The organism is Cryobacterium fucosi (genome assembly GCF_004403515.1).
In the GTDB taxonomy this organism is placed as follows: domain Bacteria; phylum Actinomycetota; class Actinomycetes; order Actinomycetales; family Microbacteriaceae; genus Cryobacterium; species Cryobacterium fucosi.
This window is the reverse complement of the sequence record NZ_SOHH01000061.1, coordinates 112,777-169,920: the sequence shown is the minus strand read 5'-3', so window position 1 is coordinate 169,920 and position 57,144 is coordinate 112,777. Positions and strand designations below refer to the sequence as shown.

Here is a 57,144-nt window from a genome sequence, read left to right as displayed (position 1 = left end):
CGGCACCATGTCGGCGAAGCGCGAGTAGTGGCCGTGAAACGCGACCGTCACGGTGCGGGTGGGACCGTTACGGTGCTTGGCGACGATGAGGTCGGCCTCACCGGCGCGCGGATTGTCCTTCTCGTAGGCGCTCTCGCGGTGCAGCAGGATGACCATGTCCGCATCCTGCTCGAGCGAACCCGACTCTCGCAGGTCGGAGATGGCCGGCATCTTGTCCGCGCGCTGTTCGGGGCCACGGTTCAGCTGGGACAGCGCGATCACGGGAACCTGCAGTTCCTTGGCCATCAGCTTGAGCGCCCGCGAGAACTCGCTGACTTCCTGTTGGCGGGACTCGACCTTCTTGCCCGAGGTCATCAGCTGCAGGTAGTCGATGATGACCATCTTCAGGCCGACGCGCTGCTTGAGCCGGCGGCACTTGGCCCGGATCTCGACCAGGGTCATGTTGGGGCTGTCGTCGATGTACAGCGGGGCGTCATTGATGCGGCCGCGGGTGGCCGCGATCGTGGTCCAGTCGCGGGCGTCGACGGACCCTTTGCGCATGCTCTGCAGCGGAACGGATGCCTCGGCGGCGAGCAGGCGCATCGCGATCTCGCTGCGCCCCATCTCCAGGGAGAAGAAGATGCTCGGCATGTCGTGTTTGATCGACGCGGCCCGGGCGAAATCCAAGGCCAGGGTGGACTTGCCGAGGGCCGGGCGGGCCGCCACGATGATGAGCTGACCGGGGTGGAAACCGTTGGTGAGCTCGTCCATGTCGGCGAAGCCGGTCGGCACGCCGGTCATCTGGCCGTCCTTGAGCTTGGCGGCCTCGATCTCGTCGATGGCGGCGGTGACGGCATCCGTCAATGGCACGTAGTCTTCAGTTTCGGTGCCGCCGGTGACGGCGTAGATCTCGGCCTGGGCCGTGTTGACCAGGTCGAGCACCTCGCCCTCGCCGGAGTAGCCCATCTGGGCGATGCGGGTGCCGGCCTCGACCAGGCGGCGAAGCAGCGCCCGCTCGGCGACGATCGAGGCGTAGAAGCCCGCGTTGGCCGCGGTCGGAACCAGGCTGGTGAGGGTGTGCAGGTAGTCGGCGCCGCCCGCCCGGGAGAGCTCGCCGAGCTTGGTCAGTTCGTCGGTGACCGCGATGACGTCGGTCGGCTCGCCCTGTGCGTAGAGCGACAGGATCGCGTCGAAGATGATCTCGTGTTTGGGGATGTAGAAGTCAGCGGCCCGGACGGTCTCGACGACGTCGGCGACCGCATCCTTGCTCAGCATCATTCCACCGAGGGCGCTCTGTTCCGCGAGGAGGTCGTGGGGGAGGGTGCGCTCCGTGTGCCGGGTCTCGGCTCCGCCGCGCGCGTCTGCTCCGCGCTTGTCTGCCAGACCCAAGTGAGCGATCGACACCCGTGCCTCCTTCTATTCCTGGTGCTGGTCTAGCAGGGCCCACCGACAACACCTGTCCGCACCCCGTGCACACCATGAATCGGCCGCGTGCCCACGATACGGAGGCGCCTTCACAGCAACCAAACGACCCTGTGGATAAGGCTGTGGGAAATCTGGGCGAAACGCCGTGTGTCGTGTGCACAAGCTGTGCACTTCCCTGTGGACAACTTAAGAGCTTGTGGATAGAAAATAACTTTGACCAGCACTTAAAACTACTCACAGCTGTGTGTAGAAACTTGTCTCAACTACGCCTTGAACCTTGGGTTTTTGACGGGCCACCTGTGTACAAAACTGTGCTTTCAGCATCTGAAATGCCCCCGAAATAGGGGGATACAGCCGGGTTAAAAAGGAGTAGCGGTGGGCTCCTTTCGGAACCCACCGCTACTTTCGTTCGGCAATGCCTACTTCGCAGCCACCACCAGCAGTGTGATGGTCGCGCTGAGCTCGTCACGAAGACGAACCGTTGCCTTGTGCTCACCGGTCATCTTGATCGGGCTGAGCTCGATCTTGCGCTTGTCGATGGCACCGAGTCCCGCAGCCGCGACTGCCTCGGCGACGTCGGTCTGCTTGACGGAACCGAAGAGGCGCCCGCCTTCGCCGGCCTTGACGACCAGCTTGACCTTGGCGTTCTCGAGTGCGGCCTTGAGCGCCTGTGCCTCGTCGAGGGTGGCGTGCTCACGGGCTACGCGAGCTGCCTTGATCTGTTCGATCTGCTTCTCGCCACCGCGCGTCCACGACACGGCGAACCCCTGCGGGTAGAGGTAGTTACGGGCGTACCCGTTCTTGACCTCGACGATGTCACCGGGTGCACCGAGGCCGGAGACCTCGTGCGTCAGAATGATTTTTGACATGTGGGTTCCCTACCTGCCTGAGCCGGCGTAGGGCAACAACGCCATTTCACGGGCGTTCTTGACGGCACGGGCGATCAGGCGCTGCTCCTGGACGGAGACACCGGTGATACGACGGGCGCGGATCTTTCCACGCTCGGAGATGAACTTGCGAAGGGTGGGGACATCCTTGTAATCGATGACACCAACCCGGATCGACTTCGCGGGAGCGGCATTCTTGCCACCCTTAGCTCCGCGGAGCGGCTTGCGGCGGTCGCCGCTCGACTTTCCAGCCATGATTTCCTTACTTTCTTAAGAAGTGTTTTTCAGCCAGCTGCCCGGGGGCCTGGCTTAGAAGGGTGTCTCGTCACTGAAGTTGCCCGGAGTGTTCCACACGTCTCCGCCGGTGTTCGCGGCGGGGGCGGTGGCTGCCCAGGGCTCGTCGTTCCCGGAGACGGCAGGTGCGCCGCCGCCACGAGGAGCGGACGATGACTGCGCGCGCGTGAGCGAAGCGGTGGCGTAGCGCAAGGACGGACCAATTTCGTCGATCTCGAGCTCCATGCTCGTGCGCTTCTCGCCTTCCTTCGTCTCATACGAACGCTGCTTGAGACGCCCGGTAGCGATGACTCGGGAACCCTTGGTCAGTGACCCCGCAACGTGCTCGGCGAATTCACGCCAGACGCTCGCACGCAGGAACAACGACTCACCATCTTTCCACTCACTCGATGCGCGATCGAAATTGCGCGGAGTGGATGCGATGGTGAAGTTGGCAACCGCCAGTCCGTTCTGCGTGTAACGCAGCTCCGGGTCGCTGGTGAGGTTGCCCACTACGGTGATTACGGTCTCGCCGGCCATGGGCTACTTGTCGCTTGCCTTGTCGGCGGGCGCGGCAGCGTCGGGAGCGTCGGCTTCCGTCACGGCAGGAGCGTCGACCTTGGCGGGAGCAGCCTTGACGGCCGCGGCGGCGACTGCCGATGCGGGCTTCACGGATGCGGCGACCTTGGCGGCGGGAGCGGCAGCGGCAGCTTCAGCCTTGGCTGCGATGACCTTCGGGTTGGCTGCCTTGCGGGCGGCCTTCTCGGCGGCAAGCTTGCTCGCGACGGCGACCTGGGCGATGCCTTCTTCTGCGCGGAGAACCTTGGTGCGCATGACTGCCTCGGACAGCTTCAACTGGCGGTCGAGCTCGGCCGTCGCAGAAGCGTTCGCGGTGAAGTCGACGACGGCATAGATGCCCTCGGTCTTCTTGTTGATCTCGTATGCGAGACGGCGGCGACCCCAAACGTCAACCTTGTCAATCGTTCCACCGTCGTTGCGAACAACGTTGAGGAACTTGTCAAGGCTGGGAGCTACGGTGCGCTCATCGATCTCGGGATCGAGGATAACCATCAACTCGTACTGATGCATGACTAACCCACCTCCTTCGGACTAAACGGCTGCAGAATCTCTGCAACAGGAGGGTTGTGCATGTGTCGAGTGCGGAGGCCGGGATTCCGGCGCGCAGACAACCTGCCAAGACTACCGGATGTTGCGGCCCTTCGCCACCGCTCCGGCCCGGCGCCCTCCGCGCCGACGTTTCTCGCCCCCGTGCCACTCGCCCCCCCTATCCGCCGAGATCGACCTTTCCGGTCGAAACCGACCTGCACGCCTGTCGGTTTCGACCGAAAGGGGCGGAGTGGCCACCACCTGTCATCGTTCCGGCCTCAGACCGGCTGCGATGAGCAGGGTTCGGAGCCGCGCCGGACTCACTGCGACGGCCCAGAGCCAGCGAGCCATTCCCCGGTTCGGGGCCCGGAGACGATCCTCCCTGACCTTCTCGATCCAGACGACCTCCTCGATGGTTCGGCCGGCGAGGTATTGGTCGCGGGTGTACTTCACCTTCCCGTCGAACTCACCGAGCAGGGGCAACCGACGGATGTGGTGGCGCGCCTCCCATGTGAAGTCGACCCTGTCCTCGCCGCCGCCGAGTATCGGATAGGCGACCTGGAGAAGGGGTGCCGGCATCCCGCTGAGGTGGATGTTGGCACGGCTGACTGATTCTCCCGTCGAACCCGACTGCCCGTCGGCGAAGTCGGCGGAGACGCGGGCGGCGCGGCATCCGCGCGCTGAGCCGAGGCGGGCCACGGCCTCCTGGAGCTCTTCCTTGGCAATCGTCTCGCTGCGCTCTCCGTCCGGCAGGAGGTATGGCGCCCGAAGACCGGCGTCGAGACTGGCCACGGCGGAGGCGAATGGGATGGTGCGAGCGAGATCGACCATTGTGCGCAGCCGGCTGGTGACCAGATAGCCGCCCAATTCGACGACCTCATCGTCCCGGAAGTGGTCGTAGTGCCAGACGACCCCGGCTCGGGACTTGCGCTTGCTCCCGGCGGACAGGAGAAAGTGCACCTCGGCAGGCCACCGGCTCAGTATCGGCAGACCCCACACCCGGGCTGCCGACTGGTGGGACAGCACCGGTTGGCTCCGCCGCGTGAGCACGGCCGCCTGAATTCGGATCAGGTACTGGTCGTCGTCGTCGGCCGCCTTCCACACGTCGGTGGGCACGTAGACGCCACGCAAGATGCGGACTTGTTCGCCTTTGTCCCGGCCACGGCGGAGGTCGCGCCCGTCCATCCCAACGAGACTGCGCTGGCGCGTCAGGGTGAGGGCGGTTGGATGCAGGAAGTCGCGAGTGTCCACCCACCAATAGTCACGGCGCGGCGCTTTTCTGAACCCGACCGGGCCGCCCCCAGCGCACAACAGCTCGTGGTCGGCCCCTGTGGAGGACCAGCCTCTCGGCGTCGGGTTCTACCTTTTCGGTCGAACCCGACCGGCACGCGTGTCGGGTTCGACCGAAAAGGTAGTTCTCAGCGAGTAACGCCGGTGACCGTATTGCGCCGCCGGATGCCGGGGTGACTCCTCCAGTGGCTACTCGCCACGCCCGTCCCACCAGGCCCGCAACCGCCGGGTTGCCTCTTCCTCGCCGAGCGGGCCGTCATCGAGGCGCTGCTCGAGCAGGTACCGGTAGGCCTCGCCCACCTCGCGACCCGGGCGCACACCGAGGATCGCCATGATCTCCTGGCCGTCGAGGTCCGGACGCACCGCGGCCATCTCCTCCTGCTCGGCGAGGACGCGAATCCTGTGCTCGAGGTCGTCATAGGCGAAGCCCAGGCGGTCGGCCTTGCGCCGGTTGCGGGTCGTGACGTCCGCGCGGGTCAGGATGTGCAGGCGTTCGAGCTGGTCGCCGGCATCCCGCACGTAGCGGCGCACCGCCGAGTCGGTCCAGGCTCCCTCGCTGTAGCCGAAGAACCGCAGGTGCAGTTCGATCAGTTTGGCGACGGCCGCGATCGTGTCATTGTCGAAGCGCAGGGCGCGCAGCCTCTTCTTGGCCAGCTTCGAGCCGACCAGGTCGTGGTGGTAGAAGCTGACCACGCCGCCCGGTTCGAGTTTGCGGGTCGCCGGCTTGCCGATGTCGTGCAGGAGTGCGGCCAGCCGCACGATCAGGTCGGGCCCGTCGAAACCGCCGCGGGACCTCTCGTAGCCGATCGCCTGGTCGAGCACGGTGAGCGTGTGCTGGTAGACGTCCTTGTGGTGGTGATGCTCGTCGACCTCGAGCCGCAGCGCGGGGACCTCGGGCAGCACCCGGTCGAAGAGGCCGGACTCGACGAGCAGTTCCAGGCCGACGTGCGGGCTGTCGGAACGCAGCAGCTTGGACAGCTCCTCGCAGACCCGTTCCGCAGAGATGTTGCGGATGCTGTCGGCCATCGCCTCCATCGCCACCGCGGTGTCGACGTCGAGGCGGAAGCCCAGCTGGGCGGTGAACCGGGCGGCCCGCATCATCCGCAGCGGGTCGTCGCCGAAGGACACCTCGGGCGAGATCGGGGTGCGCAGCACTCCGGCGAGCAGGTCGTCGATCCCGTTCGCCGGGTCGACGAGGGTGAGTCCGGGCAGTCGAAGGGCCAGGGCGTTGACCGTGAAGTCGCGGCGCAGCAGGTCGTCCTCGAGGCTCTTGCCGAAAACAACCTCCGGTTTCCTGCTCTGCCCGTCGTAGCTGTCGGCCCGATAGGTGGTGACCTCCACGGTTTCGCCGGCGACCCTGGCGCCGATGGTGCCGAAGGCGCGGCCGATGTCCCACTGGGCGTCGGAAAGGGGCTTCACGATCTCGAGGATCTGCTCCGGGGTGGCATCCGTGGTGAAATCGAGGTCATTGATCGGACGATCGAGGAAGGCGTCACGCACCGGTCCGCCGACCAGGGCAAGCTCGTGGCCGGCCGCGGCGAACGCGTTTGCCAGGGCCGAAACCGGGGGAGTGGCAGCCAGGTCGCCCAGCCGCGTGAGGGCTGTCGCGACGCTCTGCATGACCCCCATGTTAGTTGCTGGGCGCGTCGCCGCCCGCCCCGGGCCGGATATCCCAGCCTGCACGCCGTAGAATCCCCTACATGGTGGCCGACTCAGTTCCTGCGCGTCGGCCTGCGCTCCCCGAACCGCGCTCCGGTCGCCGTCGGCCGGTCGGGGCACTGCTCGGCGCAGTCCTCGCCCTCGTCCTGACCGCGGCCACGCCTCTCGCCGCCATCGCCGGTCCCGCCGCAAGTCCCACCGGCCAGGCGCGCGTTTCAACCAGTGCCGTGCCCCCCAATTCGGTGAGCATCGCCGTTGCGCCGGTGTCATTGAAGCCGTTGCGCGTCGGCGAAGACCTCACCGTCACGGTCACCATCAAGAACGGGACTGCCGACCCGATCGCCCCCGGCACGATCGACCTCTACCTCGCCGATCGCGCGCTGACCAGCCGCTCCGCGCTGAACAACTGGCTCCACCCCGAGAAGGCCGGGAAGCCGGGCGACCTCATGAAGAGCGAGGCCATGAAGGCCCCCGTGCAGCCCGACAGCACCGAGATCATCACGGTCATCGTGCCGGCCGACTCCGTGGGCCTCACCGCCGGGAACGCGTGGGGTGCTCGGGGGATCGCGGTCACCCTGACCAACACCGGCGACATCAAGGCCCAGGGCCGTGGCACCTTCATCTGGTATTCCGACGAGGAACTGACCCCGGTGAACGTCGCCGTGGTCATGCCGATCACGGCACCTGAGCAGACGACCGGCCTGATCCCCGAGAAGGCGCTCGAAACGTTCACCGGCCCGACCGGCGTGCTCACCCGGCAGCTGGAAGGCGTGATCGATCGGCCGGTCGCCATTGCCATCGACCCGCAGATCATCGTGTCCATTCGCATCCTGGGCAGTTCGGCGCCGCCCGGTGCGATTGCCTGGCTCGACCGGCTGGCGCAGGCGAGAAACGAGATATTCCCGCTCAGCTATGCAGATGCGGACCTCGCCCTCCAGACGCAGTCCGGAGCCGCGAGTCTCCTCGCGCCGACCTCATTCGACCAGGCGATCGACTCCACCCTGTTCGCCACTCCCACAGCGACGGGCACCCCGACGGCAACGGCGACCGCGCCTCCTGCTCCCTCCAGCGTTCCGGCTCCGTCCGCCACCCCCACCCAGCCGCCCGGTCCGGTCGGCGGAGCCGCCCCGACCACCGAACAGCTGCTCGCCTGGAATTACACCGCGACCGACATCGGCTGGCCGCACGAGGGTTCCGTTGCCGCCGCCGATCTCCCGGTCTTTGCGGCCGGCGGCCTCAGCACGACGATCCTGGCCGGCAGCAACGCGACCCAGTCCGACGGTGACATCACCCCGAACACCGCCGTCTCCTTGGGCGCCGCGGCCGGAACGGGACTCGTCGCGGACGATCCGCTCTCGGAGGCCCTGCGCACGGCCGCCCTCTCGACGTCCGACGACGCCTGGCGTGAGGCAATGGCCGAAGTCGGCTCGCAACTCGCGGTCGTCTCGGCGGAGAAGCCCGGCACGACCCGCACCCTGCTCGCCACCTTCGATCGCGGCTGGCCACCAAGCGCCGGCCGACTCAGCCAGACGCTCGACGCCCTCGCGGCTCTCTCCTGGCAGGCCCCGGCCACGCTCACCGCCGCGCGTTCCGCCACCACCGTTGACGTCAAATTCGAGGGCCGCACCGAACCCGCCGACCGCGTCGAACTCGCCAAACGGCTGCTCGTGCGGGAGGCCGAAGTGGTGGCGTTCTCCTCGGCCCTGACCGTCCCCCTGACGGTGACCGCCGACCACCGCATCACCCTGCTCTCGCTGCTGTCGAACTCCTGGGCATCGCAGCCGGGCAGTTGGAGGGATGCCGTGGACACCAGCCTCGTCGATTCCTCCGCCCTGCTGCGGTCGGTCTCGGTCTCGACCAAGGGTCCGATCAACGTCCTCGGCAGCAAGGTGGACATCCCCGTCACGCTGGACAACGCCCTGGGCCAGGCCGTCACCGTGCGCGTGCAGGTTGTCCCCTCCAACGGGCGCCTGCTGGTGGGCGGTGACGTCGAATCCACCATCGAGGCGCAATCCGCCCGCACCGTGCTGGTCCCCGTGACCTCGGCGGTCGGGAACGGAGCGGTGACCCTGCGGGTGACCCTGTTCACCCCGGCGGGCACCATGATCGACCAGCCTGCCCTGATCCCGATCAATGTGCGCGCCGACTGGGAGGGCCTGGGCTCGCTCATCTTCGCGGCCGCCGTCGTGCTGTTCTTCGGTTTCGGGGTGTGGCGCAACATCCTGCGCCGACGCCGGGACCGCGAAGAGCCCGCCACTGCCACCGACCCCGCCGCCGCCGGAGCTCCGACGGCCTCCTCGAACGATCCCGGGACGGAGCCGCATGCCTAAGACCGGCAGCATCGGTCGTGCGAGCGCCTTCCTGGCCTCCGGCACGATCGTGTCCCGCATCCTCGGTTTCATCAAACTGATCGTGCTCGCCGGTGTGATCGGCCAGGTCGGCCAGAGCACCAACGCGTTCGCCGTCGCCAACCAGTTGCCGAATACCGTCTACGTCATCGTCGCCGGCGGCGTGCTCACCGCTGTGCTGGTACCCCAGATCGTGCGGGCCAGCCTGCACGACGACGGCGGCACCGCCTACATCAACAAACTCGTCACCCTCGCCCTCGTCATCGTGGGCGTCACCACCCTCGTCGCCACGGCGCTCGCCCCGGTGCTGACGCTGATCTACGGCTCAAACCTCAAGCCTGGTCCGCTGGCCCTGGCGACAGCCTTCGCGTTCTGGTGCCTGCCGCAGATCTTCTTCTACGGCCTGTACACGGTGCTCGGCGAAGTGCTCAACGCCCGCAGATCCTTCGGCCCGTTCACCTGGGTCCCCGTGCTCAACAACGTCGTCGCGATCGCCGGCCTGGTCGTCTTCGCCGCGCTTTACGGCGCCGACCCCGACGGCGCACGCGCGGCGGGCACGTTCACCCCGGCCATGATCGCCGTGCTGGCGGGAAGCGCCACCCTTGGCGTCGTGCTGCAAGCAGTCGTGCTGTTCTACTTTTGGCACCGGATCGGGCTGCGCTTCCGACCCGACTTCCACTTCCGCGGGGTCGGCCTCGGCGCGGCCGGCAAGATGGCGAGCTGGACCTTCGGGATGCTGCTGCTCACCACGCTCGCCGGCATCGTCGAGACGCGGGTCGTCACGCTGGCCGGTGACACGGATGCGTCCGTCGCCGTGCTGAACACCGCCTGGCTGATCTTCATGCTGCCCCACTCGGTTATCACCGTCTCGGTCGCCACGGCATACTTCACCCGGATGAGCGAGCACGCCGCTGAGGGCAAACTCGACCTGGTGCGCACGGATGCCTCGTCCGCCATCCGCGGAACGACGCTGATCATCGTGCTCGCCTCTGCCGTGATCGCCGTCTGCGCCTACCCGTTCGCCGCGGTCTTCGTCTCCAGGTTCGACCAGGTGCAGGGTATCGGGAACGTGATCGTCGCCTATGTGCTCGGCCTGGTCGCCTTCTGCATCCTCTTCGTCATCCAGCGCACCTTCTACGCACTCGGCGACACCCGCACGCCGTTCGTCTTCACCCTGTTCCAGGTGATTCTCGTCATCGTCGGAGTGCTCGCCTGCGCCCTTCTGCCAAGCCAGTGGATCGCGGCCGGAATCGCGCTCACGGTCACGGTGTCCGGGACCGCCCAGGCCGGATTCGCGGCCTGGCTGCTGCGTCGGCGGCTCGGCGGGATCGACGGCAGGCGCATCATCCGCAGCCTGGTCAGGTACCTCGTGGCCGCCGTGCCGCCCATCGTGCTCGGTCTCGCGCTGCTCTTCGTTCTCGGCGGCATGCAGGAGAACGGCTTCGCCCTGTCGGGGAAGGCCCAGGCCATCGCCGCGATGCTACTCATCGGCGCGTCCATGTCGGCCGTCTACTTCGGACTGCTCCTGCTGATGCGGAGCGACGAACTCCGCGGCTTCCTCGCCCCGGTGTTCGCCCGCCTCCGACGCTGAGCGCGGTTCCCGCCGAGCAGGCTCGGGACCGTCCCGGCGCCCCGCTGTGTGCGCGCTGTGGGCGCAGCGGGGTTACGGAATAGCATCCGATTAGGATGTGTTGTACCCGGCAGCGAGGCAAGTCACCACTGCCGTGCCCCCGATTCGAAGGAGTTCCCCGCGTGCGCCAAATCATCATCATCGGCTCAGGACCGGCCGGTTTCACGGCCGCCATCTACGCCGCACGCGCCAACCTGAAGCCGCTGCTGATCGCCAGCTCCGTCGAGGCCGGCGGTGAACTGATGAACACGACCGAGGTCGAGAACTTCCCCGGCTTCCCCGACGGGATCCAGGGCCCGGAGTTGATGGCCAAGATGCAGGAGCAGGCCGAACGCTTCGGCACCGAGGTCGTCTACGACGACGTGACGGCGCTCGAACTCACCGGCGCGACCAAGACCGTCGCTCTCGGTTCCGGTGAGACCCACGAGGCCCTCGCCGTGATCTTCGCCACCGGTTCCGCGTACCGCAAGCTCGGGCTCGCCGACGAAGAGCGCCTGTCCGGTCGCGGCGTGTCCTGGTGTGCCACCTGCGACGGTTTCTTCTTCAAGGAGAAGACAATCGCCGTGATCGGCGGCGGTGACTCCGCGATGGAGGAGGCCACCTTCCTGACCCGGTTCGCCAGCAAGGTCTATGTCGTGCACCGCAAGGACACGCTCCGTGCCTCGAAGATCATGCAGGAGCGGGCGTTCGCGAACCCGAAGATCGAATTCGTCTGGAACTCCGCGGTCGTCGGCATCACCGGCGCCGAGGCCGTCGACGGCTTGCGCCTGCGCAACACCGTATCCGGCGAGGAGACCAGCCTCCCGGTCGGCGGAGTCTTCGTCGCCATCGGCAACGACCCGCGCACCCACCTCGTGCACGCACAGCTCGACCTGACCCCCGAGGGCACCATCGCTGTCGCCGGCCGCTCGTCCAAGACCAGCCAGACCGGCGTCTTCGCCGCGGGCGACGTCATCGACCCGACCTACCGCCAGGCCGTGACGGCCGCCGCATCCGGCACCGTCGCCGCGCTCGACGCCGAGCACTACCTCGCTTCCCTTCCCGCGGACCTGCTGGCTGGCGCCGGCGAGACCGAACTCGTAACAGTCACCAACTAAGGAGCAACCACATGTCTGCACGCGCCGTTACCGACGCGACTTTCGACCAGGAAGTCATCAACAACGAAAAGACCGTTCTGGTCGACTTCTGGGCCGAATGGTGCGGCCCGTGTCGCGCCGTCAGCCCGATCCTCGACCAGATCGCGAGCGAGCACGCCGACAAGATCGACATCGTCAAGCTCAACGTCGACGATTTCCCGGCCCTCGCCGCGAAGTACCAGATCACGTCCATCCCCGCGATGAAGGTGTTCCAGAAGGGTGAGGTCGTCAAGACCGTCATCGGCGCCAAGCCCAAGGTCGCCCTCGTGGCCGACCTGGCCTCCTACCTGGCCTAGGCCAGTCACCGGGCCTTCAGGCCGGCACACGCGAAGACCCGCCCGGCACCAGCCGGGCGGGTCTTTCCGTACCAAACGTCCCACGTGGCCCGAGCGCCCCTGCACGCTGGCCGGAAGGCGCCGTGCGGACCGGCCCCCGCGCGACACCGCCTACGATTGAAGCCACACCAGAACGGAAGTGACGTGACAGGACAGGGTTCACCCCAGACCGGCAACAATCTCGACCCGTGGTATCACCACTACGCCGAGCGAGCCGCGGGGCTGCGCGCCTCCGAGGTCAGGGCCCTCTTCGCCGTAGCCTCCCGCCCCGAGGTGGTGTCCCTCGCCGGAGGAATGCCCTTCGTGGCCGCTCTGCCGCCGGACCTCGTGATCAACGCGATGGGACGGGTCATGCGCGAACAAGGCCCAACCGCCCTGCAATATGGCTCTGGTCAGGGAGTTCCCGCTCTCCGGGAGCAGATCCTCGAGGTGATGGCCCTGGAAGGCATCCATGCCCACGCCGATGACGTGGTCGTCACAACCGGCTCCCAGCACGCCCTCGAGCTCGTCAGCAAACTCTTCCTCGACCCTGGCGACGTCGTGCTCTCGGAGGGACCCAGCTACGTCACGGCCATGGTCATCTTCAAGTCCTACCAGGCCGAGGTCGACCATGTCCCCATGGACGAGCACGGTCTCATCCCGGACGCGCTGCGTGAGCACATAGCCGGCGTCAAGGCCGAAGGCAAGACGATCAAATTCCTGTACACGATCCCCAACTTCCACAACCCGGCCGGAGTCACCCTGAGCTGGGCCCGCCGGATCGAGATCCTCGAGATCTGCCGCCGGAATGACATCCTCGTGCTCGAAGACAACCCGTACGGCCTGCTCTACTTCGACCAGCCGGCCCCGGATGCGATGCGTTCACTCGAACAGGACGGCGTCGTGTACCTCGGCACCTTCTCCAAGACCCTCGCCCCGGGGTTCCGCGTGGGCTGGGCGCTCGCGCCCCACGCCATCCGTGAGAAGCTCGTGCTCGCCAACGAGGCCGCCGTGCTCTCCCCGAGCTCATTCAGCCAGCTTGTCATCTCGGAGTATCTCTCCAGCGCCGATTGGAAAGGCCAGATCAACACCTTCCGGGGCGTGTATCACGAGCGGAAGAAGGCCCTGCTCAGCGCCCTCGACGAATACCTTCCCGAGTTGACCTGGACCAACCCCAACGGCGGCTTCTACGTCTGGGTCACCCTCCCCGACCGCCTCGACTCCAAGGCCATGCTTCCGCGCGCCGTCAAGGAGCTCGTCGCGTACACGCCAGGCACGGCGTTCTTCGCGGACGGCGACGGTCGCCAGAACATGCGCCTATCCTTCTGCTATCCGACACCCGAACATATCCGAATTGGCATACGTCGCCTCGCTACAGTGATCCGCGATGAACTCGACCTGCTCGACACCTTCGCCGGAACGGGGTCCTTGAATCCACACCGGGAGAGATCGCGGTTCAGTTCGCCGCCACCCGACATCTCCTAGACCCTCACCGCACCGGCCAGAACAAGGAAAAACCCTGATCATGAGCGAATTAGCTAAACTCGACATCATTGTCCTCGCCGGTGGCATCTCACACGAACGCGACGTCTCACTGCGTTCGGGCCGCCGGGTCGCGGACGCACTCACCAGCCACGGCCACACCGTGACCGTGCTCGACCCGCAAGCCGGGCTGCTGGCCGACCTGACGCATCGCCGCCCTGACGTGATCTGGCCCGTGGTTCACGGTGCGACCGGTGAGGACGGCGCTCTCCTTGCCCTACTCGAGACGACCGGGATTCCCCACGTCGGTTCGCGCGGCGGCCCCGCGGGACTGGCATGGTCGAAGCCGACGGCGAAGGAACTCGTCCGTCGGGCCGGCTACCCGACGCCTGACTGGATCGCCCTGTCCAAGGAAACCTTCCGTGACCTCGGTGCCGCGAGCGTGCTGGAGCACGTGTTGTCAGCACTGCCGACTCCACTCGTCGTCAAGCCGGCCGAGGGTGGCTCGGCCCAGGGTGTCACCATCGTCGAGACGTCGGCGGAATTGCCGCGCGCGATGGTCGACGCATATACCTACGCCTCCGTGGCGCTCGTCGAAGAGAAGGTCAACGGCACCGAACTCGCGGTCACCGTGATCGACACGGGTGACGGACCCAGGGCACTCACGTCGGTGGAGATCGTTCCCCTCGTCGGGGTCTACAGTTTCGAGGCCAGGTACAATGCCGGCGACACCCTCTTCTACGCGCCTGCCCGGATCTCACCAGAGGTTGCCGCGCGGGTCGCCGAAACAGCCGTGGCAGTACACACTCTTCTCGGGCTGCGACACATCTCCCGAATCGACCTCATCGTCGATGAGGATGGCACGCCATGGTTCCTCGAAGCCAACGTGCTTCCGGGACTGACGGAGACGAGCCTCGTTCCGCAATCGATTGAGGCATCGGGGCAATCCCTCGGCGCCGTCTACGAAGCCCTCGCCCAGGCAGCACTCGCCGGAAACTGATTCCCGCACTATCGCGTTGCTTAGTTTCACGTGAAACATCGACGGTCATCGACGGATGACGTTGCCGGCGCTTGACGACGTCTCACCATTCGCCCGAATTTCCGGATTCGACCGCACTGAATCCCTTTTTTCACGTCACCAGGATTGATCCTAAGCCCCGCCACGCGAATCCATTCGGACCGTATTTCTCCTGATTCTCGACAAATTGTGCCGATTCCCGAGCATTTAACAGACAATCTGCGAATCCGCAATTCTGCCATGATCCTTTTTCTTCGGTCACGCACTTCGCCTTCCCGCAGGCCGGGCGCCGTTGAGTTCCCCGACGAAGGTGTTGAGGCGCGACTTCGAGGACTTCAACGCCGACCTGAGTCCCACCAGCCGGTACAGACACAGACGCAACACGCTAACCTCCCGTGTCCCACCCCGCCTCTCACGCTGCGAGTTGCAGTGCGCGGCAGGGCCGGGAAGGCGAATGAGGGGAAGGGTGGTGCAGGGCGAGAGTCCGGGTGCGCACTCTTGCGGGCGCCGAGCAGCCAGGCACTTCCGTCGTTGCCGCACCGGGGCAGCCCCGTCCTGGTGCGCTACAGCCCATCGTCTCCGTGGATGACCCCCGGGTCATTGACCCTAGAGACGTGCAACACCCGGATACCCCAAGCGTTCCATTGTCTATCCTCGCCAGCCGTTACCGACGCCTGCCGGCCGTCATCCTCAGCCAATCCGCCCGGACAACTGGGACGATCCCCTTCCAGACCAGATTGCCGCCGACCGTACGCGCCAGCCGCCCCGCACACTTGACCTCGGCAAGGTCGACATGCAACGGTTGCGCAGCGAGGAAGCAGCGGCCGCCAGTACCGACTGGGAATAGGACCGCGGATCCTCAACGAAAAGAAATGCCGGCCGGGATGGAGGCTTGCGATGGATCCTGAAGCCCACAGGGCGCCGGGCAGCCAATCCTCACCCATCCACTCGGAGCGTCATCATGATGCTACGGGCGCCGGCGACCCTCGGGCGCAACTGTCAGGGAAAGCCCAATTCCCTCAGTCTGCAATACCCCGGCACTGGCACCGTCCCTACCCCTCGCCTCCAGCACCGATGTTTCACGTGAAACTATGCCAGGGCTCACGGCCCCCGACGTGAGCCTCCCCCGGCCACGGGGAGTGGGGGAGTCGGGGAGCGGGGGAGTGGCGGTGGCGCTGGCGGGTGGCGGTGCGGCAGTGGCATGTGATGGGCAGTAAGGCGTGCGGAATCGACCAGGTGCCCACCGGAATGGAGTAGCGAAGCCGAGCAGGTGCCACCTGACCGCCAAACAAGACGAAAGCGATCAGCTCGCGCCGAAACCCGGTTCGCCAATGACGCCCAGGATGCGGTTCAAGTCCCCGATAGTAGCAAAATCCACCGTGATCTGGCCTTTTCGTGCACCAAGATGGATCTTCACCCGCGTGTCGAGGCGATCACCGAGGTGCTCAGCGATCTCGTCGAGGTGCCCCTGCCTGCGTCCGGCGGAGGGCTTCGCCTTTGTCGGGCGAGGTTCGGCCGTGGCCGCCGTCTCCGCCGCACGCACGGACAGGTCCTCGTTGACGATCTTCTCGGCAAGCCGAAGCATCCCCTCGGGGTCACGAACCGAGAGGATGGCCCGCGCGTGACCGGCCGTGAGCACACCGGCGGCGACGCGAAGCTGAACCGCCTCCGGCAGCTTCAACAGTCGGATGGTGTTCGTGATCTGAGGGCGTGACCGGCCGATCTTGAGGGCGAGTTCGTCCTGGGTGATGCCGAAGTCGGCCAGGAGCTGCTGGTAGGCCGAGGCCTCCTCCAGGGGGTTGAGTTGAGCGCGGTGCAGGTTTTCCAGCAACGCGTCGCGCAGCATGTCGACATCCGCGGTCTCCCGCACGATGGCCGGGATGGAGTCGAGCCCCACCTCTTTGGTGGCGCGCAGCCTGCGCTCGCCCATGACCAGTTCATACTTCCCCGGCAGCTCCGGGATCGGTCGCACCACGATCGGCTGCAGAACCCCGACCTCGCGGATGCTGTGCACCAGCTCGGCCAGGTCACTCTCGTCGAAGACGCTCCGGGGCTGTTGCGCGTTCGGGACGATGTCCGCAGGATCGAGGTGAGCGAGACGCGCCCCCGGGACGGGCAGGAGGTCCTGGGACTCCACCGTCTCAACCGGCCGCAGCGCCTCGGAATACGGGAAGAACACGTCGACCGGGCGGGCGAGCGTCGGGTCGTCCTGGATGGGGATCAGGGCACCGATTCCGCGGCCGAGGCCTGTTCTCTTCGCCATTACTGTCGTTCTCCTGTCTGGGGCGCGCCCCGTCGGGCGATTTCCGCTGCCGCTTCGAGGTAGGAGAGCGATCCTGCGGAGTTCAGGTCGTAGCTGATGACGCTCTGGCCGTAGCTCGGAGCCTCAGAAACGCGCACAGACCGGGGAATCAGGGTGTCCAGCACCTGGTTCGGGAAGTGGTCCCGCACATCCTGCGCCACCTGGTTGGCCAGGTTGGTGCGGCTGTCGTACATCGTCAGCAGGATCGTCGATACCGTCAGTTCGGGGTTGAGATGCTTTTCGATGAGTTCGATGTTCTTGAGGAGCTGACTGAGCCCTTCGAGGGCGTAGTACTCGCACTGAATCGGAATGAGCACCTCGCGCGCGGCGACGAAGGCGTTGATGGTGAGGAGGCCCAATGACGGCGGGCAGTCGATGAAGACGTAGTCATAGGGATCGTCCATCGTCTTCAGGTGCACCGCGAGGGCGCGGCTGAGCCGTTGCTCCCTCGCGACGAGGGAGACCAGCTCGATCTCGGCGCCGGCAAGATGGATGGTCGCGGGCACGCAGTACAACGAGCCGACCTCGGGGCTCTCCTGAACGACATCGGCCAGGTCCATGTCATTGACGATGACGTCGTAGACACTGGCAGTCTCGGCCCGGTGTTCGACGCCGAGCGCGGTTGAGGCATTGCCCTGGGGGTCGAGGTCGATCACCAACACGCGGGCACCCTGCCTGGAGAGCGCCGCCGCGAGGTTGACCGCGGTCGTAGTCTTGCCGACCCCGCCCTTCTGGTTCGAGATGGTGATGACGCGGGTCTGCTCGGGTTTCGGCAGCTGCTCGGCCGCGATCACCTGCCGCCGGCGCGTCAGTTCGGAGATCTCGCGCGCCAGGGGAGTGGTGTCGTCGAACCCTGGGGCGGTCTTGGTGCCTTGCTGGTTTTCGCCAGGATGTTTCACGTGAAACCTTTGCAGTCGACGGTTAATGAGCCATCCAGAGGCCCCGAATCTGCCCGAAAATGTCGCTCAGGCCAATAATCGGGGACTAATCAACTGTAGCCCTAATGACCCTCGTGACGTCCGGAAGCACACCCTCGCCAAGGGTGATTACCTCCACATTGCCGAGATGATACTTGCGGATGGCCTTCGCCGCGGCCTCGATCTCGCCCTGAGCGCCCGCACCCTTCATCAGCACCAGCTCTCCGCCCGACCGGAGCAGGGGAGCGGTGAGGGGGATCAGGGTGCGGAACGCACTCACTGCCCGCGCGGTGACCTGATCCAGGCGCTGGGGGAGTCTCACATCCTCGGCCCTCGCCCGGGTCACGGTTGTGTTTACCAGGCCGAGCGCTGTGACCTGCTCCGTCAGCCAGGCGACCCGACGCTCCATCGGTTCGATCAGGACAAAGGACACGTCCGGTCGGGCGATGGCCAGGACCAGGCCGGGCAGCCCGGCGCCTGAACCGACATCTCCGACCAGGCCGGGCCGGAGCAGGGGAGCGACGATTGCGCAGTTGAGGATGTGGCGGCTCCAGAGCCGTGGAAGCTCGAGCGGGCCGATCAATCCGCGTTCTTCGCCCTGGTCCGCGAGATTGCGGGCGTAGGCGCGCGCAACGTCAATCCGTTCCCCGAACAGGTGGGCGGCGACGGCCGGCTCGGCCTCGAGGATCTCAGTCACGGGTTCGAGTGCTGTCAGGAGGCGGAGATGACCGTGTGGCGGTCACGGCCCTCGCCCTTGGACTCCGAGACATAACCGTGCTCCGAGACCAGGTCATGCACCAGCTTGCGTTCGTATGAGGACATCGCCGGCAGGGAAGCCTCGGCGGCCCCACCCTCGATGCGCTCGATCGCGCGAGCAACCAGAGAAGCCAGCTCGGCCTGCCGGGCATCGCGCGATCCACCGATGTCGAGGATCAACCGCGAAAACGAACCGGTCTTGTTCTGCACGGCCAGGCGGGTGAGTTCCTGGAGCGCGTTCACGGTCTCCGGCTTGGACAGGAGCCTGAGGTTGTCGGCATCCGTCGCCTGCACGGAGAGGTAGGCCCGTCCATTGCGGGCATCGATGTCGATGTCACCGTCGAGGTCGCAGATGTCGAGGAATTCCTCGATGTAGTCGGCGGCGATGTCCCCTTCCTTCTCGAGCTGGTCGAGGGTGGGGGAGTCTTCGGCCGGGGCATCCGCGGCGATCACGTCAGTGTTCTCAGTCACGTTGGTCTTCTGTCTTTTCTACTTCTTGGGGCCGGTTTGCTTCTTGGCACGACTCTTGGCGATCGGCTGCTGGCGCTGCGGCTTCTTGGGCTCTTCGACAACGATAACGTCCCCGTCGGTGGCGATGAGCTTACCCTTGCGGGCCAGCCGCTCCTCGCGGGCCTTGGCAGCCTCGCTGCCGGGAGTGGGCATGTTCCGGATGACCAGGAACTGCTGGATCATGGTCCAGACGTTGGAGGTGAGCCAGTAGAACATAACGCCCAAGGGGAACGCCACACCGGAGAAGGCGAAGACCAGAGGGAGCAGGTAGAGCATGATGCGCTGCTGCTTGAACATGGGGCTCGCCTTGGTCTCCGGCGACATGTTCTTGGAGACGATCTGCAGCTGGGTGATGAACTGCGACGCGGTCATCAGCACAACCATCGTGGCCGCGATAATCATGACCGCCACGTTGAAGGGGTTGCCGGCGATCATCGAGGTCCACTGGGTAGCGAACGAGTCATGCAGGGGCGCATCGCCGAACAGGGTGGCACTGCCGAAACTCTTGGCCAGCGAACTGTTGAGGGGACCGACACCGGCCTGGCTGCGCTGGGCGTCATTCAATACGGAGAACAGCGCGAAGAAGATCGGCATCTGCAGCAACAAAGGCAGGCAGGAACTGAGCGGATTCGTGCCGGTGCGCTTGTAGAGTTCCATGGTCTCGCGGGACATGGCCTCCCGGGAGAACTGGTCCTTCTTGCCCTTGTACTTGTCTTGGATCTTCTTCAGCTGCGGAGCAACCTCGAGCATCTTGCGCTGGCTCTTGATCTGCTTCACGAAAATGGGGATCAATGCGGCCCGCACCACGATCACGAGACCGACAATGGACAGCACCCAGGTAATGCCGTCGTTGTACCCCATCCCGAGGTTGGAGAAGAGCCAGTGGAAGGCAACGAGCAGAAGCTCGACTCCCCATTTCAGAGGCCAGAGAATCGTACCTAGGAGGTCCATACTTTGGGTCAGCCCTTTCCGTGGCTCGGTGCGACAACAAATCCAAACGGCGTCACCGTGTAGCGACGCTTTCGCTTCAGGGGAACGTCATCGATCCCACCTTCGGCCCACGGATGACACCGAGCAAGCCTGCGCGCGGCCAGGCCCGATCCGACCACGAGGCCGTGTTCCTGAACGGCCCCGAGTGCATAGGCCGAACAAGAGGGATAGTACCGGCAGACATCGCCATACAGCGGTGAGATCACGGCTCTGTACGCGCGTAGCAGAACGACTCCGCCATTGCGGGGGAACAGCAGCACGGTCGCGATCGCCCTATTCATCGATGGTCATCGATTCCCGGGGCTCGGCACCGGGTCAACTCGAACGCCGGGTTGACGCCGGTATTTGGCCAGCGCCCCCTCGACCTCGGAATACAACTCGGGCCAGGAAACAGCGTTCGCCGATGGCAGGGCGCGGATGACGACATCCGTGCCTGGGCGCACCAACGGCAGTAGATCAAAACTGGCTGCTTTCAGCCGCCGCCGAACGCGATTGCGCCTGACGGCGTTCCCGACATTCTTCGCCACGATGAAACCGAACCGAACCGGCTCCCCATCGGGGTTCCGGCGCAGATAGGCAACCAGGTGTGGGCCAACGACCCGCACACCGCGACGCACGACCATCTTGTAGTCGTCACCGCTGGTGATGCGATTGGCCCCCGCGAGCACGAGAGTGCTTAAGCGGAAAGTTCGATGCGACCCTTACGACGGCGAGCACCGAGAATCGCGCGGCCGGCGCGGGTGCGCATGCGAAGGCGGAAGCCGTGCACCTTGGCGCGACGGCGATTGTTCGGCTGGAACGTTCTCTTGCTCATAGTTTTGTCTCCACGTGTTAAATCTCCGCAGGCCAAAACAAGCGGCCGGGAAAGAGTGAGGTAGCCCTCGGGCTGGGGTCAACTGATTAAAACTACGGCTTCGACCTCTGCGGGTCAAACTCGAAGTCCCCAAAAGATCGATTCTGCACAAGAATTCACCTGAGTTGGGCAAGACACGCGCACGGAAGGGCAACAAATTTTGCCTCACCGTTGCGGATTGGCTACCGTGAGGACAAGTTATCCACAGGTTTTCAACAAACCCTGAGAATTCAGCCTTTTTTGCACACAGGTGGTGGATAACCTTGTGGATGCTTGGGCTGGAAGACGCGTTCAGAGACGAGTTCGCACCGCCGTCTCCGTCGTTTTGAAGGCAACAAATAAGGATAACGGGGAACCATGGCCACCGACGAACAACCCATCGCAGACACCTGGCGAGCAGTACTAACCAGCCTGGAGTCCGACGACACCATCACACCGATGCTTTACGGCTTCCTCAACCTGGTCGAACCCAAGGGCATCGCCGCGGGCACCTTTTATCTCGAGGTGCCCAACGAGTTCACCGCGAGCATGCTCAACCAGCGGATGCGGGTGCCGCTTCTAACCGCCATGAGCCAGCTGTCCGAATCCACCGCGGTCTCGACCTTCTATGTCGTGGTCAACCCGGAGCTGGAGAAGGAATCGATCCGCCCGGTGCAGGAGACGCTGTCCGCGCCCGACGTGAACACCCCGGCCGCACCGCAGTCCGTCTTCGAGAGCACCTCACCCGAACGCCCACACGACACCCGGCTGAACAACAAGTACAGCTTCGACAACTTCGTGATCGGACAGTCCAACCGATTCGCACACGCTGCCGCGGTCGCGGTCGCGGAAGCGCCCGCGAAGGCCTACAACCCGCTCTTCGTCTACGGCTCGTCCGGACTGGGCAAGACCCACCTCCTGCACGCCATCGGCCACTATGCGATGAGTCTCTATCCCGGCATCCGGGTTCGCTACGTCAGTAGCGAGGAATTCACCAACGATTTCATCAACTCGATCGCGAACAACCGCGGCTCTGCATTTCAGGCCCGGTATCGCAACATCGACATCCTGATGATCGACGACATCCAATTCCTCCAGGGCAAGGCGGAAACCCAGGAAGCGTTCTTCCACACCTTCAATACATTGCACGACCACAACAAGCAGGTGGTCATCACCAGCGACCTGCCGCCCAAGCACCTCACCGGGTTCGAAGACCGGATGCGGTCGCGGTTCGAGTGGGGCCTGATCACCGATGTGCAGGCTCCCGACCTCGAGACCCGCATTGCCATCCTGCGCAAGAAGGCCCAGAGCGAAAAGCTGCAGGTGCCGCACGACATCCTCGAGTTCATGGCGTCGAAGGTCTCCTCCAACATCCGCGAGCTCGAGGGGACGCTGATCCGGGTCACCGCCTTCGCCAGCCTCAACCGCACCCCGGTCGACATGGACCTGGTCCAGACCGTGCTCAAGGACCTCATCACGCTCGACGAAGACAATGTCATCGCCCCGGTTGACATCATCACGAACACTGCGGATTACTTCAAACTCACTGTCGACGACCTCTACGGTTCTTCCCGGTCCCAGGCCGTCGCCACGGCCCGTCAGATCGCCATGTACCTGTGCCGTGAGCTCACGAATCTCTCACTGCCCAAGATCGGGCAGCTCTTCGGCAACCGCGACCACACCACAGTGATGTACGCGAACAAGAAGATCAGTGAACTGATGAAGGAACGGCGCTCGATCTACAACCAGGTCACAGAGCTCACCAATCGCATCAAACAGAACCACCGCTACAAATAGGGCGCAGAATCCCTCAGTTTCACACCTGTGGAAAACCCTGTGGAAACTCTTTGGACAACAGGGTTGAACCTGTAGAAACTCCGGCTCCGCTTGTGCAAACTCGGTCGGGCCGATTCGAAGCCCGACACCGCACTGCGATTAACGCTCACAGGCTGCCAACAAGTTACAGGTTTGTAGTTCCCAGCGATTCCGTGTCATCCACAGAGTTATCCACAGTTTCCACAACGGTTAAGAAGATTAACAATTAACTTCTATCTCTCTCCATCCGACAACCTTTACTGCGTCGCACCGGCGCAGCGAATGACAAAAAAACCCGACTAGCATTGAGGCCGTATCCAGGTCTCCATCGACAGGAGTGACTTCGTGAGATTTCAGGCCAACAGAGACGTCTTCAGCGAAGCCGTCTCCTTCGCTGTGAAGCTCCTTCCCCAGCGCACCACGCTGCCAATTTTGAGCGGTGTGCTGATCGAAGCGACGGCGACCGGCCTCATCCTCTCGTCGTTCGACTACGAGGTTTCGGCTCAAACCGAGATTGCCGCTGATGTCGAGGAGACCGGCAAGGTTCTTGTCTCCGGTCGTCTCCTGGCCGAGATCGCGAGTCGGATGCCCAACGCCCCCGTGCGATTCTTGACAAATGAGTCGCGGATCACGGTGAGCTGCGGTTCTGCCAGCTTCACCCTGCTGTCCATGCCGGTTGAGGAATACCCGAGCATCCCGCAGGTCAGCGCCCAGTCCGGGCTGGTGCCGGCAGAGGAATTCGCCGCTGCCGTCGCTCAGGTGGCTGTCGCCGCCTCGCGGGACGACGTCACCCCGGTCATCACGGGAGTGCAGCTACAGATCACCGAGAACAGCCTCAGCCTCGTGGCGACCGACCGCTACCGCGTCGCAGTGCGCGAGATCGATTGGGACCCGGGAACCAATACCGCCACGGAAACCATCACCGCGCTGGTTCCTGCCCGCACTCTGCAGGAGGTCGGCAAGACCTTCGGCCACAGCGGCACCATCTCGGTAGCCATCACGAACACCGACGACCGTGAGCTGATCGCGTTCACCGCCGACAAGAAGACCGTGACCAGCCTCCTGATCAAGGGCAACTACCCGCCCGTGCGCAGGCTCTTCCCCGAGAACGTCGACAACTACGCGGTGATGAACACCGCCGAGCTGATCGAAGCCACCCGCCGCGTGCAGCTGGTCCTCGAGCGGGAGGCGGCACTGCGCTTCACGTTCACCGCCGACGGGCTCACCCTCGAGGCCGTCGGGTCCGAGCAGGCCCAGGCGTCGGAAACGATCGATGCGATTCTCTCCGGAACCGAGACCGTAGTCTCGCTCAAGCCGCAGTTCCTGCTGGACGGCCTCGGCGCCGTGCACTCCGAGTTCGTGCGTATCTCGTTCACGAAGACCGAGAATCCCAACAAGCCCGGCCCTGTGCTGATCACGAGCCAGACCTCACGGGACCAGCCGGGTGCGGACAGCTACAAGTACCTGTTGCAGCCCAACCTGCTGCTGCGCTGACCGGAAGACCTACCATGCACATCGGGATCATCGGCCTCGGCAAAATGGGTGCGAACATGCGCGACCGCCTCCGGGCGGCCGGCATCGACGTGACGGGCTATGACCGCAACCCGGCGCTGACGGATGTCCCCTCGACGGCCGCCCTTGTCGAAGCGCTGCCTTCCCCGCGACTGGTCTGGGTGATGGTTCCGGCCGGTGCGATCACGACCGCTGTGATCACCGAGCTCGCTGGTCTTCTCGAAGAAGGCGACTTGGTCATCGACGGCGGCAACTCCCGCTTCAGCGATGATTTCACCCACGCGGCGCTGCTGGCGAAGACCGGCGTGAATTACATTGACGCCGGCGTTTCCGGCGGCGTCTGGGGTCTGCACAACGGTTTCGGGCTGATGGTCGGCGGCGCTGCCGACCAGGTTGAGCGTGCCATGCCCGTGTTCGACGCGCTGCGCCCGGAAGGTCCGCGCGAAGAAGGCTTCGTGCACGCCGGCGAAGTCGGGGCGGGCCACTACGCGAAAATGGTGCACAACGGCATCGAGTATGCGCTGATGCAGTCCTACGCCGAGGGGTATGAACTGCTGGAAAAACGGGACGACCTGATCAAGGATGTCCCGGGCATCTTCAAGGCCTGGCAGCGCGGAACCGTGGTGAGGTCCTGGCTGCTCGAGCTGCTGGTCAAGGCCCTGGACGAGGATCCCGATCTGGGTGCGATCGAGGGTTTCGTCGAGGACTCGGGCGAGGGCCGCTGGACCATTGAGGAGGCAATCAACAACGCCGTTCCGGTGCCGACGATCAGCGCGGCGATCTTCGCACGGTTCGTTTCCCGTCAGGACGACTCGCCGGCCATGAAGGCGGTTGCGGCGCTGCGCAACCAGTTCGGTGGCCACGCCGTCAAAAAGGCCGACTGACTCGAGTGCGGGTCACTCACCTTTCACTCACCGATTTCCGCAATTATGCGGCAGTCGAGGTTCCCTTTGAACCGGGGCCGAACCTCATCGTCGGGCGTAACGGCCAGGGCAAGACCAACCTCGTCGAGGCTCTGGGGTTTCTCAGCACCCTGAGTTCGCACCGGGTGTCGACAACGTCTGCGATGATCAGGGCCGGCCAGGATGCCGGGATAATCCGGGCCAGGCTCGAATACAACGGGCGAGACCTGCTCACCGAGGTGCAGATCAACCGCTCAGGGTTGAACCGGGCCCAGGTCAATCGATCGGTCATCAAGACCCGTGACCTGCCCCGGTACTTCTCGAGCGTCTTGTTCGCACCCGAGGATCTCGCGCTGGTGCGCGGCGACCCGTCTGGTCGGCGCCGCTTCCTGGATCAGCTCCTCGTGCTGCGCACTCCCCGGCTGGCCGGGGTTCTCGCCGACTACGACCGGGTCTTGCGACAGCGGAATACCCTGCTGAAATCGGCACGCGCGTCAGGTCTCCGCACCACGCAGATGGGCACACTGGAAATTTGGGACGACCGACTCATCGAGCTGGGTTCCGAGATCATCGACGATCGGGTCGAGCTGGTGCGCCAGCTCGGCGAACCGCTCCGCACAGCCTACGAGGCCGTCGCCGGGGAGGACCACGGACCGCACCTGCTGAGTTCACTCAGCATCATGGGAGCGGACGAGGAGAATTCCGGCGCTTTCGAGCGTTCTGCGGCGTTCGAGCCGCGTGCGGTGGTCGAGCGTTCTGCGGTGGTCGAGCCGCGTGCGGTGGTCGAGCCTGTCGAGACCCTCGGGGGCGCCGGGGTCTCGACAAGCTCGACCACCGGTGCTGGTTCGACCACCGGTGCTGGTTCGACCACCGACCTGTTCCGCGCTGCACTGTCCGGCGTGCGCCGCAAGGAACTCGACCGTGGAATGACATTGGTCGGGCCGCACCGCGACGACCTGGTCTTCATGCTCAACCAGCTCCCCGCGAAGGGGTATGCCAGCCATGGGGAGTCCTGGTCATTCGCCCTCGCCCTCAAGCTCGCGTCGGCCGAGCTGCTCCGCCGGGATTCGGCCAGCGGCGACCCGGTGCTCATCCTCGACGACGTCTTCGCCGAGCTCGACCTCTCCCGCAGGCGGCGGCTGGCCGCGGCGGTCACCGGATTCCAGCAGGTGCTGATCACCGCGGCCGTGCTCGAGGATGTTCCGGAGGAACTCGCCGCTCATACGATCCACATCAACGCGGGGGCGGTCGTCGATGGCTGAGCCGAGCGAGGCATCCAGGGTCTACCTGCGGTTCAAGGACGTGTTCGGCGACCCGAACGCCAAGCGGGTGCGTGCCAGGCGCCGGCCGAGAGATGAGACCGGGTCGAGCGTGCCGTTCGGCGTGGGCCGCGACCCCCGCGGCATCGGCGACACCATCAACTCGCTGACCCTGCAGCTCGGCTGGAATTCCCCGCTTGCCCAGTCCGAGCTCCTTGCCTCGTGGATTGAACTCGCCGGTGAGGAAACGTCGAAGCACTCCACTCCGGCGGGTATCGAGGACGGCGTCCTCACCGTGCAATGCGAGTCGACGGCGTGGGCTACCCAGCTTCGGATGATGCGGGTCGACATCATGACGCACATCGCGGTGAGGTACCCCGACGCGGGCATCCAGTCGATCCGTTTTCAGGGACCCAACGCCCCCTCCTGGAAAAAGGGTCCCAGATCAATCCCAGGGCGCGGTCCGCGCGATACCTACGGCTAGGGAGACAAATCTGGTCACCCCCGGGAATAAAACGCGTCAGATCGCCGATTTTGGCCCGGGTCAGCGAAGCCGTTTGGTAAGCTAAAGGGTCGCCCGCGCGACGGTCAGGAGCCCAATTACAGATGTCAGTTGAACCACAGATCGAGCCGGAGCACGGATACGGTGCCGACGATATCCAGGTTCTTGAAGGACTTGAAGCCGTTCGCAAACGACCCGGTATGTATATCGGGTCGACCGGACCGCGGGGACTGCATCACCTGGTCTACGAGATTGTGGACAACTCGGTCGACGAGGCTCTCGCCGGGCACTGCGACGCCATTGGCATCACGATCCTGGCGGATGGCGCCGTTCGCGTCGCCGACAACGGTCGCGGCATCCCGGTCGACATCCACAAGGCGGAGGGCCGGTCGACCGTAGAGGTCGTCCTGACCGTCCTGCACGCGGGTGGAAAATTCGGCGGCGGCGGGTATTCCGTCTCCGGCGGCCTGCACGGGGTCGGAAGCTCGGTCGTCAACGCCTTGTCCTCTCGCCTCGACGTCGAGGTTCGCAGGCAGGGCCACGTGTGGCGGCAGCGCTTCCATGACGGTGTGCCGGATGCCCCGCTGACCATGGATGAGGCATCCGACGAGACCGGCACCACGATCACCTTCTGGCCGAGTGCGGAAACCTTCGAGACGATCGAGTTCGATTTCGAGACCCTTCGGGCCAGGTTCCAGCAGATGGCGTTCCTGAACAAGGGCCTGAGTCTGACCCTCACCGACGAGCGCCCGGAACACGGCGACGAAGAGGGCAACCCGATTCACAAGACCTTCATGTACGAGAAGGGTCTCGTCGACTACGTCGAATACCTGAACCGCGCCAAGAAGGCCGACCTGGTCAACGAGGAGATCATCTCGTTCGAGTGGGAGGACCACGAACGCAAGATGGCCCTCGAGGTGGCCATGCAGTGGACCACGGCCTACACCGAAAGCGTGCACACCTACGCGAACACGATCAACACGCACGAGGGCGGAACCCACGAAGAGGGCTTCCGCGCCGCGCTGACCACCCTGGTCAACAAGTACGCCAGGGAAAAGGGCATCCTGAAGGAAAAGGACGACAACCTCACCGGCGACGACGTGCGCGAGGGTCTGACCGCGGTCGTGTCGATCAAGCTCGCCGAGCCGCAGTTCGAGGGCCAGACGAAGACCAAGCTCGGCAACACCGAGGCGAAGTCGTTCGTGCAGAAGGTCGCCAACGACCAGCTCTCCGACTGGTTCAACCGCAACCCGAACCCCGCGCGGGAAGTCATCCGCAAGGCGCTGCAGGCCTCCAACGCCCGGATGGCCGCGCGCAAGGCTCGGGAAACCGCCCGCCGCAAGGGTCTCCTCGAGGGCGGCGGAATGCCGGGCAAGCTCAAGGACTGCCAGAGCAAGGACCCGTCCATCTCCGAGATCTTCATCGTCGAGGGCGACTCGGCCGGCGGCTCCGCCGTGCAGGGCCGCAACCCCGAGACGCAGGCGATCCTCCCACTGCGCGGGAAGATCCTCAACGTGGAGAAGGCGCGGCTGGACCGTGCCCTCGGCAACAACGAGGTGCAGGCGATGATCACGGCGTTCGGTGCCGGCATCGGCGAGGAGTTCAACCCGGACAAGGTCAGGTATCACAAGATCGTGTTGATGGCCGACGCCGATGTCGACGGCCAGCACATCACGACCCTGCTGCTGACCCTGCTGTTCCGCTACATGCGCCCGCTGATCGATCTCGGCTACGTCTACCTCGCCCAGCCGCCGCTTTACCGTCTGAAGTGGGCGAACTCGGCGCACGAGTACGTGTATTCCGACAAGGAACGCGACGCGCTGCTCGCCGACGGCGCCGCCGCCGGCAAGCGGATCCCGAAGGACAACGGCATCCAACGTTACAAGGGCCTCGGCGAGATGGACTACAAGGAACTGTGGGAGACCACGATGGCCCCTGAGTCCCGCACCCTGCTGCAGGTCACGCTTGACGACGCGGCCGCCGCCGACGAGATCTTCTCCACCCTGATGGGCGAGGACGTTGAGTCCCGCCGAAACTTCATCCAAAAGAACGCGAAGGACGTGCGTTTCCTTGACATCTGACGACACCACCAACGAGCCCGGCGCGGGCGACGACACCGGCGCGGCGAGCGTAGGCGACAACCTGGTCCAGGCGGCGGATGCCGCGGCCGCGGCCAAGCACCTCGTGCAGCACGGCCGGATCGACCAGGTCGACCTCCAGCTGGAGATGCAGCGCTCCTACCTCGACTATGCGATGAGCGTCATCGTCGGGCGCGCCCTGCCCGACGTGCGGGACGGCATGAAGCCGGTACACCGCCGGGTCATTTACGCCATGTTCGACGGCGGCTACCGCCCCGACAAGGCATTCTCCAAGTGCGCCCGCGTCGTGGGCGACGTGATGGGCCAGTTCCACCCGCACGGCGACTCCTCGATCTACGACGCCCTCGTGCGCCTGGTGCAGCCCTGGAGCCTCCGCTACCCGCTCGCCCTCGGTCAGGGTAACTTCGGTTCCCCCGGCAATGACGGCGCAGCCGCCCCGCGATACACCGAAACGAAGATGGCCCCCCTGGCCCTCGAAATGGTGCGCGACATCGACGAAGACACCGTCGACTTCCAGGACAACTACGACGGCCGCACGCTCGAACCGACCGTGCTTCCCGCCCGGTTCCCGAACCTCCTCGTGAATGGGTCGGTCGGCATCGCCGTCGGCATGGCCACCAACATTCCGCCGCACAATCTGCGCGAGGTAGCCGCGGGCGCTCTCTGGTATCTGGAAAACCCCGACGCGACCCGGGAGGAGCTGCTCGAGGCGCTCATCCTGCGGATCAAGGGACCAGACTTCCCGACCGGAGCGCAAATCCTCGGAATCAAGGGCATCCAGGATGCCTACCGAACCGGTCGCGGCTCGATCACCATGCGCGCCGTGGTGAGCATCGAGGAACTCCAGGGCCGTACCTGCCTCGTGATCACCGAACTGCCCTACCAGGTCAACCCCGACAACCTTGCCATCAAGATCGCCGACCTGGTCAAGGACGGCAAGATCGCCGGGATCGCCGACATCCGCGACGAGACGTCGGGCCGTACCGGCCAGCGCCTCGTGATCGTGCTCAAGCGCGACGCCGTGGCCAAGGTCGTGCTGAACAACCTTTACAAGCACACCCCGCTGCAGGAGAACTTCGGCGCGAACATGCTCGCGATCGTCGACGGTGTTCCGCGTACGCTGTCCCTCGACGGCTTCATCGCCGCGTGGGTCGCCCATCAGGTCGAGGTCATCGTTCGGCGCACCCAGTTCCGCCTGAACAAGGCTGAAGCGGATGCGCACATCCTCCGCGGGTACCTCAAAGCCCTCGACGCCCTCGACGAGGTGATCGCCCTCATCCGTCGTTCCCCGACAGTGGACGACGCCCGCACCGGCCTGATGGACCTGCTCGATGTGGACAAGCTTCAGGCCGACGCCATCCTGACCATGCAGCTGCGACGTCTTGCCGCCCTCGAGCGTCAGAAGATCATCGACCAGGCCGCCGAGCTGGAACTGCAGATTGTTGAATTCAAGTCGATCCTGGCCAGCCCGGAGCGCCAGCGCACGATCATCAGCGAGGAACTGACCGAGATCACCGACAAGTTCGGTGATGTGAGGCGTACCGAGATCATGTTCGGTTTCGACGGCGACATGTCGGTCGAAGACCTCATCCCCGAAGAGGAGATGGTGGTCACGGTCACCCGCGGCGGCTACATCAAGCGCACACGCAGCGACAACTACCGCAACCAGCACCGCGGCGGTAAGGGAGTCAAGGGGGCGCAACTGCGCGCGGACGACGTGGTCGAGCACTTCTTCGTCACCACCACCCACCACTGGCTGTTGTTCTTCACCAACACCGGCCGGGTCTACCGCGCCAAGGCCTACGAGGCGCAGGAATCCGGGCGGGACGCGAAGGGCCAGCACGTGGCCAACCTGCTCGCACTGCAGCCCGGCGAGGAGATCGCGCAGATCCTCGATATCCGCGACTACGGGGTTGCCCAGTACCTCACCCTGGCCACCAGGGACGGCCTGATCAAGAAGACCGCGCTCCGTGAATACGACACGAACCGTACCGGCGGAATCATCGCGATCAAGCTCCGCGAGGGCGACGAACTCGTCTCCGCGCTGCTCGTCGAAGAGGACTCCGACCTGCTGCTCGTCTCGCGCAAGGGCATGTCCATCCGGTTCACGGCGTCGGACGAGGCGCTGCGCCCGATGGGCCGCAGCACGTCGGGTGTTATCGGGATGCACTTCCGCGGCGAGGACAAGCTGCTCGACGCATCCGTTGTCTCGGACGATGGGTACGTGTTCGTCGTCACCGAGGGCGGATACGCCAAGCGCACCGCCGCCGACCAGTACCGCCTGCAGAACCGCGGCGGGCTGGGCATCAAGGTCGCGAAGTTGAATGACGACCGCGGCGACCTGGTCGGCTCCCTCATCGTCGATGAGGAGGATGAGGTCCTTGTGGTTCTTGCCAGCGGCAAGGTGGTACGCTCTGACGTCGCCGAAGTCCCGGCCAAGGGACGGGACACAATGGGCGTTGTCTTCGCTAAGTTTGCGGATGAAGACAGGATCATTGCCATAGCGAAGAACACCGAGCGCAATCTGGTGGCCGAGATTATTGCGGCCGAACCGGACGGCGACTCGGGGAAGGAAGAGCCCGTAGATGAGTAGTGTCGCAGAAAAGCTTGCCAAGAAATCAGGCCGGAGGCCCAGCGTGGGTAAACAGGTTCGCCTCAAGCTGGTCTACATCGATTTCTGGTCGGCCGTGAAGCTGTCGTTCCTGATCGCGCTGTGCCTGGGAATCGTGACAATCGTCGCGACGTTCCTGGTCTTCACCGTGTTGAACGGGACCGGGATCTTCGAGAAGGTCGACGCCTTGTACGCGGACATCGCCGGCTCGTCGGCGGACCTGGCCAGTGTCCTGTCGATCGGCAACGTCATGGGCTTCGCGGTCGTCGTGGCCATCCTGAATACCGTCGTGATCACGGCACTGGGCGCCGTCTATGCCGTGCTGTACAACCTGAGCGTGAAGATCACCGGTGGTCTCCTCGTCGGCTTCACAAACAACTAACGTCAACCGCTCCCAATCGGGCCGATTCTCGGCCCGATTGGGAGAAACCGGCCAGATCCGGTAGTCTCAAATCTGCCCAATAGGGGGATATAGCTCAGTTGGTTAGAGCGCTTCGCTGATAACGAAGAGGTCCCAGGTTCAAATCCCGGTATCCCCACGTAGTACTGAAACACACACGTCCCCGTGATCATGCGGGGCCATAGCTCAATTGGTAGAGCGCCTGCTTTGCAAGCAGGAGGTCCGGGGTTCGATTCCCCGTGGCTCCACAAACACAGAACGCCCGGTCCCATTTCATGGGAGCGGGCGTTTGTCATTCAGCCGAACCAGCGAGCCGAATGCGACACGCTGCGGCGATCAGGCCTCATCGAATGGCCCGCCGCGGGCCGCAAGAGGCGGATATGCGCGCCCGTGGTCGAGCTCGTCGAGACCCGGTGGTCGAGCCTGTCTCGGTGGTCGAGCCTGTCGAGACCCCACCCAGCCTGCCCTCGAGATGGCCGTGTCCGGCTTCGGGTTACGATGCTCTGGGTGCCGGTGCCGGTGCCGGTGCCGATGCCGATGCCGATGCGGCGCCGATGTCTACGTGACGGGCTTCGGCGAGCTGGCGTTGCCCGGTGAGCGCATCCGTGTCGGGGACGGCCACCGGGGCGGGGTCTCGACGGGCTCGACCACCGGGGCGGGGTCTCGACGGGCTCGACCGCCGGGGCGGGGTCTCGACGGGCTCGACCGCCGGGGCGGGCGGGGTCTCGACGGGGACGGCCACCGGGGTGGGGTCTCGACGGGCTCGACCGCCGGGCGGGGTCTCGACGGGCTCGACCACCGGGGCGGGGTCGACCACCGGCGGACAAGGCGGAAGGCCCGCATCCACCGGATGCGGGCCTTCCTGGAGAACGCGGAGGACTAGTCCTCGACGGATGTGGCGGCTGCGGGCTCGTCTTCGGCCACCCAGAGCTCGTCGTCGGCGCGGAACGTCTGCCAGACGGCGTAGGCGACCCCGACAGCGGCTGCGAGGCCAACACCGATGGCGAGGTAGCTGCCGGCGCCGAGGCCCTTCTTCTCAATCACAACGGGCTTCTGGAAACGCACCCGGTTGATCGCGGCGCGCACGCGGGCATCGCGGGCGACGTCGCCGACGCTCATCACGGTGCCGATCGCGGTGCCGAGTCCCGGGAGGACCTTGTCGACAACCTGGTGTCGGACGCCCTCGGCCAGCTCCTGCGTCGCTTGCACCCTCGGGCGGAGGATGTTGTCGTAGCGGTCGCGCACACGGGGAACGACTTCCTCACGGGTGAGGACCCCCGCCTGGCGGCCGACCTCGCGCGCGATCGCGTTCGCGCGCTCCAACACTTCCTGCTGGTGGCTCCACAATTCGTCTGCGCTCTTGCGCAGCCGTGTCAGTTCCTTGCGGCGCTTGCGTGACAGGCTCATCTGGACCCTCCATCGATGTCTTATGGCTAACTCCTTCCATCTTGCCACGCAATCGACTGGGAGGGCTCTGGGTATCCCCTGTTGGGCAGTCAGATTGTGCCAATCCCGCTGTGCAAGAATTGTTTCCATGTCAAAGCACACTGCCGTCGCCACGCTCAATACCACCCTCGGGCCGATCAAGGTCAACCTCTTCGGCAATCACGCGCCGAAGACCGTCAAGAACTTCGTCGGTCTCGCGACCGGCGAGATCGAGTGGAAGCACCCCGCCACCGGTCAGGCGTCGAAGGCTCCCCTCTATGACGGGACTGTCTTCCACCGCATCATCAAGGACTTCATGATCCAGGCCGGCGACCCGCTCGGCCAGGGCACCGGCGGACCGGGCTACCAGTTCGACGATGAAATCAGCCCCGACCTCGACTTCACCCAGCCCTACGTGCTCGCGATGGCGAACGCGGGCAGCCAGGGTGGCCGCGGTACCAACGGCTCGCAGTTCTTCATCACCGTCGTGCCGACCACCTGGCTCCAGGGCAAGCACACCATCTTCGGCGCCGTCGAAGACGAAGCCTCCCGCGCAATCGTCGAAAAGCTGGCCACGGTTCCCACCGACGGCCGTGACCGTCCCCTCACCGAGGTCGTCATCGAGAGCGTCACCGTCGAGCAGGTCTAGGCCCCATCACCCATGAGTGACCTGCCCGGTGCCGCCGCTAATTTCTGCTACCGGCATCCGGGCAGGCAGAGCTTCATCCTCTGCCAACGCTGCGGCCGTACCATCTGCCCTGACTGCCAGACCCAGGCCGCGGTCGGCGTGATCTGCCCCGAATGCATGAAGGAGCAGCGGAAGAACGCGCCCCGCACCAAACCAGCCGTGTTGACCCGGCTCGGCGGAGCGGGCAGCCCCACCGTGACGTACGGCATCATCGGTGTCACGTTCGCCGTCTACGTGCTGCAATTCTTCCTCGGTGACAGCATCACCGGCCTCCTCCTCTACGCCGGCGCCTATTCCTACCCGGCCAATTTCGAGCCGTGGCGGATGCTGACCACCGCCCTCGTGCACGGCTCGATCCTGCACGTGGCGCTCAACATGTACACGCTGTGGATCTTCGGTCAGATCCTCGAGGGAATGCTCGGGCGGGGGCGCTACCTCGCGCTCTACGTTCTCAGCGGCCTGGCCGGGTCCCTGGGCGTGCTCTTCCTGTCCAATCCCGGCGTGCCGGTCGTGGGAGCGTCCGGGGCCATCTTCGGACTGATGGGGGCGTTCCTCGTCATCCAGCGCCGACTGGGCGGCAATTCAACCCAGTTGCTGGTCCTGGTCGGCATCAACCTCGTGATCGGCTTCATCCCCGGGCTGGGCATCGCGTGGCAGGCCCACGTGGGCGGTTTGATCGCCGGAGCGGTCGTCGGCTCGATCTACGTGCAGACGCGGCGGATCAGGGACCAGCGGCTGCAAACCCTGCTGATCGTCGCCTTCGGTGCGCTTCTCCTGGCACTCAGCTTCGCCAAGTTCCTGGCGTAGCTGCTGGCCCAAAAGTTATCCACAGGTGTTTCCACATGGGGATAATTACACCGGTGTAATTGCCACCCCTGAACGGGGGGTGTTCAGCGCCAGCGGGTCGTCATCAGGAACCCGACAAAGGCGATCCCGAAGCCGACCAGAATGTTCCACGATCCGAGCGAGGCAACCGGAAGGGTGCCCTGGCTCACGTAGAAGACGATGATCCAGGCGAGGCCGATCAGCATGAAGCCGAACATGACGGGTTTGAACCAGACGGCATTCGGAGCTTCCTCGCCAGAGCGAACGACCTCGGTGCGGGCGGGCTTGGTGCGGGGATTCGTGCGTGCCATGCCTTCGATTCTAGCCTGAATGCCCGATTCCGCCCGCAGGCGGCCCGCCGCGCACCGATTAGAATTGATAGCATGTCCGGCCGAGACGATCTGCCCGCCGCGGAGGAGACCCGCCGCGGAGCAGACCCGCCGCGGGCTCTCCCCGGTCCGGTTTGGATTCGTATCCTCCTCCTGCTCCTCCTGCTGGCCGGCCTGCTCCTCATTCTCTCCACCTGGGTGTTCCCCTGGGTGGACTCGATCGTCAACAACCAGGAAGCCACGGTGGGAAGCCCATGACCCGCATACTCGTCATCGACAACTACGACAGTTTCGTCTACACCCTCAACGGGTACCTGATGGAGCTGGGCGCCGAGACCGTGGTTCTGCGAAACGACGCATTCGCGGACTCGGACGCCGCGTCCCGGATCGCCGAGTACGACGGCGTGCTGCTCTCGCCCGGCCCCGGCAAGCCGGTGGACGCCGGCGTATCGATCCCGATCGTACGGGCGGCGGTGCAGTCCGGGTTGCCCCTGTTCGGCGTCTGCCTGGGCCACCAGGCCATCGCGGAGGCCTTCGGAGCCACTGTGACGAACGCCGCTGAGCTCATGCACGGCAAGACCAGCCTGATCACCCATGACGACAGCGACTTCTATGAGGGCGTGCCGCAGCCATTCACGGCCACGCGGTACCACTCGCTTGCCGTGGTCGACTCGACCGTCCCTGACGACCTGATCGTGACTTCACGCACCCAGGGCGGCGTGATCATGGGCCTCCGGCACGTCTCCGCCCCCATCCTCGGCGTGCAGTTCCACCCGGAATCGGTGCTGACCGAGGGCGGCTACCGGATGCTCGGCAACTGGCTTGCGCTGGCGGGCCTGCCGGAGGCGAAAGAGACCGCCAAGGGGCTCACGCCCATGCTCAAGCTCAGCTGACCGCCGGCTCACGGTGGGGCGTCTCAGCCGGCGCAGTAGGTCAGGGTGACCTGCGACTTCTGCGGAACGTCACCGGCCGGCAATGACTGCTTGGTGACGGGGGAACCCGGTTTCGACGGGCAACCCGGATCGGGGGTGGGCATCGGCACCAGCTGGACATCCGCCCCGCCGAGGAGGTCGCTCGCGGCGACCAGGGACTGTCCCACGAGGTCAGGCAGCGTGACGAGCCCGCTCGACACGGTGAAGTTGACGGTGACGCCGGTCTTCTCCGCGCTCAGGGCCGGCGGATCGGTGCTGAGCACGAGGTTCGCCGCAATGCTCGGGGAGTTCTCCTGGGTGACCGAGCCCGGCACGAGGCCGAGGGCGGTGATGGCCGCCTGCGCATCCGCGATCGGCATGTTCGCGACATCCGGCACTTCGACCGGTTGGGCGCCGGTGGACACGTAGACCTTGATCACGTCGGTCGGCTGGGCGATCGTGCCTGCCGGCGGATCGGTGCGGGTGACTCGGTCCTTGGGCACCGTGGCACTCGCCTCCTGGGCCATCGTCGCCGCCAGATCGAGGTCGAGCAGCTGGTTCTGCGCCTTCTCGTAGGTCTGGCCGGTGAGGGAGGGCACCTTGCGCGAGTTGTCGGGCAGGTCGCTGCTCGGCGTGAGGCTGAACGCCCAGATCATCACCGAGATCACGATCACGATGACGCTCAGGATGCCGGCCCACACCCAGATCACCGGGGGGCGGCGCTGGGTGCGCACCATGGTCTCGTCCTCGGAGAGCTGCTTGAGCGCGAGCTCGGAGCCGGACGCGGACGCGGGCGGCGCCCCGAACAGGCCTGCGCCGGATTCGTCGAGGGTGCGGCGCACCGGAATCTGCCCGGAGCCCGCGGTCTCGACGTCGTTTCGGAACTCCACCGCGCTCTGGTACCGGGCGAACCGGTCTTTGGCCAGGGCGTGGAGCACGACGGTGTCGAGCGCCGGGGAGACCCTCGCATTGATCGAGCTGGGCTTGACCGGGGTCTCGCTCACGTGCTGGTAGGCCACGGCGACGGGGCTGTCGCCCCGGAATGGCGCGCGGCCGGCGAGCATCTCGAAGAGGACGACACCGGTGGAATACAGGTCGGTACGGGCATCCACCGACTCGCCCTTGGCCTGCTCGGGAGAGAAATAGGAGGCGGTGCCCAGGATCGCTGTCGTCTGCGCGACGGTCGTCGACGAGTCGGAGATGGCGCGGGCGATGCCGAAGTCCATCACCTTGACCTGGCCGGTCTTGGTGATCATGATGTTGCCCGGTTTTATGTCGCGGTGCACGACGCCGGCCCGGTGGGAATACTCGAGGGCGGTCAGGACGCCGTCGATGATGCGTACGGCCTCGGCCGAAGCGAGAGGACCCTCATGGATGATGTCCTTGAGCAGGCGTCCGTCGACGTATTCCATGACGATGAACGGGATCTGCGTTTCGCCGCCGCTCGAGTCGGTGACGGTCTCTTCGCCGGCGTCGAAGACGCGCACGATGGTCGGGTGTGCCATCCGGGCGGCGGCCTGCGCCTCCTGGCGGAAGCGGGTGCGGAAGGCCGGATCGGCAGCCAGTGACGACTTGAGCAGCTTGATGGCCACGGTGCGGCCGAGCCGGGAGTCGGTTCCGATGTGGACATCGGCCATGCCGCCACGCCCGATGAGTGCGCCCACGCGGTATCGACCGGCGAGCAAACGGCCTTCATCAGTCAAAGCAATACTCCCAGTTCGCGGACACAGATCCCGGCTATTTTACCGGAACACTCCCGGCACCGATTACGGCACTGCGGTGACGGTCACGGCGGTTGACGACGGGGAGTACGGCGACGCGGTCGCTCCGCAGAGGTACCGGAACTTGACCGTGAACGTGCCGGACTCCGGACCGGTGGTCACCGTCGCCGTGGTGGTGTCCGGCCCAACCGCGGCAGGCGAGATGGCGCCCTGGCCCTCGGCCAGGACCTCGTAGCCGGACAGGGTCTGCCCGCTGGGGCAGGACTGCGCGGCCCAGGTCACGGTCACCGGCTTGTTCTGCGCCGTGGCGGCCGGGGTCGCCGTGGGAGCGACGGTGGGGGCATCCGGGGCCACGGCGGGCGCGTAGACCTTGACCGTGATCTTCTCGCCCTTGCGCACCGGCCCGGTCGGGTTGACCGAGTAGACGGTGTCGGCGACCTCTTCGCTCTTGGTGGACGCGTTGCCGGTCTGCACATCGACGACGAAACCCAGCCCGGCAAGCTTGTCGCGGGCCTCCGTGCTGGTGAGCCCGACGTAGTCGGCCAGGGTCACCTCGACCGTGTTGCTGGTCGGGGTGGGCGTCGGCGTTGGTGTCGGGGTTGCCTTGGGCGTTGCCTTGGGCGTCGAGGACGCCGACGGGGTGGGCGCCGGGGTGGCACCCTGCTGGGTGAAGAGGGCGATCAGGGTGCCGGTGAGAACGATCGCGAGCAACGCGATCAGTGCGATCAGCGGCCAGGTCCACGGGCTGCGCTTCTTGGCGGCCGCGGCCGCTGCCGCTGTCGAGGCGCGGGTGGCGGGCGCCGCGGTGGGCAACACTGTCGTCGCCGCCATGGCGCCGGCGCCGGGCATGAGCATCGTGGCGGCGGTCGGCGTGACCCCGTTCATGATCGCGGGCACGGATGCCGCCGCTGCGGCGATGTCCCCGCGGCGCAGGGCGGCCGCGGCACGGGAGAGGTGCGCGGCCGAAGCCGGGCGGTCGGCCGGGTTCTTGGCCAGGCAGGAGATGACGAGGTTGCGCACCGGCTCCGACACGGTCTCGGGCAGGTCGGGCGCGGTCTCGTTGATCTGGGCCATCGCGATGGCCACCTGGGACTCACCCGTGAACGGCCGGCGGCCCGCGAGGCTCTCGTAGGCGACGATCCCAAGCGAGTAGATGTCGGTGGTCGGCGAGGCGGCGCGACCGCTCGCCTGTTCGGGCGAGAGGTATTGCACGGTGCCCATGACCTGGCCGGTCGCGGTGAGCGGAACCTGGTCGGCGATGCGGGCGATTCCGAAGTCGGTGATCTTGACCCGGCCGTCGGGAGTGATGAGCAGGTTGCCCGGCTTGATGTCGCGGTGCACCAGTCCGGCGGCGTGCGCGGCGTGCAGCGCGGCGGCGGTCTGGGAGACGATGTCGAGCACCTTGTCGGTGGGTAGGACATGCTCGCGCTCGAGGATGGTGGACAACGCCTCGCCGGGAACCAGCTCCATGACGAGGAACGCGCTGCCGTCTTCTTCCCCGTAGTCGAAGACGTTGGCGATGCCCTCGTGGTTGACGAGTGCGGCGTGGCGGGCCTCGGCGCGGAAGCGCTCGAGGAAGCCCGGGTCACCGAGGTATTCGTCCTTGAGGATCTTGATGGCGACGGTGCGGCCGATCACAAGGTCGACGGACTGCCATACCTCTCCCATACCGCCAATGGCGATCCGGGATTGCAGTTCGTATCGTCCCCCGAAGGTGAGCCCTGCTGTGGGTCTCATTTATTCAGCACCGCCTCTAGTACCCGCTTTGCAATTGGTGCGGCAAGGAGATTGCCGTACCCCGTCTGGCCAAGTCCCCCGCCATCCTCGACGAGAACGGAGATTGCATATTTCGGATCCTCCGCGGGGGCGAATCCGGTAAACCACAAGGTGTAGGGATCGTCGGCGGCATTCTCTGCCGTGCCCGTTTTACCTGCCACGTTGACCCCATCTATTCTTGCATTGCTGGCGGCACCGTCCTGGACCCCATTGACCATCATCTGGGTGATCGTCGCTGCGGTTTCCGCGCTCATCACCCGTTTCATGGTGCGGGGCTCGAAGGACTGGAGCGGGCTCAGGTTCGGCGCGAGGATCTGGTCGACCAGATTCGGGGCCATTTCCACGCCACCATTGGCGATCGTGGCCGACACCATGGCCATCTGCAGGGGCGTGGCGCGCACGCTGGTCTGCCCGAATGCGGACAGCGCCAGCTGGGCGTCGTCGAGTTCGAGCGGGTAGGCGCTCTGGGACACATTCAACGGAATCGAATAGTCCGTGTTGAAGCCGAACTTCTCGGCCGTGTCGCGGATTGCCTTCTCGCCGAGCTGGAGTCCCAGTTCGGCCATCGGGATGTTGCAGGACAGGCGCAGCGCCGTGGCGATGGTGACGGTGTCGCCGCCGCCGCAGGTTCCGCCGCCCGAGTTGATCACGGTCGAGGTGGACCCGGGCAGCTGGAAGGTGGCCGGGTTCGGGAAGGTGCTCTCCGGCGTGAACTTGCCGGATTCGAGCGCGGCGGTCACGACGACGAGTTTGAAGACCGAACCGGGCGGGTTGAGCGAGTTGATCGCCCGGTCGATCAGGGGGTTGGTGTCGTCGCTGACCAGCGACTCGTAGCTGTCGGTGACCCTCTGGTTGTCGTGCACCGTAAGCAGGTTAGGGTCATAGCCGGGCTTGGAGACCATGGCGAGGATGCGGCCGGTCTTCGGTTCGGTGACGACCACGGACCCCGTGAGGTCGCCGAGGGCGTCCCAGGCGGCCTGTTGCGCGACGGGGTCGATGGTGACCTCCACCGACGCCCCTTTGGCGTTCTGGCCCGTGATCAAGGAGTTGATCTTGTCGAAGAACTGCGCGTTGGACGTGCCGCTGAGCTCGCCGTTGAGCGCGTGCTCCAGTCCGGTCGGCGAGCCGTTGATCGGGATGAAGCCGGTGATCGGCGCGTAGAGCGGCCCGTTGCTGTAGGTGCGCTGGAACTTGTAGTCGTCGGCGATCGGCATCGACTGCGCGATCGGGTTGCCGGCCACGAGGATGGCGCCCCGTTCGACGGAATAGCTGTCGTAGAGCGTGCGGGTGTTGCGGGCATCCGCCGTGAGGCTGTCGGCCTGGAAGACCTGGATGATCGTGGTCGATGTGAGGAGCGCGACGAACATGAGCATCACGACGATGCTCACGCGCTTGAGTTCGCGATTCACTTAGACCACCAGCCTGGGTTGGTTGCGCAGCGTGTCGGACAGGCGCAGCAGCAGCGCGGCGATGATCCAGTTCGCGACGAGCGACGAGCCACCCGCGGCGAGGAACGGAGTGGTCAGTCCGGTCAGGGGGATCACCCGGGTGACGCCGCCGATCACGATGAAGCACTGGAGGGCGACAACGAAGGAGAGGCCGACCCCGAGCAGTTTGCCGAAGTCGTCGTTGCCGGCGAAGCCGATCCGGAACCCGCGTGCTACGAAGAGCAGGTACAGGGCGAGGATGGCGAACAGGCCGGCCAGGCCGAGTTCCTCGCCGAGGCTGGCGATGATGTAGTCGCTCTGCGGCACCGGCGTGATGTCAGGACGACCCTGGCCGAGCCCGGTTCCGATCAGGCCGCCCTTGGCGAGGCCGAAGAGGCCCTGCACCAGCTGGTAGCTGCCGCCGCTGGCGCCGTAGACATCCGGGTTGAGCGCGTCCAGCCAGTTGGTGAACCGGCCGTTGACGTATTGGAGGGTCTGGCTGGCGATGAGGGCGCCGCCGAGGAAGAGCGTCATGCCGAGGAGCACCCAGCTGAGCCGGCCGGTGGCGACGTAGAGCATGACGAGGAACAGGCCGAAGTAGAGCAGGGCGGTGCCGAGGTCGCGCTGGAAGATGATGACCGACATCGACAGCGCCCAGACCACCAGGATGGGGCCGAGGTCGCGCAGGCGCGGGAACCGCATGCCGAGTAACCGCTTGCCGACCATCGACAGGCTGTCGCGATTGCGCACCAGATAACCGGCGAAGAACACGGCGAGGGCGATCTTGGCGATCTCACCGGGCTGGAAGGTGGCGAAGGAGCCGATGCCGATCCAGACCCGGGCGCCGCTGACCTCGCGGCCGAGGCCCGGCACGAGCGGGAGGAGCAGGAGGACGACCGCGATGAAACCGGCGACGTAGGTGTAGCGAAACAGCACCCGGTGGTTGCGGATGACCAGCACGACGGCGATTCCGCAGGCGATTGCCAGCGCGCTCCACACCGTCTGACGCACGGCGGCGCTCTCCCAGCCTGCGTCGTTGTTGGCGATGTCGATGCGGTAGATCATGGCGATGCCGATGCCGTTGAGCAGGGAGGCGATTGGCAGGATGAACGGGTCGGCGTCGCGGGCGACGACACGCAGCACCACATGCAGGCACAGGACGAGTACCGACAGGCCCGCACCGAGCAGCACGAGGGTGGTGTCTATGCGACCGAGGGCGCCGAGCTGCACGAGCACCACGGAGGCCGCGTTGATGCCGCACGCGATGAGCAGCAGGAACAGCTCGAGGTTGCGAAGCTTCTGCGGGAGATGGAGACGGCGCACGCGGCCGGGCTTCGCGCCCTGCGGGCGCTGGGCGGTATCCGTCGCCGTGCCGCGGCTATTTGAGGGTGGCATCATGGAGCCGTTCGACGATGAGTTTCGCGTCTTCGAGGGAGGTCGCGCTGATGGTTTGCTGCACCTGCTGGCGGTCGAACACCCGCAGGTCGGACACCTTGAGGGTGGTGTCCTCGTAGACCGACGACAACGCGATCGGGCCGAGATCCTGCTGCACACCCTGGAAGATGGCGACGTTGCTGCCTTCGACACCGACGAAGTAGCGGGTCTGGGTCCACTGGTAGCCGAGGACTGCGGTGCCGACGATGGCGATGACGAGCAGGATGATGCCCATCAGCCAGGTGATCTTGCGCCGGCGGGCACGGCGCTCGTCTTCCTCGATGAGCTCGGAGAGGTAGTCCTGGGAGTCGGGTTCGAAGTGGGTCTCCCGCACCGGGTGCAGGCGCAGGCTGGACATGCGGAGGGCGCGGCTGCGGCTCGGCTCCTCGCCGAAGGCGAGGGGGGCGGCCGCGGATCCGACCACGGTGGGAACGTCGACCCGCTCATCGGGCGAGCCGATGTCGACGACGACGATGGTGACGTTGTCCGGCGCACCGCCGTCGAGGCTCTCCTTGACCAGGCGGCTGGCGACGCCCTGGGCGTCGAGGTCGGTGGACAGGGCCGCGGCGATTGCGGTGTTGGAGACCACGCCGCTCAGCCCGTCGGAGCAGATCAGCCAGCGGTCGCCGGGGATGGTGGCCAGGATCGACGTGTCGATCTCCGGTGACGACTCCACGTCGCCGAGCACGCGCATGAGCACGGACCGGCGCGGATGCACCATGGCCTCCTGCTCGGTGATGCGGCCGCTGTCGACGAGGCGTTGCACGAAGGTGTGGTCGACGGTGATCTGGGAGAGTTCGCCGTCGCGGAGCAGGTAGATGCGGGAGTCGCCGATGTGAGCGATCGCCACCTCGCCCTCGAGCACGACGAGGGCGCTGACCGTGGTGCCCATCCCGGTGAGTTCGGTGTGCTCGAACACGGTCTCGGCGAGCTGTGAGTTCGCGGCGATGAGGGCGGCCTGCAGGGCGAATTCGGCGTCCTGTGGGGTCTGATAGGGCTGGTCGGCCTCGATGATGCGCTTCGTGGCGATCGCGGAGGCGACGTCGCCTCCGGCGTGACCGCCCATTCCATCGGCGACCATGAACAGCTGGCGGCCGGAATACCCGGAGTCCTGGTTGTTGGACCGGATCTTTCCAACGTGGGACGCGGCCGCGCTGTGACTGACTGTCGCCATGCAGCTACCGCCGAAGCTCGAAGCTGGTTGCGCCAATCTTGACGGGGGTGTTCAGGGGGACCGGCGTCGGCACCGCGAGGCGCGAGCCGTTCAGGAAGGTGCCGTTGGTCGAATCCAGGTCCTGGATCATCCACTCTTCGTTCCAGAGCATCAGCCGGGCGTGGTGGGTGGAGGTGTAGTCGTCACGGATGACCAGGCTCGAGTCGCCCGACCGACCGATCGTGACCGAGTCGGAGGTGAGCGGGAACTCCGTGCCCGACTTCGGGCCGGACGTGATCACGAGGCGGGTGGCGTTGGTTGCGGTTGCCCGTTCCGGTCCGGAACGGGCCGGGGGAGCGGCCGGCCGGCCGGTCAGCTGCTCGGTCAGGGCCGTGGCAGAGGCGCCGGCCGGCGGCAGGGTGGCGGCGGGAACGGGCGTCGGCACGGCGGCGGCGAAGGCGATGGGTGGGGCGGATGCCGCGGCATCCTGCTGCTGTTTGCGCACCCGCTGGCCGAACAGGTCGCTGCGCAGCGCGTAGACGATGCCGAAGATGAACAGCCACAGCATCAGCAGGAAGCCGAGGCGCAACACAAGCAGCGTTAGCTCGCTGACGCTCATGCGGAGGGCCCCCAGAATCCGCCCATGTCGTGGCGTTCGGGGGGCGATTCGTGGCGGCGGTCGGCCACGGGCTCCCCGGCGGCGGCCTGGGCGATGACGCGGAAGACGATCCGGGTGCGGCCGATGGTGACCACGGAGTCCGGTTCCAGGATGGCCTGCTTGACCGGCGAACCGTTGAGTTGGGAGCCGTTGGTGGAGCCGAGGTCGCGCACCTGGGCGCGGGAGCCGTCCCAGAGGATCTCGACGTGACGGCGGGAGGTGCCGGTGTCGTCGACGGTGATGTCGGCGTCGCTGCCGCGGCCGATGACGGTGTGGGACTTGGTGAGGGGGTAGCGCTTGCCGTTGACGTCGACCACCGGGGTCCAGGTGACGCTGCCCTTGATGGTGCTGGAGTCGATCTGCACCATGCCCTCGCTGAGGCCGCGGTCGTCGGACAGGGCGATCGAGACGCCGCCGGCGAATTGGTAGCGCTGTTCGCGACCGTGCTGCTGCACGAGCTCGGTGAGCTCGTCGACGAGGGTCGGGCCGAGGTTGGTCATGCGCTGGTAGTCCTCGTGGCTCATCCGGACGACGAAGCGATTGGGCGCGAGGATGCGATCGCGGGACACGACCGCTGCTTTTGTGTCGAGCTCGCGGCGCAGTGCGGAGGTGATCTCCACGGGCTGCAGCCCCGACCTGAAGGTCTTGGCGAATGCACCGTTGACGGCGCGCTCCAAGCCCTTTTCAAAGTTGTCCAGTATGCCCACAGGTCTCCCGATCCGATCCTTTCGGCTATCTGCATGTTACTTGCCTGAAGTGTTAACACGCCCGCCAGGCAATTGGGGGCACGGTTTGTCATCCTACGGGAGGGTGCCTGCGCTCGGGGTTCACGCCGCCCGGTGGTCGAGCTTGTCGCCCGGTGGTCGAGCTTGTCGAGACCCGGTGGTCGAGCTTGTCGAGACCCGGTGGTCGAGCCTGTCGCCCCGGTGGTCGAGCTTGTCGAGACCCGGTTGATTTCGACAGGCTCAATCACCGGCGGTGGTCGAGCTTGTCGAGACCCGGATCGCGCCGCCATCCGCAGGGCTCGGCCCGACTCGATTCGGCCCACACCGCCTCGAATGGCGCATGGGCCCCGGAAAGTGCTAATCTTCCTAAGTTCGCGCGAGTGGCGGAATTGGCAGACGCGCTGGCTTCAGGTGCCAGTGTTCGAAAGGACGTGGGGGTTCAAGTCCCCCCTCGCGCACAGCGGGTTGATTGCCAAATGGGTTGAATCTATTTGCGAAACCCAGTCGGACAAGAAAGGCCCCCGGGAAACCGAGGGCCTTTCGTCATTCCGAACAGCGGCGAGTTCTACCTTTCCGGTCGAACCCGATATGCGTGCGGGTCGGTTTCGACCGGAAAGGTAGAACTCGGCGACGGAACGCCCCGCGGCGGGTATCGGCACCTGTGGATGCGGCATCCGTCGAATGCAACATCGTCGCCTACCCATCGCCGAGGTGTCCACCCTCCAGAGCACCCAGGACGCACGAATCGACTATCTCGACAGCCAGAAGAACCAGAAGCCGTACCTCTGACGCGGCGCCGCCGAAAGGACCAACTGACATGGCCCGGAGCCAGCGTCGGAACCCCGGCCGGCGATGTCGGACGCCGACGTTCCTCCCGGAATCAACTCCCCATCGAGAGAACGTGTTCGAATGTCAGAGCCAAGACCGGGCGAAGGATCCCGTTCCGATGTGAGGCAGAGCCTCGAATTCATCACCAATTCGACGCACGCGTGATGCCGGCACGAGACATCACGGCACCGAATCGAACACCACTCATCTGAATCCACTGGAGGCTCCAACATGAAGCACTCAACGCGCTGGCTGGCGGCCCTGGTCGTCATCCCGCTCGCACTCACCGGTTGCACCGCCACGGGCGACAAGACCGACACCACGGCCGGCCTTGCGTCCGGTGAGAAGGCCACCATCGCCGTTGTCACGCACGGCAGCGCGGGCGATGCCTTCTGGGATGTTGTCAAGAGCGGAGCCGAACAGGCCGGCAAAGACCTCGGCGCGACCATCACGTATCAGGGCGACGGAGACCCGGTCAAGCAGAGTCAGCTCATCGACGCGGCGATCGCCTCGAAGCCGGACGGACTGATCGTGTCCATGGCGAACCCGGACGGCGTCAAGGATACGGTCGAGAAAGCCGTCGCCGCAGGGATTGCGGTCATCACCATCAACTCGGGCCTTGAGAAATCGAAGGAGTTCGGTGCGCAGACCCACGTCGGACAGAGCGAGTTCATTGCGGGACAGGGCGCAGGTGAGAAGCTGGCTGCGAGCGGCGCCACGAATGTGATCTGTGTCATCCACGAGGCCGGAAACTCGGGTCTTGAGGATCGCTGCAAGGGCGCTGCTGACACGCTCGGTGGCACGGTTAGCAACGTCCAGGTCGACGTGGCCAACGTCGCGGACGCCCAGAACACCATCAAGAGCAAGCTCCTCGCTGATCCGTCCATCGATGGCGTGCTCACGCTCAACCCCTCGATTGCCGTGGCCGCAAGCCAGGCCGTGACCGAGGCCAAGAGCAAGTCAGTTCTTGCGACATTCGACGTTTCCGCGGACGTCACCAAGCTCATCGAGGACGGAAAGATCCTGTTCGCGGTGGACCAGCAGCCCTACTCGCAGGGCTACCTCCCGGTCGTGTTCCTCGTGCTGCAGAAGCGCAACGGTGACGTCGTCGGTGGCGGGCAGCCCGTCTATTCCGGCCCGGGCTTCGTGACCAAGGAGAACGCGGCGCAGGTCGCGAAGTTCGCGAAGAACGGCACGCGATGACCACTACGGCCATTATTTCCGGGGCGGATGAGCGGATACCGAAGGCCAGCCCCCTGATCAAGATGCTGCGCCGACCCGAGGTCGGAGCGGCGGTCGCGGCCCTGGCGATCTTCGTCTTCTTCTCCCTCTCGACCCAGACCTTCCTGACTCCCGCGGGCGTCTCCACCTGGCTGTATTCATCCTCCCTGTTCGGGATCATGGCCGTCGCCGTTGCCCTCCTCATGATCGGCGGCGAATTCGACCTCTCGGCGGGAGCCATGACCGGCACCACGGGGCTGATCGTGGGCGTGATCACCACCGAGTGGGGAGTGAACATCTGGCTCGCGATGGTCATCGCTCTCCTGGCTGCGCTCGCAATCGGCGCCGGAAACGGCTACGTCGTGATGAAGACGGGCCTGCCCAGCTTCATCGTGACACTGGCTACCTTCTTCATCCTCCAGGGACTGAACCTGGCGGTGACGAAGTTGATCACCGGCACCGTCGCGATTCAGGGCATGAGTGTGGTCCCCGGCTTCGACGCGGTCAAGATCTTCTTCGGGTCGTCCTTCCCGTTCCTCGGGATGGACCTGAAGATCTCCGTCGTCTGGTGGGTCATCCTGGTCGCCCTGGCCAGCTGGGTCCTACTCCGCACGAGGGCAGGCAACTGGATCTTCGCAGTCGGAGGGGAGGTCACGAGTTCTCGCCAAACCGGCGTTCCCGTGATGAAGACCAAGGTCGGCCTGTTCATGACCACGGCCGGCGCCGGCTGGCTCGTCGGAATGCTGCAGCTCTTCGACGTATCCACCGTCCAGGCGACGACCGGCATCGGCCAGGAGTTCATCTACATCATCTGCGCTGTGGTCGGCGGCTGCCTGCTCACGGGCGGCTACGGTTCCGCTTTCGGTGCGGCCCTCGGTGCGCTCATCTACGGGATGACCTTACAGGGCATCGTCTTCGCCCAATGGGACAACAATTGGCTGAAGGCGTTCCTCGGAGGGATGCTCCTGCTCGCCGTTCTCGTCAACCTCTACGTACGCAGGCAGGCAGGAGTCCGCTGATGACCGGGAAGATCTCATCTGTCACCCCCATCCTCGAAATGCGGGACATCGGCAAAACCTACGGTTCGATCATCGCACTGCAGGGCGTGAGCGCGTCGGTGGGAGAGGGCGAGGTGCTCTGCGTTCTCGGCGACAACGGCGCAGGCAAGTCGACCTTCATCAAGATCCTGGCCGGAGCGCACCAGCACTCGGGGGGCACGCTCCTCGTCTATGGCAAGGAGCGCAGGTTCTCGAGTCCGCGGGAGGCTCTGGACGTCGGAATCGCCACGGTGTACCAGGACCTTGCCGTGGTTCCGCTGATGCCGGTCTGGCGCAACTTCTTCCTCGGGTCGGAGATGACCCGCGGGGTCGGGCCGTTTCGCCGGCTCGATGTGAAGGCCATGCGCACGATCACCATGGAAGAACTCGCCAAGATGGGGATCGATCTGCGGGACGTCGATCAGCCCATCGGCACGCTCTCCGGGGGCGAACGCCAGTCGGTCGCCGTCGCGCGGGCCGTGTATTTCGGGGCAAAGATCGTCATCCTTGACGAGCCGACGTCTGCGCTCGGCGTCAAGCAAGCAGGTGTCGTGCTCAAGTACATCGCGCACGCGCGCGACCGCGGGCTCGGTGTGGTGTTCATCACCCACAACCCGCATCACGCCTATCCTGTCGGCGACCGCTTCCTGTTGCTCAAGCGGGGGACGATCCTCGGCGATTTCACCAAGAGCGAAATCACGATTGAAGAGATGACCCGGCTCATGGCGGGAGGAGCGGAACTCGAGGCGCTCGCCCACGAACTGGAGCGTTCGACCGGTAAGTAGGTCACGCCGACCTCGTGCCCGGCCTTCAGGGAAGGGGACGGAATCGTCGCCGACCTGCGGCGTCCTCAACCCGAGGCGTTCGGCCAGGGCAACCTCGTTCTCGAGGCGCGAGCCGGCTGGCAGGTCGCCACCGAGGATGGCCCGCTCCAGACGCTGGGAGACTTGGAAGTAGACCGGAATCGGGCCGGAACGCTCGAGGTCCATGAAGAGTCCGGCGGGGAGGGAGGCCCCCACCGGAGTGGGGGCCTCTCATTCCCGCTGCTCAGTCGCTGACCTCGTAGTCGAACACGTGCGCGATCGTCGGGATCGACGACGTGATGACGGTGCCGTCCGCACGGCGGCCGCCCTCGATCGTCGACGGCGAGGGGGCGCCGGGTTCGCGCAGGCCCTGGTGGGACAGCGGGACCGTCACCGGGTGGCCGGCCACGAGGTCGAAGGCAACCCCGCGCACGGCGAGCCTGGCCGCGTCGCCCTCTTCGATGGTGAGCACGATCTCCTCCTGACGCAGGTCGACCCGCACTCGGGAACCCTTGAGGGTGATCCGGAAGGTGAGCTCCTCCCAGCCGACCGGCAGTCGCGGGTCTAGGGTGATTCGCCCGTTGTGGTCGCGCAGCCCGCCGAAGCCGTAGACGAGCGCGCTCCAGACGCCGCCGGCCGAGGCCACGTGCACGCCGTCCGCCGCGTTGTGGTGGAGATCGGCGAGGTCGACGAAGAGGCCGGAGGTGAAGTGTTTGAGGGCGAGCTCGTGGTAGCCGACCTCGGCCGCGATGATGGACTGGACCACGTCGGACAGGGTGGAGTCGCCGGTCGTGATCGGGTCGTAGTAGTCGAAGTCGGCGCGTTTCTGCTCGGCCGTGAACTGGTCTCCTTGCAGGAGGAGGGCGAGCACGACATCCGCCTGCTTGAGCACCTGGAAGCGGTAGATCACGAGGGGGTGGTAGTGCAGAAGCAGCGGCCGGTTGGCCGCGGGCGTCGCCGACAGGTCCCAGCGCTCCTTCTCGAGGAACTGGGCATCCTGCGGGTGGATGCCCAGGGTCTCGTCGAACGGTATGTGCATCGCCTCCGCGGCGAAGGCCCACTCCACGACCTCGGTCTGGTCCAGGCCGAGGCGGGCGACCATGGCGTTGTAGGAGTCGATGTCGATGTAGCGCAGCCGCCGCACGGCGGTGACGGCGGAGCGGAGGTTGGCCCTGGCCATGATGTTCGTGTACATGTTGTCGTTGACGACGGTCGTGTACTCGTCCGGCCCGGTGACGCCGTGGATGTGGAACACGTCGTTTCCGTTGCCGCGCCAGAAACCGAGGTCCGCCCACATCCGGGCGGTCTCGACGAGGATGTCGATCGCCTCGCGGGAGAGGAAGTCCTCGTCGCCGGTCGCCGCCACGTACTGGCCGAGCGCATAGGCGACGTCGGCGTCGATGTGGTACTGCGCGGTTCCCGCGGCGTAGTAGGCCGAGGATTCGAGGCCGCTGATGGTGCGCCACGGGAAGAGGGCGCCGAGCTGGTTCAGCTCGCGGGCGCGCATCCTTGCGTGGTCGAGCATCGCATGCCGGAAGCGCAGGGCGTTCCGCGCGGCGTTCGGGGACGTGTAGGTGAGGAACGGCAGCACGTAGATCTCGGTGTCCCAGAAGTAGTGGCCGCCATAGCCGGAGCCGGAGACCCCCTTCGCGGACACGCCCTGGCCGTCGGCGCGCATCGAGGCCTGGGCGAGCTGGAACAGGTTCCACCGGGTGGCCTGCTGCAGCGAGGGCTGGCCGGCGAGTTGGACATCCGTTCGGGCCCAGAAGGCGCTGAGCCAGTCGCGCTGCGCCGTGAGGATGGCCTCGAGGCCTTCCGTGCGCGCCCGGTCGAGGGTGCGGTCGCAGCGGTCGGCGAGCTCGTGGGTGGGCACGCCGGTCGAGGTGTGGTAGCTCAACGTCTTGGTGACGCGGATGACGTTGCCCTGCGTGGCCTTGATCTTGTAGACATGCTTGGCGATGTCGTCGTCGAGCTGCGACGACTCCTCGAACTCGTTGGCGGTGTCGATCGAGTGGTCGGCACCGCAGGCGATCGTCATGCCCGAGTTGGTGCAGCGAAAACCGAGGATGTACCGGCCGTCGGAGGCGCGTTTGAACCGCGGCTGCAGCACCCGGTCGGTGAACGACTCCGCCTTGCGCGGGTCGAAGTCCTTGCCGCCCCCGGCCTTCGGGGCGTCGTACTCGCCCATGCCGTCCTGCCGGTTGAGGATCTGGCTGGAGATGACGACGGAGGCGTCCGCGTCGAGCATGGTCACCTCGTACTGCAGCACCGCCAGGTGGCGTTCGGTGAAGGAGACCATCCGGCGGGACCGGATCAGGACCCGCTTGCCCGACGGCGTGCGCCAGATGAGGGAGCGTGACAGGACGCCGTCGGCGAAGTCCAGGCGACGCTCGTAGCTGAGCAGGTCGGCCAGGGTCAGCACGAGGGGCTCGTCGTCGACGTAGATGCGGATGACCTTGGCATCCGGGGCGTTGACGATGGTCTGGCCGACGCGCGCGAAGCCGAAGGCCTCTTCAGCGTGCCGGATCGGCCACGTCTCGTGGAAGCCGTTGATGTAGGTGCCCTGCACGTGGCCGTCGCGACCCTCGTCGACGTTGCCGCGCAGGCCGAGGTAGCCGTTGCCGACCGCGAACAGGGTCTCCGTGCGGCCCATGTCCTCGCCGGAGAAGGCGTTCTCGACGAGTGCCCACTCGTCGACGGGGAACCGGTTGCGATCGAGGGGATCCGAGGGGTTCAGGTTCATGCGTTCGCCTCCGTGGTGGCTGAGGTGGTGTTCGGGGTGAGGGTGGCGGATGCCGGCACGAGCTCGTCGAGGTCGGAGACCACGATGTCGGCGCCCGCGTCGAGCAGGGTCTTCCTGCCCACTCCGCGGTCGACGCCGAGCACGAGGCCGAAGTTGCCGGCGCGGCCGGCCTGGATGCCCGACTGGGCGTCCTCCACGACGACGCACTCCGAGGGGGTGAGGCCGAGCAGCTCAGCGCCCAGCTCGTAGGTGGCAGGAGCCGGCTTGCCGGCGAGTCCGCGCGAGGCGGAGAGGAGGCCGTCGACGACGACCTCGAACCGGTCGCGGATGCCCGCGGCGGCGAGGGTCAGCTCGCCGTTGCGTGAACTGGTGACGACGGCAACGAGCAGTCCGGCCCTCGTGACGAAGTCGAGGAACTCCAGCGAGCCGGGGTAGGGCGTCACGCCCTCCTCGGCCAGGGTCTCGTTGAAGGCCTCGTTCTTGCGATTGCCGAGGCCGCAGACGGTCTCCTGGTCCGGGGCATCCGTCGGCAGCCCGTCGGGGAGGGTGATGCCGCGGGAGGCCAGCAGGCAGCGCACTCCGTCGTAGCGGGGCTTGCCGTCGATGTACTCGAAGTAGTCGGCATCGCCGTAGGCGGGAGAGACGCCCTGCTCCTCGAGGAACGGGGTGAACAGGCGCGACCAGGCGTGCATGTGCACGTCGGCGGTCGGCGTGAGCACGCCGTCGAGATCGAAAAGCACGCCGCGGAGGCTGTGCAGCCGGTCGAGCGTTTCGGCGTGGGAAAGGGGGTTCTGCGGAGTAGTCATGTGTGTGGCGCCCTGCTCGGTCTCGGCCTGGATGTGGGGTTCAGCTTGTCGATTGACGGTGAATCAGGAGGCGGGCCGAGGTGGAGGTTCTGCCACTGCGTTGTCGCGGGGGAATGTCATCGCGTGAGTAAGAGCCCTTCCAGCCACCGGGGCTCGGCTTCAGGCGGAGCACCGTGGGTGTGGCTTGATTGGATTGATCGAGAGGCGGCCGGTAGGTGAAGGTATCTCAGCCAACGGCGGCAAAGATTGCGATTGACGACAATGCGGACCAGGTCCGGGAAATGCACGCGTCGATATTACAGCATTGATTCTATGCCCCGGGCGGGCTTTTTCCACCTCCGGGTTTCCTCACTCAAACCGACGAGGGTGCGCGTCGGTGGAGCCTGCCATTCCATTTCGGACGTGGAAGAGTACGTTAGAGTGTGCACTGGCCAGGCCCGGGCCGGAGATACAGCAGTAAACGCGGGAGGGAGTGCGATGCCTGATCGGTTTGCGGTAGCCGAAGAAGCGTTGGCCGCCTGTGCAGGTCAAGAGTCACGTCTGTACGAGCCTCTCCTTGCCCTGCTTCCAGCGGACGGACTGTCCATCTCGACGTTCGGCGACTTTCTCGCCGCGGAAACCATCTCGGCGAGCGACGCACAGTCGTTCCGACTGGACGAGCTACAATTCGATCTCGGCGAGGGCCCGTGTTGGGATGCACTGGCGACTTCGGCGCCCGTCATCGAGCCGAATATTCGGGAACGGCCGAACCGCGTGTGGCCGGCCTTCTCGAAGGCAATCGTCGCCGATGACCTGGGCGCGCTTTTCGCTTTTCCGTTGGTCTTGGGGCCCTTACGCATCGGGGCGATCGACATCTATACGACTCGACCGACTTACCTCAGCGAGCTGGATATCCGGCAGGTCTCAGGTCTCGCGACAGTTGTCAGTCGTCTCGTTCTCTCTCGAGCGATCAGGCTGACCGACAGCGACATGGTGAGCGGTACCAACGCCGATCCCGACGCTCGTAATCAGTTCTCCCGTCGTGAAGTGCATCAAGCCACCGGCATGGTGCTGGCCCAACTCAGGATCCCCGCCCGGGATGCCCGACTCGTCATCCAGGGACACGCCTTCGCCGTCGGCCGATCAATGCAAGAAATCGCGGAGCAGATCATCGATCGGCGATTGAGTTTCGCTGTGAGTGAGAACCAGATCGAAGGATCCCATGATTGACGGTACGAGAGAAGACCGCTTGATCGATACGTTCGCGACCCTCGCTGACACTCTGGTCGCCGGTTACGACGTGGTGGAACTCTTGCAGACGTTGGTCGAGAGTTGTGCAAGCCTCTTTGACATTACGGCGGCAGGTGTCCTCCTGCTCGATGTTGACGGTCAGCTTGAAGTTGTCGCCTCGACGAGCGAGGCAAGCCGCCTTGTTGAGGTCATGCAACTGAGCGCTCGGGCGGGTCCGTGCGTGGAGTGTTTCACCACCGGAACTGTGGTGTCGCTGCCGAATGTTGAGGACAGCCCACCCGGGTGGCAGCGTTTTCGGGATAGCGCGCGTGAGCAGGGTTTCGCTGCCGTCTATGCGGTTCCATTGCGACTGCGCGAGACAACAATCGGTGCCCTCAACCTGTTGTCCAGTGTCCCCGGCGCCCTGCGCCAACAAGATGTCCGGGCTGCCCAGGCGCTGGCCGACGTGGCTACCATCGGAATTCTCCAGGAGCGCACGCTTCGAGAAAGCAATACGGTGCGGGAGCAACTGACGAATGCGTTGAACTCCCGGGTCTTGATCGAGCAAGCCAAAGGCGTCATAGCGCAGTCCCGCGGCGTCTCGATGGAGGAAGCATTCGTCCTACTCAGAAATTACGCTCGCAGTAACCGTTTGATGTTGTCGCAGGTCGCCCAAGGACTTGTCGACGAAGGTGGCAGGAATTCCGACGATGGCTGGCTTCTCCGGGGAGTGTGAATCGGCCGGCGAACCCGGTTCACGCCGACTGTCGTGGCGTTCCCGGTGCCCGATACACGAAAAAGCCCCGGCTCTACTGCGCCGGGGGAGGCGAGCAATCTGCCGGGGCCAATCCGCTGGAGTGGGGGGACTCCGTCAACCACGGTACGGGGGATCGGCTGAATGCCGGCTGGGCGAGCCCAGGACCGGATGAGGGAACTGACAGGTTCAGGGCCGCGGTTCGGCGTGGTCCCGCCAGCTGTGCTCCGGGGCGTAGCCGAGCATCCGCCTGGCCTTGTCGATGGAGAGCAGGGTCTCGTTGGCGCCGACCGGCCTGCGGAATTCGACGCCGGGGAACACCTCGGCGGCGAGTTCCGTGTCAGGCCGGCTCATCACGGTGTCGGCGGCCGCGATGATGAAGGCCTCGAAGCCGGGCCGGGCGTTCTCCAGCGCGCGCAACACGGCCTGCGCGCCGTCGCGGCCGTCGATGTACCCCCAGAGGTTCCACTTGCGCAGGGTGGCGTCGCTGTCGAAGGCGGGGAAGGCGGCGTAGTCCTCTGGGTCCATCACATTGGAGAACCGCAGGGCGGTGATGCTGAGCGCCGTGTCCCAGCGGGTGAGCTGGATCGCCATCTGCTCTTCCAGGTGCTTGACCAGCGAGTAGGTGCTCTCCGGACGGGCCGGGTATTCCTCGTCCACCGGGAGATAGGGCGGATCGATCTCGAACGGCAGTCCGAGCACCGTCTCGCTCGACGCGTAGACCAGCCGGCGGATGCCCGCCCGCCGGGCCGCCTGGAACACGTTGTAGGTGGAGAGGATGTTGTTGTGGAACGTGGCGACGTCGGGAACCAGGCCCGGAGCCGGGATGGCGCCGAGGTGCACGACCGCGTCGAACCCGGAGTGCCGGTCGTCGACGCCGAGGACCGCGTCGATGACCTGGCCGTAGTCGGTCAGGTCGATCAGAACGAGGCCGTGGCTCTTCTCCCCGGCCCGGTCGAGGTTGAGCACCTCGTGCCCCTCCTCGGTGAGCCTCCGTACGACGGTCCTGCCGAGTTTGCCGCTTCCGCCGGTGACCACGATTCTCATCTGATGCTCCTTATCCTCTCCGCCATGCTACGAGCCTTTCCGGCATCCCCGGGACCAGGGCCCCGGCCTGCTTCACGGAGAGCTCGCGAGCGTGTCCAGCGTCTGGCGCCGGTCGAGGCAACCGAGGCCGACCTCAGTGCGGCAGGGCCACGTCGATGAGGATCTCCGCGGCGTCCCTGGCCGAGCGGGCGGCATCCGCGCTGCCCGAGATCGCCGCGGTGGTCTGTGCGCCCTCGGCCAGGATGGCCAGTTGCGGAGCCAGGCTCGCCGGGGCCCCTGCCCGTTCGACCAGGCCGCCGACGTAGCGCTGGAAGGACCGCTTCTGCTCCCGCGCGGCCAGGGCGACGGCGGGAACCGTGGCGCCGAGTTCGCCGAAGGCGTTGATGAAACCACAACCTCGGTAGTTGCCGTCGGTGAACCAGTCGTGGAGGAAGTCGTAGATGGAGAGCAGCTTGTCCCTCGGGGTGGACACCGCGTCGGCGGCGCGCGCGATGCCGGAGGTCCACAGCTCGTGACGGCGGTCCAGCACCGCGAGCAGGATCGCCTCCTTCGAGTCGAAGAGTGAGTAGAGCTTCTTCAGGGAGATCCCGGTCTCCGAGCGCAGCTGGTCCATGGTGACCGCCTGGATGCCGCGGGCGTAGAACAGCCGGTCGGCCGCGTCGATCGCGGCCCCCTGGGCGTCACGTTGTTCGTCCATCGGATTCACACAACCTCACTTGCGCAGAGAACGCATGTTCTCTAGACTAGCAAACAGAACAGAGAACGACCGTTCTCTGCGAATGAGAGGAATCGCGAGATGTCGTACATCACCGTCGGAACCGAGAACAGCACCAACATCGACCTGTACTACGAGGACCACGGCAGCGGAACCCCCGTCGTTCTGATCCACGGGTATCCGCTCGACGGCAGGTCCTGGGAGAAGCAGACCGCGGCTCTCCTCGACGCCGGCTACCGGGTCATCACGTACGACCGCCGCGGATTCGGCCAGTCCAGCCAGCCGGCCGCCGGCTACGACTACGACACCTTCGCCGCCGACCTCAACATCGTGCTCGAGACCCTCGACCTGCAGGGCGTGGTGCTGGCCGGGTTCTCGATGGGCACCGGCGAGGTCGCCCGGTACCTCAGCACCTACGGCTCGGCCCGGGTGGCGAAGGCCGCCTTCCTCGCCTCGCTGGAACCCTTCCTCCTCCAGACCGACGACAACCCCGGCGGCGCGGCGCCCAAGGAGTTCTTCGACGGGATCGTCGCCAGCGTGAAGGCGGACCGCTACGCCTACTTCACCGACTTCTACACGGGCTTCTACAACACCGAGGAGAACCTCGGCTCGAGGCTGAGCGAGGAGGCGCTCCGGCACAGCTGGGACGTTGCCGCCGGGTCCGGGTTCTCTGCCGCGGCCGCGGCTCCGCTGAGCTGGATCACCGACTTCCGCCAGGACATCCCCCAGATCGACGTGCCCACCCTGATCGTGCACGGCACGAGCGACAACATCCTGCCGATCGACGCGACCGGACGGCCGTTCTCCCGGCTGCTCCCGGACGCGGAATACGTGGAAATCGAGGGCGCGCCGCACGGCATGCTCTGGACCCACGCCGCCGAGGTGAACGCCGTTCTGCTCGCCTTCCTCGCGCGCTGAGACGCCACGCCGGGAGCCGCCGAAGCCCCGGCTCCC

General features: G+C 65.6%; 51 protein-coding genes, 3 tRNA genes and 1 pseudogene (1 of these 55 only partly in view). 27 read left to right on the top strand and 28 right to left on the bottom strand.

The window, feature by feature from the left end; genetic code table 11:
* The 7 genes and pseudogenes from dnaB to E3T48_RS07835 all read right to left on the bottom strand — a co-directional run.
* On the bottom strand, positions 1-1,383 hold the 5' portion of the coding sequence (dnaB, locus tag E3T48_RS07865) for a replicative DNA helicase (RefSeq protein ID WP_134523469.1). It extends 9 nt beyond the left edge of the window; the window shows 1,383 of its 1,392 coding nt (coding positions 1-1,383); its start codon is at positions 1,381-1,383; its stop codon lies beyond the left edge, outside the window.
* A gap of 440 nt (positions 1,384-1,823) precedes the next feature.
* Complete coding sequence (gene rplI, locus E3T48_RS07860) at positions 1,824-2,273, bottom strand: 50S ribosomal protein L9 (RefSeq protein WP_134523467.1); 450 nt, start codon at positions 2,271-2,273, stop codon at positions 1,824-1,826.
* Positions 2,274-2,282: 9 nt separating this feature from the next.
* Positions 2,283-2,546 (bottom strand): 30S ribosomal protein S18, encoded by a 264-nt coding sequence (gene rpsR / locus E3T48_RS07855; protein WP_035835236.1) that lies wholly within the window; start codon positions 2,544-2,546, stop codon positions 2,283-2,285.
* A gap of 54 nt (positions 2,547-2,600) precedes the next feature.
* Positions 2,601-3,104 carry a single-stranded DNA-binding protein gene (locus tag E3T48_RS07850; protein ID WP_134523465.1) on the bottom strand — a complete coding sequence of 168 codons (504 nt, stop codon included), beginning with the start codon at positions 3,102-3,104 and terminating at the stop codon, positions 2,601-2,603.
* A 180-nt stretch (positions 3,105-3,284) separates the two neighbouring features.
* Positions 3,285-3,653: pseudogene (gene rpsF, locus E3T48_RS17515) on the bottom strand (30S ribosomal protein S6); the annotation flags it as partial.
* Between the two features lie 282 nt (positions 3,654-3,935).
* Positions 3,936-4,922, bottom strand: coding sequence for a type IV toxin-antitoxin system AbiEi family antitoxin domain-containing protein (locus E3T48_RS07840; protein ID WP_134523461.1), 987 nt, complete (start codon positions 4,920-4,922; stop codon positions 3,936-3,938).
* 228 nt (positions 4,923-5,150) lie between these two features.
* Positions 5,151-6,581 carry a CCA tRNA nucleotidyltransferase gene (locus E3T48_RS07835; protein ID WP_134523460.1) on the bottom strand — a complete coding sequence of 477 codons (1,431 nt, stop codon included), beginning with the start codon at positions 6,579-6,581 and terminating at the stop codon, positions 5,151-5,153.
* 80 nt (positions 6,582-6,661) lie between these two features.
* On the opposite strand from E3T48_RS07835, the gene E3T48_RS07830 reads away from it, so the two are divergent.
* The 6 genes from E3T48_RS07830 (at position 6,662) to E3T48_RS07805 (ending at position 14,530) form a co-directional block, all read left to right on the top strand.
* Positions 6,662-8,950 carry a DUF6049 family protein gene (locus tag E3T48_RS07830; protein ID WP_134523458.1) on the top strand — a complete coding sequence of 763 codons (2,289 nt, stop codon included), beginning with the start codon at positions 6,662-6,664 and terminating at the stop codon, positions 8,948-8,950.
* Positions 8,943-10,559 carry a murein biosynthesis integral membrane protein MurJ gene (gene murJ / locus E3T48_RS07825; RefSeq protein ID WP_134523457.1) on the top strand — a complete coding sequence of 539 codons (1,617 nt, stop codon included), beginning with the start codon at positions 8,943-8,945 and terminating at the stop codon, positions 10,557-10,559. The genes E3T48_RS07830 and murJ overlap by 8 nt, the downstream gene beginning before the upstream one ends.
* A gap of 161 nt (positions 10,560-10,720) precedes the next feature.
* Positions 10,721-11,695: a thioredoxin-disulfide reductase gene (gene trxB / locus E3T48_RS07820; RefSeq protein ID WP_134523455.1), complete on the top strand. Its 975-nt coding sequence runs from the start codon at positions 10,721-10,723 to the stop codon at positions 11,693-11,695.
* Positions 11,696-11,706: 11 nt separating this feature from the next.
* Positions 11,707-12,030 carry a thioredoxin gene (trxA, locus tag E3T48_RS07815; RefSeq protein WP_134523453.1) on the top strand — a complete coding sequence of 108 codons (324 nt, stop codon included), beginning with the start codon at positions 11,707-11,709 and terminating at the stop codon, positions 12,028-12,030.
* A 183-nt stretch (positions 12,031-12,213) separates the two neighbouring features.
* Positions 12,214-13,533, top strand: coding sequence for an aminotransferase-like domain-containing protein (locus E3T48_RS07810; protein ID WP_134523451.1), 1,320 nt, complete (start codon positions 12,214-12,216; stop codon positions 13,531-13,533).
* Positions 13,534-13,573: 40 nt separating this feature from the next.
* On the top strand, positions 13,574-14,530 hold the full coding sequence (locus E3T48_RS07805) for a D-alanine--D-alanine ligase family protein (protein WP_134523449.1): 957 nt from the start codon (positions 13,574-13,576) through the stop codon (positions 14,528-14,530).
* A gap of 1,321 nt (positions 14,531-15,851) precedes the next feature.
* On the opposite strand, the gene E3T48_RS07800 is transcribed toward E3T48_RS07805, so the two are convergent.
* The 8 genes from E3T48_RS07800 to rpmH all read right to left on the bottom strand — a co-directional run bounded on the left by E3T48_RS07800 (position 15,852) and on the right by rpmH (position 20,837).
* Entirely contained in the window at positions 15,852-16,811 is a 960-nt protein-coding gene (locus E3T48_RS07800; protein ID WP_134523447.1) for a ParB/RepB/Spo0J family partition protein, read from the bottom strand.
* Positions 16,811-17,749 (bottom strand): ParA family protein, encoded by a 939-nt coding sequence (locus E3T48_RS07795; protein WP_134523445.1) that lies wholly within the window; start codon positions 17,747-17,749, stop codon positions 16,811-16,813. Before E3T48_RS07795 ends, E3T48_RS07800 begins: the two co-directional genes overlap by 1 nt.
* Positions 17,750-17,834: 85 nt before the next feature.
* The gene (rsmG, locus tag E3T48_RS07790; protein WP_134523443.1) at positions 17,835-18,464 is read right to left on the bottom strand and encodes a 16S rRNA (guanine(527)-N(7))-methyltransferase RsmG; all 630 of its coding nucleotides are present in this window, start codon (positions 18,462-18,464) and stop codon (positions 17,835-17,837) included.
* A 14-nt stretch (positions 18,465-18,478) separates the two neighbouring features.
* A complete protein-coding gene (locus E3T48_RS07785; protein ID WP_134523441.1) occupies positions 18,479-18,994 on the bottom strand; it encodes a Jag family protein in 516 nt (171 codons plus the stop codon).
* Positions 18,995-19,012: 18 nt separating this feature from the next.
* Complete coding sequence (gene yidC, locus E3T48_RS07780; protein WP_134523439.1) at positions 19,013-19,984, bottom strand: membrane protein insertase YidC; 972 nt, start codon at positions 19,982-19,984, stop codon at positions 19,013-19,015.
* A gap of 8 nt (positions 19,985-19,992) precedes the next feature.
* On the bottom strand, positions 19,993-20,304 hold the full coding sequence (gene yidD / locus E3T48_RS07775; RefSeq protein WP_134523437.1) for a membrane protein insertion efficiency factor YidD: 312 nt from the start codon (positions 20,302-20,304) through the stop codon (positions 19,993-19,995).
* Between the two features lie 6 nt (positions 20,305-20,310).
* Positions 20,311-20,691, bottom strand: a complete 381-nt coding sequence (gene rnpA, locus E3T48_RS07770) for a ribonuclease P protein component (RefSeq protein ID WP_134523435.1) — start codon at positions 20,689-20,691, stop codon at positions 20,311-20,313.
* Between the two features lie 8 nt (positions 20,692-20,699).
* Positions 20,700-20,837 (bottom strand): 50S ribosomal protein L34, encoded by a 138-nt coding sequence (rpmH, locus tag E3T48_RS07765; protein ID WP_134507576.1) that lies wholly within the window; start codon positions 20,835-20,837, stop codon positions 20,700-20,702.
* A 396-nt stretch (positions 20,838-21,233) separates the two neighbouring features.
* On the opposite strand from rpmH, the gene dnaA reads away from it, so the two are divergent.
* From dnaA to E3T48_RS07715, 10 genes are all read left to right on the top strand, one after another.
* Complete coding sequence (dnaA, locus tag E3T48_RS07760) at positions 21,234-22,652, top strand: chromosomal replication initiator protein DnaA (protein ID WP_134523433.1); 1,419 nt, start codon at positions 21,234-21,236, stop codon at positions 22,650-22,652.
* Between the two features lie 363 nt (positions 22,653-23,015).
* Positions 23,016-24,164, top strand: a complete 1,149-nt coding sequence (dnaN, locus tag E3T48_RS07755) for a DNA polymerase III subunit beta (RefSeq protein ID WP_134523431.1) — start codon at positions 23,016-23,018, stop codon at positions 24,162-24,164.
* Between the two features lie 14 nt (positions 24,165-24,178).
* Complete coding sequence (gene gnd / locus E3T48_RS07750) at positions 24,179-25,066, top strand: phosphogluconate dehydrogenase (NAD(+)-dependent, decarboxylating) (protein WP_134523429.1); 888 nt, start codon at positions 24,179-24,181, stop codon at positions 25,064-25,066.
* A gap of 5 nt (positions 25,067-25,071) precedes the next feature.
* Positions 25,072-26,346: a DNA replication/repair protein RecF gene (gene recF / locus E3T48_RS07745; RefSeq protein ID WP_134523427.1), complete on the top strand. Its 1,275-nt coding sequence runs from the start codon at positions 25,072-25,074 to the stop codon at positions 26,344-26,346.
* Complete coding sequence (locus tag E3T48_RS07740) at positions 26,339-26,827, top strand: DciA family protein (protein WP_134523426.1); 489 nt, start codon at positions 26,339-26,341, stop codon at positions 26,825-26,827. The genes recF and E3T48_RS07740 overlap by 8 nt, the downstream gene beginning before the upstream one ends.
* A 122-nt stretch (positions 26,828-26,949) precedes the next feature.
* Complete coding sequence (gene gyrB, locus E3T48_RS07735) at positions 26,950-28,926, top strand: DNA topoisomerase (ATP-hydrolyzing) subunit B (RefSeq protein ID WP_134523424.1); 1,977 nt, start codon at positions 26,950-26,952, stop codon at positions 28,924-28,926.
* A 61-nt stretch (positions 28,927-28,987) separates the two neighbouring features.
* A complete protein-coding gene (gyrA, locus tag E3T48_RS07730) occupies positions 28,988-31,537 on the top strand; it encodes a DNA gyrase subunit A (protein ID WP_241986716.1) in 2,550 nt (849 codons plus the stop codon).
* Complete coding sequence (locus tag E3T48_RS07725; RefSeq protein WP_134523420.1) at positions 31,530-31,937, top strand: DUF3566 domain-containing protein; 408 nt, start codon at positions 31,530-31,532, stop codon at positions 31,935-31,937. The genes gyrA and E3T48_RS07725 overlap by 8 nt, the downstream gene beginning before the upstream one ends.
* 83 nt (positions 31,938-32,020) lie before the next feature.
* Positions 32,021-32,094: transfer RNA gene (locus tag E3T48_RS07720), tRNA-Ile, on the top strand.
* A gap of 36 nt (positions 32,095-32,130) precedes the next feature.
* Positions 32,131-32,203, top strand: a tRNA-Ala gene (locus E3T48_RS07715).
* 631 nt (positions 32,204-32,834) lie between these two features.
* Here E3T48_RS07715 and E3T48_RS07710 read toward each other — a convergent pair.
* Positions 32,835-33,362, bottom strand: coding sequence for a hypothetical protein (locus tag E3T48_RS07710; protein WP_134523418.1), 528 nt, complete (start codon positions 33,360-33,362; stop codon positions 32,835-32,837).
* Positions 33,363-33,489: 127 nt separating this feature from the next.
* On the opposite strand from E3T48_RS07710, the gene E3T48_RS07705 reads away from it, so the two are divergent.
* A complete protein-coding gene (locus E3T48_RS07705) occupies positions 33,490-34,029 on the top strand; it encodes a peptidylprolyl isomerase (protein ID WP_134523416.1) in 540 nt (179 codons plus the stop codon).
* Between the two features lie 12 nt (positions 34,030-34,041).
* The gene (locus tag E3T48_RS07700; protein ID WP_134523415.1) at positions 34,042-34,875 is read left to right on the top strand and encodes a rhomboid family intramembrane serine protease; all 834 of its coding nucleotides are present in this window, start codon (positions 34,042-34,044) and stop codon (positions 34,873-34,875) included.
* Positions 34,876-34,958: 83 nt separating this feature from the next.
* Here the strand turns inward: E3T48_RS07700 and E3T48_RS07695 are convergent, their stop codons facing one another.
* Positions 34,959-35,204 carry a cell division protein CrgA gene (locus E3T48_RS07695; protein WP_134523413.1) on the bottom strand — a complete coding sequence of 82 codons (246 nt, stop codon included), beginning with the start codon at positions 35,202-35,204 and terminating at the stop codon, positions 34,959-34,961.
* Positions 35,205-35,276: 72 nt separating this feature from the next.
* On the opposite strand from E3T48_RS07695, the gene E3T48_RS07690 reads away from it, so the two are divergent.
* Both E3T48_RS07690 and E3T48_RS07685 read left to right on the top strand, forming a co-directional pair.
* Positions 35,277-35,480, top strand: a complete 204-nt coding sequence (locus E3T48_RS07690) for a hypothetical protein (protein ID WP_134523411.1) — start codon at positions 35,277-35,279, stop codon at positions 35,478-35,480.
* Positions 35,477-36,115, top strand: coding sequence for an anthranilate synthase component II (locus E3T48_RS07685; RefSeq protein WP_134523410.1), 639 nt, complete (start codon positions 35,477-35,479; stop codon positions 36,113-36,115). Before E3T48_RS07690 ends, E3T48_RS07685 begins: the two co-directional genes overlap by 4 nt.
* A 23-nt stretch (positions 36,116-36,138) precedes the next feature.
* Here E3T48_RS07685 and pknB read toward each other — a convergent pair whose 3' ends face one another.
* The 7 genes from pknB to E3T48_RS07650 form a co-directional block, all read right to left on the bottom strand.
* On the bottom strand, positions 36,139-37,836 hold the full coding sequence (gene pknB, locus E3T48_RS07680; protein ID WP_134523408.1) for a Stk1 family PASTA domain-containing Ser/Thr kinase: 1,698 nt from the start codon (positions 37,834-37,836) through the stop codon (positions 36,139-36,141).
* A 63-nt stretch (positions 37,837-37,899) separates the two neighbouring features.
* Positions 37,900-39,591 carry a protein kinase domain-containing protein gene (locus E3T48_RS07675; protein WP_134523407.1) on the bottom strand — a complete coding sequence of 564 codons (1,692 nt, stop codon included), beginning with the start codon at positions 39,589-39,591 and terminating at the stop codon, positions 37,900-37,902.
* Complete coding sequence (locus tag E3T48_RS07670) at positions 39,588-41,039, bottom strand: peptidoglycan D,D-transpeptidase FtsI family protein (protein ID WP_134523405.1); 1,452 nt, start codon at positions 41,037-41,039, stop codon at positions 39,588-39,590. Before E3T48_RS07670 ends, E3T48_RS07675 begins: the two co-directional genes overlap by 4 nt.
* A complete protein-coding gene (locus E3T48_RS07665) occupies positions 41,040-42,452 on the bottom strand; it encodes an FtsW/RodA/SpoVE family cell cycle protein (RefSeq protein WP_134523512.1) in 1,413 nt (470 codons plus the stop codon).
* On the bottom strand, positions 42,436-43,665 hold the full coding sequence (locus E3T48_RS07660; protein ID WP_134523404.1) for a PP2C family protein-serine/threonine phosphatase: 1,230 nt from the start codon (positions 43,663-43,665) through the stop codon (positions 42,436-42,438). Before E3T48_RS07660 ends, E3T48_RS07665 begins: the two co-directional genes overlap by 17 nt.
* A gap of 4 nt (positions 43,666-43,669) precedes the next feature.
* Positions 43,670-44,263, bottom strand: a complete 594-nt coding sequence (locus E3T48_RS07655) for an FHA domain-containing protein FhaB/FipA (protein ID WP_134523402.1) — start codon at positions 44,261-44,263, stop codon at positions 43,670-43,672.
* The gene (locus tag E3T48_RS07650; RefSeq protein WP_134523400.1) at positions 44,260-45,009 is read right to left on the bottom strand and encodes an FhaA domain-containing protein; all 750 of its coding nucleotides are present in this window, start codon (positions 45,007-45,009) and stop codon (positions 44,260-44,262) included. The genes E3T48_RS07655 and E3T48_RS07650 overlap by 4 nt, the downstream gene beginning before the upstream one ends.
* A 392-nt stretch (positions 45,010-45,401) precedes the next feature.
* Here E3T48_RS07650 and E3T48_RS07645 point away from each other — a divergent pair.
* From E3T48_RS07645 to E3T48_RS07630, 4 genes are all read left to right on the top strand, one after another.
* Positions 45,402-45,485 (top strand) — tRNA-Leu (locus tag E3T48_RS07645).
* Positions 45,486-46,086: 601 nt separating this feature from the next.
* Positions 46,087-47,058 (top strand): sugar ABC transporter substrate-binding protein, encoded by a 972-nt coding sequence (locus E3T48_RS07640; protein WP_134523398.1) that lies wholly within the window; start codon positions 46,087-46,089, stop codon positions 47,056-47,058.
* A complete protein-coding gene (locus E3T48_RS07635; RefSeq protein WP_134523397.1) occupies positions 47,055-48,095 on the top strand; it encodes an ABC transporter permease in 1,041 nt (346 codons plus the stop codon). The genes E3T48_RS07640 and E3T48_RS07635 overlap by 4 nt, the downstream gene beginning before the upstream one ends.
* Positions 48,095-48,898, top strand: coding sequence for an ATP-binding cassette domain-containing protein (locus E3T48_RS07630; RefSeq protein ID WP_134523395.1), 804 nt, complete (start codon positions 48,095-48,097; stop codon positions 48,896-48,898). Before E3T48_RS07635 ends, E3T48_RS07630 begins: the two co-directional genes overlap by 1 nt.
* 262 nt (positions 48,899-49,160) lie before the next feature.
* Here the strand turns inward: E3T48_RS07630 and E3T48_RS07625 are convergent, their stop codons facing one another.
* Positions 49,161-51,659, bottom strand: coding sequence for a glycoside hydrolase family 65 protein (locus tag E3T48_RS07625; RefSeq protein ID WP_134523393.1), 2,499 nt, complete (start codon positions 51,657-51,659; stop codon positions 49,161-49,163).
* Entirely contained in the window at positions 51,656-52,465 is an 810-nt protein-coding gene (locus E3T48_RS07620) for an HAD family hydrolase (protein WP_134523392.1), read from the bottom strand. Before E3T48_RS07620 ends, E3T48_RS07625 begins: the two co-directional genes overlap by 4 nt.
* A 477-nt stretch (positions 52,466-52,942) precedes the next feature.
* Between E3T48_RS07620 and E3T48_RS07615 the strand changes: the two genes are divergently transcribed.
* A complete protein-coding gene (locus E3T48_RS07615; RefSeq protein WP_166789668.1) occupies positions 52,943-53,674 on the top strand; it encodes a GAF and ANTAR domain-containing protein in 732 nt (243 codons plus the stop codon).
* The gene (locus E3T48_RS07610; RefSeq protein WP_134523388.1) at positions 53,667-54,410 is read left to right on the top strand and encodes a GAF and ANTAR domain-containing protein; all 744 of its coding nucleotides are present in this window, start codon (positions 53,667-53,669) and stop codon (positions 54,408-54,410) included. The genes E3T48_RS07615 and E3T48_RS07610 overlap by 8 nt, the downstream gene beginning before the upstream one ends.
* Positions 54,411-54,617: 207 nt before the next feature.
* Here E3T48_RS07610 and E3T48_RS07605 read toward each other — a convergent pair whose 3' ends face one another.
* Both E3T48_RS07605 and E3T48_RS07600 read right to left on the bottom strand, forming a co-directional pair.
* Positions 54,618-55,475, bottom strand: coding sequence for an NAD-dependent epimerase/dehydratase family protein (locus tag E3T48_RS07605; RefSeq protein ID WP_134523386.1), 858 nt, complete (start codon positions 55,473-55,475; stop codon positions 54,618-54,620).
* A gap of 133 nt (positions 55,476-55,608) precedes the next feature.
* A complete protein-coding gene (locus tag E3T48_RS07600; RefSeq protein ID WP_134523384.1) occupies positions 55,609-56,172 on the bottom strand; it encodes a TetR/AcrR family transcriptional regulator in 564 nt (187 codons plus the stop codon).
* Positions 56,173-56,271: 99 nt separating this feature from the next.
* Between E3T48_RS07600 and E3T48_RS07595 the strand changes: the two genes are divergently transcribed.
* Positions 56,272-57,108 carry an alpha/beta fold hydrolase gene (locus E3T48_RS07595; RefSeq protein WP_134523383.1) on the top strand — a complete coding sequence of 279 codons (837 nt, stop codon included), beginning with the start codon at positions 56,272-56,274 and terminating at the stop codon, positions 57,106-57,108.
* Positions 57,109-57,144: the final 36 nt, after the last annotated feature.

What these genes read in the sequence shown, in the direction of transcription:
- rplI (WP_134523467.1), bottom strand. Translation starts at nt 2,273, where the DNA reads ATGTCAAAAATCATTCTGACGCACGAGGTCTCCGGCCTCGGTGCACCC.
- rpsR (WP_035835236.1), bottom strand. Translation starts at nt 2,546, where the DNA reads ATGGCTGGAAAGTCGAGCGGCGACCGCCGCAAGCCGCTCCGCGGAGCT.
- E3T48_RS07850 (WP_134523465.1), bottom strand. Translation starts at nt 3,104, where the DNA reads ATGGCCGGCGAGACCGTAATCACCGTAGTGGGCAACCTCACCAGCGAC.
- E3T48_RS07835 (WP_134523460.1), bottom strand. Translation starts at nt 6,581, where the DNA reads ATGCAGAGCGTCGCGACAGCCCTCACGCGGCTGGGCGACCTGGCTGCC.
- E3T48_RS07830 (WP_134523458.1), top strand. Translation starts at nt 6,662, where the DNA reads ATGGTGGCCGACTCAGTTCCTGCGCGTCGGCCTGCGCTCCCCGAACCG.
- murJ (WP_134523457.1), top strand. Translation starts at nt 8,943, where the DNA reads ATGCCTAAGACCGGCAGCATCGGTCGTGCGAGCGCCTTCCTGGCCTCC.
- trxA (WP_134523453.1), top strand. Translation starts at nt 11,707, where the DNA reads ATGTCTGCACGCGCCGTTACCGACGCGACTTTCGACCAGGAAGTCATC.
- E3T48_RS07805 (WP_134523449.1), top strand. Translation starts at nt 13,574, where the DNA reads ATGAGCGAATTAGCTAAACTCGACATCATTGTCCTCGCCGGTGGCATC.
- E3T48_RS07800 (WP_134523447.1), bottom strand. Translation starts at nt 16,811, where the DNA reads ATGGCGAAGAGAACAGGCCTCGGCCGCGGAATCGGTGCCCTGATCCCC.
- yidC (WP_134523439.1), bottom strand. Translation starts at nt 19,984, where the DNA reads ATGGACCTCCTAGGTACGATTCTCTGGCCTCTGAAATGGGGAGTCGAG.
- yidD (WP_134523437.1), bottom strand. Translation starts at nt 20,304, where the DNA reads ATGAATAGGGCGATCGCGACCGTGCTGCTGTTCCCCCGCAATGGCGGA.
- rpmH (WP_134507576.1), bottom strand. Translation starts at nt 20,837, where the DNA reads ATGAGCAAGAGAACGTTCCAGCCGAACAATCGCCGTCGCGCCAAGGTG.
- dnaA (WP_134523433.1), top strand. Translation starts at nt 21,234, where the DNA reads ATGGCCACCGACGAACAACCCATCGCAGACACCTGGCGAGCAGTACTA.
- gnd (WP_134523429.1), top strand. Translation starts at nt 24,179, where the DNA reads ATGCACATCGGGATCATCGGCCTCGGCAAAATGGGTGCGAACATGCGC.
- E3T48_RS07740 (WP_134523426.1), top strand. Translation starts at nt 26,339, where the DNA reads ATGGCTGAGCCGAGCGAGGCATCCAGGGTCTACCTGCGGTTCAAGGAC.
- gyrB (WP_134523424.1), top strand. Translation starts at nt 26,950, where the DNA reads ATGTCAGTTGAACCACAGATCGAGCCGGAGCACGGATACGGTGCCGAC.
- E3T48_RS07725 (WP_134523420.1), top strand. Translation starts at nt 31,530, where the DNA reads ATGAGTAGTGTCGCAGAAAAGCTTGCCAAGAAATCAGGCCGGAGGCCC.
- E3T48_RS07710 (WP_134523418.1), bottom strand. Translation starts at nt 33,362, where the DNA reads ATGAGCCTGTCACGCAAGCGCCGCAAGGAACTGACACGGCTGCGCAAG.
- E3T48_RS07705 (WP_134523416.1), top strand. Translation starts at nt 33,490, where the DNA reads ATGTCAAAGCACACTGCCGTCGCCACGCTCAATACCACCCTCGGGCCG.
- E3T48_RS07700 (WP_134523415.1), top strand. Translation starts at nt 34,042, where the DNA reads ATGAGTGACCTGCCCGGTGCCGCCGCTAATTTCTGCTACCGGCATCCG.
- E3T48_RS07695 (WP_134523413.1), bottom strand. Translation starts at nt 35,204, where the DNA reads ATGGCACGCACGAATCCCCGCACCAAGCCCGCCCGCACCGAGGTCGTT.
- E3T48_RS07690 (WP_134523411.1), top strand. Translation starts at nt 35,277, where the DNA reads ATGTCCGGCCGAGACGATCTGCCCGCCGCGGAGGAGACCCGCCGCGGA.
- E3T48_RS07685 (WP_134523410.1), top strand. Translation starts at nt 35,477, where the DNA reads ATGACCCGCATACTCGTCATCGACAACTACGACAGTTTCGTCTACACC.
- E3T48_RS07675 (WP_134523407.1), bottom strand. Translation starts at nt 39,591, where the DNA reads ATGAGACCCACAGCAGGGCTCACCTTCGGGGGACGATACGAACTGCAA.
- E3T48_RS07665 (WP_134523512.1), bottom strand. Translation starts at nt 42,452, where the DNA reads ATGCCACCCTCAAATAGCCGCGGCACGGCGACGGATACCGCCCAGCGC.
- E3T48_RS07660 (WP_134523404.1), bottom strand. Translation starts at nt 43,665, where the DNA reads ATGGCGACAGTCAGTCACAGCGCGGCCGCGTCCCACGTTGGAAAGATC.
- E3T48_RS07655 (WP_134523402.1), bottom strand. Translation starts at nt 44,263, where the DNA reads ATGAGCGTCAGCGAGCTAACGCTGCTTGTGTTGCGCCTCGGCTTCCTG.
- E3T48_RS07640 (WP_134523398.1), top strand. Translation starts at nt 46,087, where the DNA reads ATGAAGCACTCAACGCGCTGGCTGGCGGCCCTGGTCGTCATCCCGCTC.
- E3T48_RS07635 (WP_134523397.1), top strand. Translation starts at nt 47,055, where the DNA reads ATGACCACTACGGCCATTATTTCCGGGGCGGATGAGCGGATACCGAAG.
- E3T48_RS07630 (WP_134523395.1), top strand. Translation starts at nt 48,095, where the DNA reads ATGACCGGGAAGATCTCATCTGTCACCCCCATCCTCGAAATGCGGGAC.
- E3T48_RS07625 (WP_134523393.1), bottom strand. Translation starts at nt 51,659, where the DNA reads ATGAACCTGAACCCCTCGGATCCCCTCGATCGCAACCGGTTCCCCGTC.
- E3T48_RS07620 (WP_134523392.1), bottom strand. Translation starts at nt 52,465, where the DNA reads ATGACTACTCCGCAGAACCCCCTTTCCCACGCCGAAACGCTCGACCGG.
- E3T48_RS07615 (WP_166789668.1), top strand. Translation starts at nt 52,943, where the DNA reads ATGCCTGATCGGTTTGCGGTAGCCGAAGAAGCGTTGGCCGCCTGTGCA.
- E3T48_RS07610 (WP_134523388.1), top strand. Translation starts at nt 53,667, where the DNA reads ATGATTGACGGTACGAGAGAAGACCGCTTGATCGATACGTTCGCGACC.
- E3T48_RS07605 (WP_134523386.1), bottom strand. Translation starts at nt 55,475, where the DNA reads ATGAGAATCGTGGTCACCGGCGGAAGCGGCAAACTCGGCAGGACCGTC.
- E3T48_RS07600 (WP_134523384.1), bottom strand. Translation starts at nt 56,172, where the DNA reads ATGGACGAACAACGTGACGCCCAGGGGGCCGCGATCGACGCGGCCGAC.
- E3T48_RS07595 (WP_134523383.1), top strand. Translation starts at nt 56,272, where the DNA reads ATGTCGTACATCACCGTCGGAACCGAGAACAGCACCAACATCGACCTG.